Source organism: Pseudomonas sp. MAG002Y (assembly GCF_019400845.1).
In the GTDB taxonomy this organism is placed as follows: Bacteria; Pseudomonadota; Gammaproteobacteria; order Pseudomonadales; family Pseudomonadaceae; genus Chryseomonas; species Chryseomonas luteola.
Genome location: NZ_WOEJ01000024.1, coordinates 1 through 52,786, shown reverse-complemented (window position 1 = coordinate 52,786; position 52,786 = coordinate 1). Strand labels below are relative to the sequence as shown.

The 52,786-nt window shown below is 54.3% G+C and carries 45 protein-coding genes and 3 tRNA genes; 30 read left to right on the top strand and 18 right to left on the bottom strand.

Features of this window, described 5'->3' with window-relative positions; all coding sequences use genetic code 11:
- Nucleotides 1-349: 349 nt before the first annotated feature.
- From dnaX to GM154_RS23655, 6 genes are all read left to right on the top strand, one after another.
- Nucleotides 350-2,365, top strand: coding sequence for a DNA polymerase III subunit gamma/tau (gene dnaX / locus GM154_RS23680; protein WP_219653576.1), 2,016 nt, complete (start codon nucleotides 350-352; stop codon nucleotides 2,363-2,365).
- Nucleotides 2,366-2,397: 32 nt separating this feature from the next.
- The gene (locus tag GM154_RS23675; RefSeq protein WP_010794802.1) at nucleotides 2,398-2,724 is read left to right on the top strand and encodes a YbaB/EbfC family nucleoid-associated protein; all 327 of its coding nucleotides are present in this window, start codon (nucleotides 2,398-2,400) and stop codon (nucleotides 2,722-2,724) included.
- 113 nt (nucleotides 2,725-2,837) lie between these two features.
- Complete coding sequence (recR, locus tag GM154_RS23670; RefSeq protein ID WP_026003868.1) at nucleotides 2,838-3,437, top strand: recombination mediator RecR; 600 nt, start codon at nucleotides 2,838-2,840, stop codon at nucleotides 3,435-3,437.
- A 95-nt stretch (nucleotides 3,438-3,532) separates the two neighbouring features.
- Complete coding sequence (locus GM154_RS23665) at nucleotides 3,533-4,045, top strand: sigma-70 family RNA polymerase sigma factor (RefSeq protein ID WP_219653575.1); 513 nt, start codon at nucleotides 3,533-3,535, stop codon at nucleotides 4,043-4,045.
- A 3-nt stretch (nucleotides 4,046-4,048) separates the two neighbouring features.
- On the top strand, nucleotides 4,049-5,023 hold the full coding sequence (locus tag GM154_RS23660) for a FecR domain-containing protein (protein ID WP_258020013.1): 975 nt from the start codon (nucleotides 4,049-4,051) through the stop codon (nucleotides 5,021-5,023).
- A gap of 109 nt (nucleotides 5,024-5,132) precedes the next feature.
- On the top strand, nucleotides 5,133-7,592 hold the full coding sequence (locus tag GM154_RS23655; protein WP_219653574.1) for a TonB-dependent siderophore receptor: 2,460 nt from the start codon (nucleotides 5,133-5,135) through the stop codon (nucleotides 7,590-7,592).
- A 61-nt stretch (nucleotides 7,593-7,653) separates the two neighbouring features.
- Here the strand turns inward: GM154_RS23655 and fnr are convergent, their stop codons facing one another.
- Both fnr and hemN read right to left on the bottom strand, forming a co-directional pair.
- Nucleotides 7,654-8,391 carry a fumarate/nitrate reduction transcriptional regulator Fnr gene (fnr, locus tag GM154_RS23650; RefSeq protein WP_026003866.1) on the bottom strand — a complete coding sequence of 246 codons (738 nt, stop codon included), beginning with the start codon at nucleotides 8,389-8,391 and terminating at the stop codon, nucleotides 7,654-7,656.
- Nucleotides 8,392-8,465: 74 nt separating this feature from the next.
- Nucleotides 8,466-9,848, bottom strand: coding sequence for an oxygen-independent coproporphyrinogen III oxidase (gene hemN / locus GM154_RS23645; RefSeq protein ID WP_219653572.1), 1,383 nt, complete (start codon nucleotides 9,846-9,848; stop codon nucleotides 8,466-8,468).
- A 185-nt stretch (nucleotides 9,849-10,033) separates the two neighbouring features.
- Between hemN and GM154_RS23640 the strand changes: the two genes are divergently transcribed.
- Nucleotides 10,034-10,690 (top strand): alpha/beta fold hydrolase, encoded by a 657-nt coding sequence (locus GM154_RS23640; protein ID WP_219653570.1) that lies wholly within the window; start codon nucleotides 10,034-10,036, stop codon nucleotides 10,688-10,690.
- Between the two features lie 38 nt (nucleotides 10,691-10,728).
- Here the strand turns inward: GM154_RS23640 and acnA are convergent, their stop codons facing one another.
- Nucleotides 10,729-13,467, bottom strand: a complete 2,739-nt coding sequence (gene acnA / locus GM154_RS23635) for an aconitate hydratase AcnA (protein ID WP_219653569.1) — start codon at nucleotides 13,465-13,467, stop codon at nucleotides 10,729-10,731.
- Nucleotides 13,468-13,810: 343 nt separating this feature from the next.
- Here acnA and rlmM point away from each other — a divergent pair, with 343 nt between their 5' ends.
- Complete coding sequence (gene rlmM / locus GM154_RS23630) at nucleotides 13,811-14,866, top strand: 23S rRNA (cytidine(2498)-2'-O)-methyltransferase RlmM (protein WP_219653568.1); 1,056 nt, start codon at nucleotides 13,811-13,813, stop codon at nucleotides 14,864-14,866.
- Between the two features lie 86 nt (nucleotides 14,867-14,952).
- A complete protein-coding gene (tusA, locus tag GM154_RS23625) occupies nucleotides 14,953-15,192 on the top strand; it encodes a sulfurtransferase TusA (RefSeq protein WP_019365227.1) in 240 nt (79 codons plus the stop codon).
- Between the two features lies 1 nt (nucleotide 15,193).
- On the opposite strand, the gene GM154_RS23620 is transcribed toward tusA, so the two are convergent.
- On the bottom strand, nucleotides 15,194-16,636 hold the full coding sequence (locus GM154_RS23620) for an MATE family efflux transporter (RefSeq protein ID WP_019365226.1): 1,443 nt from the start codon (nucleotides 16,634-16,636) through the stop codon (nucleotides 15,194-15,196).
- 50 nt (nucleotides 16,637-16,686) lie between these two features.
- On the opposite strand from GM154_RS23620, the gene pdxB reads away from it, so the two are divergent.
- Nucleotides 16,687-17,826 carry a 4-phosphoerythronate dehydrogenase PdxB gene (gene pdxB / locus GM154_RS23615; protein WP_219653567.1) on the top strand — a complete coding sequence of 380 codons (1,140 nt, stop codon included), beginning with the start codon at nucleotides 16,687-16,689 and terminating at the stop codon, nucleotides 17,824-17,826.
- On the opposite strand, the gene GM154_RS23610 is transcribed toward pdxB, so the two are convergent.
- The 3 genes from GM154_RS23610 to GM154_RS23600 all read right to left on the bottom strand — a co-directional run bounded on the left by GM154_RS23610 (nucleotide 17,827) and on the right by GM154_RS23600 (nucleotide 19,003).
- Nucleotides 17,827-17,994: a PA1571 family protein gene (locus GM154_RS23610; protein ID WP_162842011.1), complete on the bottom strand. Its 168-nt coding sequence runs from the start codon at nucleotides 17,992-17,994 to the stop codon at nucleotides 17,827-17,829. It lies immediately after the preceding gene.
- A 117-nt stretch (nucleotides 17,995-18,111) separates the two neighbouring features.
- Complete coding sequence (locus tag GM154_RS23605) at nucleotides 18,112-18,393, bottom strand: pyrimidine/purine nucleoside phosphorylase (RefSeq protein WP_150347121.1); 282 nt, start codon at nucleotides 18,391-18,393, stop codon at nucleotides 18,112-18,114.
- 70 nt (nucleotides 18,394-18,463) lie between these two features.
- Nucleotides 18,464-19,003: an exonuclease domain-containing protein gene (locus GM154_RS23600; protein ID WP_010794787.1), complete on the bottom strand. Its 540-nt coding sequence runs from the start codon at nucleotides 19,001-19,003 to the stop codon at nucleotides 18,464-18,466.
- A 285-nt stretch (nucleotides 19,004-19,288) separates the two neighbouring features.
- Between GM154_RS23600 and GM154_RS23595 the strand changes: the two genes are divergently transcribed.
- Both GM154_RS23595 and GM154_RS23590 read left to right on the top strand, forming a co-directional pair.
- Nucleotides 19,289-19,543 (top strand): YkgJ family cysteine cluster protein, encoded by a 255-nt coding sequence (locus tag GM154_RS23595; RefSeq protein ID WP_010794786.1) that lies wholly within the window; start codon nucleotides 19,289-19,291, stop codon nucleotides 19,541-19,543.
- Nucleotides 19,544-19,594: 51 nt separating this feature from the next.
- The gene (locus tag GM154_RS23590; protein ID WP_010794785.1) at nucleotides 19,595-20,203 is read left to right on the top strand and encodes an START domain-containing protein; all 609 of its coding nucleotides are present in this window, start codon (nucleotides 19,595-19,597) and stop codon (nucleotides 20,201-20,203) included.
- Nucleotides 20,204-20,256: 53 nt separating this feature from the next.
- On the opposite strand, the gene acnB is transcribed toward GM154_RS23590, so the two are convergent.
- Nucleotides 20,257-22,860, bottom strand: a complete 2,604-nt coding sequence (gene acnB, locus GM154_RS23585; RefSeq protein ID WP_219653578.1) for a bifunctional aconitate hydratase 2/2-methylisocitrate dehydratase — start codon at nucleotides 22,858-22,860, stop codon at nucleotides 20,257-20,259.
- A gap of 394 nt (nucleotides 22,861-23,254) precedes the next feature.
- Here acnB and GM154_RS23580 point away from each other — a divergent pair, with 394 nt between their 5' ends.
- Nucleotides 23,255-23,731, top strand: a complete 477-nt coding sequence (locus GM154_RS23580) for a DUF1289 domain-containing protein (protein ID WP_219653566.1) — start codon at nucleotides 23,255-23,257, stop codon at nucleotides 23,729-23,731.
- Between the two features lie 112 nt (nucleotides 23,732-23,843).
- A complete protein-coding gene (locus GM154_RS23575; RefSeq protein WP_219653565.1) occupies nucleotides 23,844-24,452 on the top strand; it encodes a tRNA-(ms[2]io[6]A)-hydroxylase in 609 nt (202 codons plus the stop codon).
- A gap of 23 nt (nucleotides 24,453-24,475) precedes the next feature.
- On the opposite strand, the gene lpxH is transcribed toward GM154_RS23575, so the two are convergent.
- Both lpxH and GM154_RS23565 read right to left on the bottom strand, forming a co-directional pair.
- Nucleotides 24,476-25,198, bottom strand: a complete 723-nt coding sequence (lpxH, locus tag GM154_RS23570) for a UDP-2,3-diacylglucosamine diphosphatase (protein WP_219653564.1) — start codon at nucleotides 25,196-25,198, stop codon at nucleotides 24,476-24,478.
- Nucleotides 25,195-25,689, bottom strand: a complete 495-nt coding sequence (locus GM154_RS23565; protein ID WP_010794780.1) for a peptidylprolyl isomerase — start codon at nucleotides 25,687-25,689, stop codon at nucleotides 25,195-25,197. The genes lpxH and GM154_RS23565 overlap by 4 nt, the downstream gene beginning before the upstream one ends.
- Before the next feature lie 119 nt (nucleotides 25,690-25,808).
- On the opposite strand from GM154_RS23565, the gene GM154_RS23560 reads away from it, so the two are divergent.
- Both GM154_RS23560 and cysS read left to right on the top strand, forming a co-directional pair.
- On the top strand, nucleotides 25,809-27,479 hold the full coding sequence (locus GM154_RS23560) for a glutamine--tRNA ligase/YqeY domain fusion protein (protein WP_219653562.1): 1,671 nt from the start codon (nucleotides 25,809-25,811) through the stop codon (nucleotides 27,477-27,479).
- A complete protein-coding gene (gene cysS, locus GM154_RS23555; RefSeq protein WP_074824074.1) occupies nucleotides 27,479-28,864 on the top strand; it encodes a cysteine--tRNA ligase in 1,386 nt (461 codons plus the stop codon). Before GM154_RS23560 ends, cysS begins: the two co-directional genes overlap by 1 nt.
- 55 nt (nucleotides 28,865-28,919) lie before the next feature.
- Here cysS and folD read toward each other — a convergent pair whose 3' ends face one another.
- Entirely contained in the window at nucleotides 28,920-29,777 is an 858-nt protein-coding gene (gene folD, locus GM154_RS23550; protein WP_026003862.1) for a bifunctional methylenetetrahydrofolate dehydrogenase/methenyltetrahydrofolate cyclohydrolase FolD, read from the bottom strand.
- A gap of 251 nt (nucleotides 29,778-30,028) precedes the next feature.
- Between folD and GM154_RS23545 the strand changes: the two genes are divergently transcribed.
- The 9 genes from GM154_RS23545 to GM154_RS23505 all read left to right on the top strand — a co-directional run bounded on the left by GM154_RS23545 (nucleotide 30,029) and on the right by GM154_RS23505 (nucleotide 38,981).
- Nucleotides 30,029-30,105 (top strand) — tRNA-Arg (locus tag GM154_RS23545).
- Between the two features lie 30 nt (nucleotides 30,106-30,135).
- Nucleotides 30,136-30,211 (top strand) — tRNA-His (locus GM154_RS23540).
- A 51-nt stretch (nucleotides 30,212-30,262) separates the two neighbouring features.
- Nucleotides 30,263-30,347 (top strand) — tRNA-Leu (locus GM154_RS23535).
- Between the two features lie 215 nt (nucleotides 30,348-30,562).
- Nucleotides 30,563-31,873 (top strand): trigger factor, encoded by a 1,311-nt coding sequence (gene tig, locus GM154_RS23530; protein ID WP_074824076.1) that lies wholly within the window; start codon nucleotides 30,563-30,565, stop codon nucleotides 31,871-31,873.
- 90 nt (nucleotides 31,874-31,963) lie between these two features.
- Entirely contained in the window at nucleotides 31,964-32,605 is a 642-nt protein-coding gene (clpP, locus tag GM154_RS23525) for an ATP-dependent Clp endopeptidase proteolytic subunit ClpP (protein ID WP_010794775.1), read from the top strand.
- A gap of 104 nt (nucleotides 32,606-32,709) precedes the next feature.
- Nucleotides 32,710-33,990, top strand: a complete 1,281-nt coding sequence (gene clpX / locus GM154_RS23520; protein ID WP_010794774.1) for an ATP-dependent Clp protease ATP-binding subunit ClpX — start codon at nucleotides 32,710-32,712, stop codon at nucleotides 33,988-33,990.
- A gap of 128 nt (nucleotides 33,991-34,118) precedes the next feature.
- Nucleotides 34,119-36,518 carry an endopeptidase La gene (gene lon / locus GM154_RS23515; protein WP_219653559.1) on the top strand — a complete coding sequence of 800 codons (2,400 nt, stop codon included), beginning with the start codon at nucleotides 34,119-34,121 and terminating at the stop codon, nucleotides 36,516-36,518.
- Between the two features lie 133 nt (nucleotides 36,519-36,651).
- On the top strand, nucleotides 36,652-36,924 hold the full coding sequence (locus tag GM154_RS23510; protein WP_010794772.1) for an HU family DNA-binding protein: 273 nt from the start codon (nucleotides 36,652-36,654) through the stop codon (nucleotides 36,922-36,924).
- Between the two features lie 194 nt (nucleotides 36,925-37,118).
- A complete protein-coding gene (locus tag GM154_RS23505) occupies nucleotides 37,119-38,981 on the top strand; it encodes a SurA N-terminal domain-containing protein (protein ID WP_219653558.1) in 1,863 nt (620 codons plus the stop codon).
- Between the two features lie 48 nt (nucleotides 38,982-39,029).
- On the opposite strand, the gene GM154_RS23500 is transcribed toward GM154_RS23505, so the two are convergent.
- Together GM154_RS23500 and cysK are read right to left on the bottom strand one after the other, a co-directional pair.
- Nucleotides 39,030-40,313 carry an FAD-binding oxidoreductase gene (locus GM154_RS23500; RefSeq protein WP_219653556.1) on the bottom strand — a complete coding sequence of 428 codons (1,284 nt, stop codon included), beginning with the start codon at nucleotides 40,311-40,313 and terminating at the stop codon, nucleotides 39,030-39,032.
- A 126-nt stretch (nucleotides 40,314-40,439) separates the two neighbouring features.
- Nucleotides 40,440-41,414: a cysteine synthase A gene (cysK, locus tag GM154_RS23495; RefSeq protein ID WP_125889819.1), complete on the bottom strand. Its 975-nt coding sequence runs from the start codon at nucleotides 41,412-41,414 to the stop codon at nucleotides 40,440-40,442.
- 127 nt (nucleotides 41,415-41,541) lie between these two features.
- Between cysK and GM154_RS23490 the strand changes: the two genes are divergently transcribed.
- The 4 genes from GM154_RS23490 to GM154_RS23475 are packed head-to-tail and all read left to right on the top strand — an operon-like array spanning nucleotide 41,542 to nucleotide 45,109.
- Complete coding sequence (locus GM154_RS23490; protein ID WP_219653555.1) at nucleotides 41,542-42,606, top strand: DUF748 domain-containing protein; 1,065 nt, start codon at nucleotides 41,542-41,544, stop codon at nucleotides 42,604-42,606.
- Nucleotides 42,607-42,666: 60 nt separating this feature from the next.
- Nucleotides 42,667-43,515, top strand: coding sequence for a MoxR family ATPase (locus tag GM154_RS23485; protein ID WP_219653553.1), 849 nt, complete (start codon nucleotides 42,667-42,669; stop codon nucleotides 43,513-43,515).
- A gap of 13 nt (nucleotides 43,516-43,528) precedes the next feature.
- Nucleotides 43,529-43,903, top strand: coding sequence for a GFA family protein (locus GM154_RS23480; protein WP_219653551.1), 375 nt, complete (start codon nucleotides 43,529-43,531; stop codon nucleotides 43,901-43,903).
- Between the two features lie 24 nt (nucleotides 43,904-43,927).
- On the top strand, nucleotides 43,928-45,109 hold the full coding sequence (locus GM154_RS23475; protein WP_219653550.1) for a VWA domain-containing protein: 1,182 nt from the start codon (nucleotides 43,928-43,930) through the stop codon (nucleotides 45,107-45,109).
- Between the two features lie 22 nt (nucleotides 45,110-45,131).
- Here the strand turns inward: GM154_RS23475 and GM154_RS23470 are convergent, their stop codons facing one another.
- The 5 genes from GM154_RS23470 to speB form a co-directional block, all read right to left on the bottom strand.
- Nucleotides 45,132-46,736 (bottom strand): 5-guanidino-2-oxopentanoate decarboxylase, encoded by a 1,605-nt coding sequence (locus tag GM154_RS23470; protein WP_219653549.1) that lies wholly within the window; start codon nucleotides 46,734-46,736, stop codon nucleotides 45,132-45,134.
- Between the two features lies 1 nt (nucleotide 46,737).
- On the bottom strand, nucleotides 46,738-48,135 hold the full coding sequence (locus tag GM154_RS23465; protein ID WP_219653548.1) for a sodium:solute symporter: 1,398 nt from the start codon (nucleotides 48,133-48,135) through the stop codon (nucleotides 46,738-46,740).
- A 50-nt stretch (nucleotides 48,136-48,185) separates the two neighbouring features.
- The gene (locus GM154_RS23460; protein WP_219653547.1) at nucleotides 48,186-48,911 is read right to left on the bottom strand and encodes an MBL fold metallo-hydrolase; all 726 of its coding nucleotides are present in this window, start codon (nucleotides 48,909-48,911) and stop codon (nucleotides 48,186-48,188) included.
- A gap of 17 nt (nucleotides 48,912-48,928) precedes the next feature.
- Nucleotides 48,929-50,437, bottom strand: coding sequence for a cytosine permease (locus GM154_RS23455; protein WP_219653546.1), 1,509 nt, complete (start codon nucleotides 50,435-50,437; stop codon nucleotides 48,929-48,931).
- Between the two features lie 192 nt (nucleotides 50,438-50,629).
- On the bottom strand, nucleotides 50,630-51,580 hold the full coding sequence (gene speB, locus GM154_RS23450; protein WP_219653545.1) for an agmatinase: 951 nt from the start codon (nucleotides 51,578-51,580) through the stop codon (nucleotides 50,630-50,632).
- Between the two features lie 140 nt (nucleotides 51,581-51,720).
- Here speB and GM154_RS23445 point away from each other — a divergent pair, with 140 nt between their 5' ends.
- A complete protein-coding gene (locus GM154_RS23445) occupies nucleotides 51,721-52,620 on the top strand; it encodes a LysR family transcriptional regulator (RefSeq protein ID WP_019365201.1) in 900 nt (299 codons plus the stop codon).
- Nucleotides 52,621-52,786 lie beyond the last annotated feature (166 nt).

Here is a 52,786-nt window from a genome sequence, read left to right as displayed (position 1 = left end):
GACCCGAACGCCAACCTGCTCGGTGGCGGTTACCGCAAGCTGTACGTGGACCACGTGCTGCAGGCCGATGAGGGCTGTGATTTCGACTTCCTCGTCGGCTGCCGTGGCTCCGAGGTGCCGAGGCACTCGCACTGATCTTCTTTAAGGTAGCCCGGCCATTTCAGGCTGGGTTATCTTCTGAATGCCTTGATTTCTCTGGCCTAGACCCCATCTCTTGAGTCTGGCTAAAGGGTGTCCCGTACATGACTCGATATAGGAATATGAGGCGAGTCATAGGCTTTTGGATGCAATTTACCCCTTGCTTCGCTAGCATTAGCCGACTTCTTTTTCTTCGCCGTGTCAGGTATCGATGAGTTATCAGGTTCTCGCTCGCAAATGGCGTCCGCGCTCTTTCCGTGAAATGGTCGGACAGACCCATGTGCTTAAAGCCCTGATCAATGCCCTGGATAACCAGCGCCTTCATCACGCTTATCTCTTTACCGGCACGCGTGGGGTGGGTAAAACCACCATTGCGCGTATTCTGGCGAAGTGTCTGAATTGCGAGACCGGCATCAGCTCGACCCCCTGCGGGGAGTGTTCGGTCTGCCGGGAAATCGATGAAGGTCGTTTCGTCGATTTGATCGAAGTGGATGCTGCCAGCCGCACCAAGGTAGAGGATACCCGGGAGCTGCTGGATAACGTGCAGTACGCCCCTACGCGTGGTCGTTACAAGGTTTACCTCATCGACGAAGTCCACATGCTCTCGACCCATAGTTTCAACGCACTGTTGAAAACATTGGAAGAGCCGCCGCCTCACGTTAAATTCCTGTTGGCAACGACCGATCCGCAAAAGCTCCCCGTTACCATTCTGTCTCGCTGCCTGCAGTTTTCGCTGAAGAACATGCCGCCTGAGCGTGTGGTTGAGCACCTGACCCACGTGTTGACCGCTGAGCAGATTCCTTTCGAACAGGATGCCCTATGGTTGCTGGGGCGTGCTGCCGATGGCTCGATGCGCGATGCGATGAGCCTGACCGATCAGGCGATTGCCTTTGGCGAAGGGCATGTTCTGGCTGCCGATGTACGCGCCATGCTGGGTACGTTGGATCAAGGGCAGGTATATGGTGTATTGCAAGCCCTGCTGGAAGGCGATGCCCGCGCACTGCTCGAGGCCGTACGTCATCTTGCCGAGCAAGGTCCTGATTGGGCAGGTGTGCTGGGCGAGATGCTGAATGTTTTGCACCGTGTAGCGATTGCCCAGGCGTTGCCTGAGGCTGTGGATAACGGTCAGGGTGATCGTGAGCAGGTTTTGGCCTTGGCTCAGGCGCTACCCGCCGAAGATGTGCAATATTATTACCAGATGGGGTTGATTGGGCGTCGGGATTTGCCGTTGGCGCCTGATCCTCGTGGCGGCTTTGAAATGGTATTGCTGAGGATGCTGGCCTTCCGACCGGCTGAGGGCGGCGGCAGTACACCCAAGGCTGCGTTAAAGACGTTGGGAGCCAGTCAGGCCACGACTGACTCCAAGCCAGAACCGGTGGCCGCTCCGTCTGCACCATCCACGCCGGCTCAGTTGCCTGTTGCGCCAGTCACTCGCCCAGCGCCCGTGGCGAAACCCAGTCCCGCTCCGGTTAAGTCCGAGCCTCGGCCGGAACCGGTAACGGCTTCTGCATCGCCTGTTGCGAAAGAGCCAGAGGCCTCTCAGACAAGCGAGCCTGTCGATCTACCCTGGGATGAACCTACAACGGCCATCAAAACGCCGGTAGAGCCAACCCATGTGGTTCCGATGGCAACCGAAACGTTGGAGGCCACTGTCATTGAGCGGGTCGTTGACGAGCAGGACAATGAAGGCTTGGCAGACGACGAGCCACCGCCTGCCGATGATTATTACAATGCCGAGTCCGATTACGGCTATTTGGACGAGCTGACCGAAGGCGTACTGGCCGAGGCGCCGGCGACGGCCCCAGAGCCCGTACCGGCAGCCAAACCTGCAACCGGACTTGCCGCCGAGTGGATCGAATTGCTACCTAAGCTAGGCTTAGGAGGCATGACTGCAAGCATTGCGGCAAACTGTACGCTGGTGTCGGTTGAAAATGATGCATGGCACCTTCATCTGGATCCAAATCAGAGCGCATTATTCAACACGAACCAGCATCGCCGCTTGAATGATGCCTTGAATCAATACCAAGGGCGTACGATCAAGCTGGATATCACACTCCAGACGCCCGAGCAGGAGACGCCAGCACAGGCTGCCGCTCGCAAACGTGCGGAGCGTCAGCGGGAAGCTGAGGCGTCCATACAGAATGATCCGCTGATCCAGCAAATGATGGAACAGTTCGCGGCTGTAGTCCGCGCGGACACTATCGAGCCGGTCAATTCCAAGGACTGACCGGGTTCTCAAACCAGACGAGGTAAACAGACATGTTAAAAGGTGGCATGGCCGGCCTGATGAAGCAGGCTCAGCAAATGCAGGAAAAAATGCAGAAGATGCAGGAAGAGCTGGCAAATGCCGAAGTGACCGGTCAGTCCGGCGCCGGGCTGGTCAGCGTCGTCATGACAGGTCGCCACGATGTCAAGCGTGTATCGCTGGATGACAGCTTGATGCAGGAAGACAAGGAAATTCTGGAAGACCTCATCGCGGCTGCGGTGAACGATGCCGTTCGCAAGATCGAGCAGAACAGCCAGGAAAAGATGTCTGGTATGACTGCGGGCATGCAGCTGCCGCCTGGATTCAAGATGCCTTTCTAAGCGTCTAAAGGCTTATGGTCACGCCGCTGGCCGTTCTGGCTGGCGGCGATCCAGGCACGTTAACAGACGATAGCCTGTCTATACTTTTATCTATCTCCATTCGAGATTTCTTCATGAGTTTTAGTCCTCTCATTCGACAATTGATCGACGCGCTACGCATTTTGCCTGGGGTGGGCCAGAAATCAGCCCAGCGTATGGCCATGCAGATGCTTGAGCGTGACCGGAGCGGGGGCCTGCGCTTGTCGAGTGCCTTGCAGGCAGCCATGGAGGGAGTAGGGCATTGCAAGCATTGTCGTACCCTGACGGAAAACGAACTGTGCCCTCAGTGCGCTGATCCGGATCGGGATGATCAACTGCTTTGCGTGGTTGAGTCACCGATGGACGTCTTTGCCGTTGACCAGACGGGCTTTCGTGGGCGTTATTTCGTGCTGAAAGGGCACCTGTCTCCTCTGGATGGTCTCGGCCCGGAGGCGATCGGCATTCCAGAGCTGATGGAGCGTATCGAGCAAGGTGCCTTCCAGGAAGTCATTATTGCAACCAACCCGACAGTGGAAGGCGAGGCGACGTCCCATTACATTGCGCAGCTATTGAAACCGCGCGGTTTAACTATTTCCCGGATTGCCCATGGTGTCCCCTTGGGTGGTGAGCTTGATCTGGTAGACAACGGCACCCTTACGCATGCCTTTGCAGGCCGTAAGCCGATCACGCTTTGATCGGCGGTACGCAAATTGACGTAAAAAAGCATAGATCTATTCTTGAGAAGCATTATCATTAGCGATATCTCAATGCCATCTCGATAGGTTCTGACATGTGCGCGGCTGAAGTGTCATCACCCAACGCCTTGCATGACTGGTATAGCGAACATCATGGCTGGCTGTACGGCTGGCTGAGCAAACGGTTGGGATGCTCGTTCAATGCAGCCGATCTGGCCCAGGATACATTCCTTCGCCTGTTAGCCAAAGGACGCGATCTTCCGTCCGTTCGAGAGCCGCGCGCTTACTTATCGACCATCGCCCATTCATTACTCGTCAATCACTGGCGGCGTCAGGATATCGAACGGACCTATCTCGAGGCGCTGGCTGATCGTTCCGAGTATTACGCGCCATCTCCAGAAGCGCGTGAAATCATTATTGAAAGTCTCGTTCAAATCGACGCCATGCTGGACCGTCTACCTGAAAAGGTGCGCTCAGCCTTCCTGATGTCTCAACTGGAAGGACAGACGTATGCAGCCATTGGTGAGGCGCTAGGGGTGTCCGAGCGAATGGTCAAAAAGTACATGGCCCAAGCCATGCTGCACTGCCTGACCCTTGAGGTGGAATAGACCATGCAGGCCGCCCAGCAGATGTCCGAGACAGAGTGCGACTTTGCGGTGCTTGAGCAGGCGGCCGAATGGTTTGCCGTGCTCAGTGCTGATGATGTCAGCGATCAGGAGCGTATGCAGTGGCAGCTCTGGCTGGCAGAAAATCCGCAACATGTCCAGGCGTGGCAGCGTGTCGAGCTGATCAGTCGTCATTTTCAGCGCATACCCTGCGAGCAACGCCATGGCGCTACACAAGCGCTACAGAAAAAAGGGCAAACGCGGCGTCAGACATTAAAACTGATGACCGTACTTTGCAGTACCGGTGTTCTGGCCTGGACTACCTCTTCACAGTTGTCCTGGAGACAATGGTATGCCAGCTACCGAACACGTGTGGGAGAGATCAAGGATTTTCAGCTTGCTGATGGCTCGCATCTCTGGCTGAACACCGATACGGCAATGGACGTCTCGAACGAACCGGACCGCTTGCATTTGGCACTCTACAAGGGTGAGGCCATGCTGTCTCGAGGCAAGGATGCTCACTACCCGCTGACGCTTGATACGACATTCGGTGCGTTACTGGCCAAAGAAGCCCAGTTTAGTGTTTTTGATCGAGGAGGCTTTGGCGAGTTGGCAGTTTTCAACGGCAGTGTGCAGGTTGCTCCTGTGGCGTCGGCGTCCGTCACAGTAAAGGCAGGACAACAGGTGCGCTTTAGCACTGACGAGGTTTCTACTGCTCGGGTGAGTGAGCAACGCCGTCAGGCTTGGATCAAGGGGATGATTCTGGCTGATGATATGCGATTGAGCGACTTTGTTGATGAGTTATCGCGTTATCGCTCCGGGTATCTGGCCTGTGATCCGGATGTAGCGAATCTGCGTCTGGTCGGTGCATACCCGCTGAAAGATACGGAGCGGGTGCTGACAGCCTTGGAGCAAAGCCTGCCCATTCGCATCAATCGCCCGCTGCCTTGGTGGACGTCTATTTCAACGCGTCCCGCCTGAATCTTAATAAAAAATATTATCATTAGCGGTTCCCTTTTCTTGGTTTCGACTGGCTTTAGTCTCAAACAGGCTGAAAGCCATCACTGTTGAACACAAAAAGGGATGAGTAATGGATTCGCGTCGTTCGTATCAGGCTTTTTTCAAGCGGAGCCCTCTGCGTCAGGCTGTGCATGCTGCTGCACTCGCTATACCGATGAGCCTCGCCCTTGTGCCGCTTGCAGGTAATGCCGCCGAAGCGGCTGCCGCGGCCCAGGCAGTATGCAGTTACGATATACCGGCTGGCCCGCTGTCGACGGCATTGAGTCGTTTTGCTGGCGAAGCGAATGTCATGCTATCTGCCGATGGCTCGTTGACGGAGGGCAAGCAGAGCCCAGGTCTCAAGGGGCAGTACAGTGTTGAAGAAGGTTTTGCAGCGCTGCTAAAAGGAAGCGGCTTGCAGATCGTCAACACCGGTAGCGGCAGCTATTCGCTGGCGGCTGGAACAGCAAGCGTTGGCAGTGATGTTTCCGAGCTTTCTGCGACTACCGTTACTGATTTCGCACTGGGCAATGCGCTTGGAACCATGGAAGGCTATAACGCCACCCATAGCCAGATTGCAACCAAGACAAGCAAGTCTATCCTGGAGACCTCTCAGTCGGTATCCGTGGTAACGCGCGACCAGATCGATGATCAGGGCTCGCAAACAGTTTCCCAGGCGTTGCGTTATACCCCAGGTGTGATGACCAACCCATATGGTGCAACTCACCGGTATGACTATGTTGCCATGCGTGGTTTCAATGACGGCTCGGTAGATAACATCTATCTTGATGGCCTCAAGACCATGGGAGATAGCGGTACCTATAGCAGCATGCAGGTAGATCCTTATTTCCTTGAGCGCATTGATATCCTGAAAGGCCCGTCTTCGGTGCTCTACGGACGGAGTAATCCTGGCGGCCTGGTAGCGCTTACCAGCAAGAAGCCACTCTATGAGCCTTATCATGAAATCCAGGCCACGGTAGGTACTCAGGGCCAACGGGGTATGGGGTTCGATTTTAGTGGTCCGGTAAACGAGGACCAGACGATTGCCTATCGACTGGTAGGCCTGGCGGACAAGTCCGATACGCAGTTTGATCACAACGAGGAGAAGCGCTACGCCATTGCGCCCACGGTAGCCATCGACTTTGATGAAAATACGACGCTAACCCTGCAGGCGTATATGCAACATGACCCCGAGGGCGGTTACCACGGCGGTCTTCCGGCAGACGGCACACTCTATCGCCACAATGGACAATACATCTCAAAGCATTTCTTTGAGGGCGACTCCGATTTCGACAAGTTCGAACGTACCCAGCAAATGGTGGGTTATCAGTTTGAGCATCGTTTCAATGATGTCTGGTCGGCACGGCAGAACTTCCGCTATCTGGATGGCAAGGTGGATATGCGGCAGGCTTATGCTGCGGGTTGGGCCAGCATAGGATCCAACGAGTTAGCGCGCGCAACCACTGAAGGCAAGGAGCGTCTGCATGCCTGGATTGTAGATAACATGGCACAGGCTGAATTTAATACCGGGTCAGCCAAACATACGCTTTTGATGGGGTTGGATTATCAGCGTCGTAAGGCCAAGGTCGATTACGCAGGCGGGTCCGCTTCTAACATTGATGCGTTCGATCCTGTCTATGGTAGTCCGGGCGTCACGGAAACATGGCAAACCAGCGATCTGCGTCGGATGGAGCAGACTGGCCTGTACATGCAGGACTTGATTGACCTGGATAAATGGCGGTTTTCGCTCGGTCTGCGCAAGGATTGGGTAGAGACCTCTTCCGAGGATGAGCTATACGGTGCAGGCAAAAACACCTACAAGGAGAATAAGGTTACTCCGCGGGTGGGTGCACTATATCTTTTCGACAATGGTATCGCGCCCTACATTAGCTATTCAGAGTCTTTCAATCCCAACTCTTTTACTGACCAGAACGGCGATCCGCTCAAGGCTACTGAGGGCAAGCAGTGGGAGGCTGGTATCAAGTATCAGCCGCCGGGTACGGACAATATCTTTACGGCATCAGTCTTCCACATTACCCAAGAAAACCTGGCGACCAAACTGGCGAATGAACAATATTATCGCCCGGTAGGAAAGGTACGCTCCCAAGGCGTAGAGTTGGAAGCTCACATGCAGGTGACTGATAGCTTCCGTGTACTAGGGAGCTATACGTTTGCTGATGTCGAATACATTAAGTCGGATGACGGTACAGAAGGCAATACGCCTAACGTGGCCCCTCGTCATATGGCATCTGTCTGGGGAGACTACTCATTCAAGGAGGGATCGCTCCAGGGCTTGAGCCTGGGAGCGGGGGTACGGGCAGTTAGTAAGAGTTGGGCAGATCCAGCTAATACCGAACGCGTTCCTGGATACACCCTGTTTGACGCGTCAGTGGGTTATGACTTGAGTAATATGGGTCTCAAAGGTGTAGATGTACGTGTCAATGCCAATAACCTAACCGATAAAAAATACGTCGCTGCATGTAATAGCCTGTTGTATTGCTATTACGGAGAAGAGCGTAACGTCACCGCCACGGTCAGTTACAAGTTCTAACAATCAAAAGCGATAAAGCTTTTCAAACAAAACGGGCGGCTTCAGGGCCGCCCGTTTTGTTTCAACCTTCCAGCTGGCCGCCCGCTAGGGCGCAGAGCTGAATCGAGTCGAGGATATGCACTTCCTTGCCTTCGGCCTCGATGATGCCGCTCTGCTGGAAGCGCGTGAACACACGAGAAACTGTCTCCACTGCAAGGCCCAGATAGTTACCGATCTCATTACGGGACATGGACAGGCGGAACTGCTGGGCAGAGAAGCCACGAGCGCGGAAACGTGCAGACAGATTCACAAGAAACGTCGCGATACGCTCGTCTGCGCTTTTTTTGGACAAGAGCAGCATCATCTGCTGATCATCCCGAATCTCGCGGCTCATCACACGCATCAGCTGGCGACGCAGCTGGGGAAGCTGATCGGCCAGCTCATCAAGATGCTCGAAGGGGATCTCGCATACCGATGTGGTTTCCAGCGCCTGTGCAGAAACCGGATGCAGCTCCGTATCCATACCGGACAAGCCAACCAGCTCGCTGGGTAGGTGAAAGCCGGTAATCTGCTCTTCACCGTTATCGGTCACGCTAAAGGTTTTAAGCGCGCCTGAGCGGACGGCAAAGACGGAGCCAAAACTGTCACCCTGTCGGAACAGATAGTCGCCTTTCTTGAGTGGACGGCCGCGCTTGACGATCCGATCAAGCTCATCCAGATCCTCAAGGTTCAACGACAATGGCAAGCATAAGGGTGCCAGGCTGCAATCTTTACAGTGGGCTTGCGGCGAGGTGACACGCATTTTCAAAGTCTCGGACATGGCTTTCGATTTATTCCATTAGTAAGCCAAGGGTATTACTGCACGCATGATGATGAAAGCTGTTAGTGAATTTATTAGATGACCCGTGAAAACCGTTGTGTGTTCTGTTGGGGCAAATAACGATCAAACAACATACAAACTGATCGCACGAGTAACCTCCCGGCCGGCAAGATATCAATGCCTTTTTCATCCAGGCGAATAAGCTCATCAGTCGCCATACGCTCAAGGTCAGGCAGGACATCGGCAAAGTAATCCCTGAAATCAATCCCCAGTGCTCGGCCTGTTTCAGCAAAGTCGAGCTGGAAGTGACAAATTAGCTGCTGGATTACCGCGCGACGAATCAAGTCGTCTTGTTCACAGTGCAAACCCCGGCGTACAGCAAGTTGACCGTTATCCAGACTAGTCTGGTATTCGGAAATATCCACTGCGTTTTGAGAGTAAAGCTCATTTATCTGGCTAATGGCCGATACCCCCAGCCCAATCAGGTCACAATGGCCATGGGTCGTATAGCCCTGAAAGTTACGCTGCAGCGAACCATCTTCCTGAGCAATCGCCAATTCGTCGTCGGGCAGGGCGAAGTGGTCCATCCCGATGTAACGATAACCGGCAGCCATTAGCTGCTCAGTTGTCCTTTGAAGCATCTCCAGCTTTTGTGCGGGGCTTGGCAGCTCAGCAGCCTCAATCCGCCGCTGTGGTGGAAAACGGGTGGGGAGGTGCGCGTAATTGAATACAGACAAGCGATGCGGTTGCAGATCAATTACTGCCTCGACGGTTTTGGCGAAGCTTTCCGGCGTTTGCCGGGGAAGACCATAAATCAGGTCGATATTGATTGAGCGATAACTGAGCGTACGGGCCGCATCGATGATGGCCCGCGTTTCGTTGAGGCTTTGCAGGCGATTCACAGCCAACTGCACATTCGTATCGATGTCTTGGACACCGAGGCTAACCCGGTTGAAACCCAGCTCACGCAACAGGCCCATCGTGGCCCAGTCCGCTTCGCGTGGATCGATCTCGATCGAATAATCTCCAGAGTCATCATCCAGCAGGCTGAAGCGCTGACGCAGCTCGGACATCAGCTGCCGTAGCTGTTCAGGGTTGAGAAAGGTCGGCGTGCCGCCGCCAAAATGCAATTGCTCTACCTTCTGGTCTGCGCCTACATGACGACTGATCAGCTGAATTTCCCTTGTCAGGCTGGCCAGATAAGGCACGCTGCGGCTGCGGTCCTTGGTAATGACTTTATTACAGGCGCAGTAGTAGCAAATATGTGCGCAGAAGGGCACATGGACATACAGCGACAGCGGCCGCTTGGCAGTGCGGCTATCCCTTAGAGCATGCATCAGATCGAACGCGCCTATCTGATCATGAAACTGCACTGCAGTTGGATAAGAGGTATAGCGAGGCCCTGCCATGTCGTAGCGCTGGATTAATTCTGGTTTCCAATCGATGGCGTCGAGCATGACCATACTCCCGTAAAACTATGAAGCAAAGTCTAGAAGCAAGTAGGTAGTGGCATCTTGACCTACATCAATAGCAACAACGTGAAGGCCAGAGAGGCGATAAAAGGTACGATGGACTCTGTTGAGCTAATTTTATATGTAATACCAGCCCATAAAGAGTGTTATCAGATTCGTTAGGAGGATTCGTGCAAGACAACGACGTCAATCAGAAGGAAGTTTCGCTTCTTTGGAGCAGGTGTGATCAAAAAATTGCCACGCTTGTTCTGGCGCATGGAGCAGGGGCTCCCATGGACAGTCCGTTCATGGATCAAATGACCGAGGCGCTGGTAGCCCAGCGTATCGAAGTAGTACGATTTGAATTTCCTTATATGGCTGAGCGACGAATCTCAGGAAAGAAAAGACCTCCTTCTCCTAAGGCGCAGTTGCTTGCTACCTGGAAGCAGGTCATTGATCTGGTCAGGCAAACAACCCCAGGACCGCTTGCCATTGGCGGCAAATCAATGGGAGGCCGAATGGCCAGCCTGGTCGCTGATGAGGAGCGGGTCAGCGCATTGGTATGCCTTGGGTATCCATTCTATGCGGCAGGCCGCCCGGAAAAGCCGCGGATCGACCATCTCGTTGATCTGCAAACGCCTACGTTGATCATCCAGGGCGAGCGTGATGCTCTGGGAGATCGGGAGACGGTTGAGCATTACACACTGTCTGACCAGGTCCGAATCAAGTGGGTATCGACAGCCAACCATGACCTTAAGCCACTCAAACGCTCAGGCTTGAGTCATTCACAAAGCATTGAGAAGAGTGCGTTATCGGTAGTGCGCTTTTTGGCCGCCCATCGGGCATAAAAAAGCCCGCACTGCGGCGGGCTTGTTTGTGGGAGCGCTTACATCAGGCTGCGCAATACATAGTGCAGAATGCCACCCGCCTTGAAGTATTCCACTTCGTTGAGGGTATCGATTCGGCAGAGAAGCTCTACCGTTTCCATGCTGCCATCTTCACGAGTGATTTCCATGGTCAGTGGCATACGTGGCCGTAGTTCGACGCCATCCAGTCCGAAAATGCTGATTTTCTCCTTACCGGTTAGACCTAGCGACTTGCGATCCACTCCGTTCTGGAACTGAAGCGGAAGGACGCCCATGCCTACCAAGTTGGAGCGGTGGATACGCTCGAAGCTTTCGGTAATCACTGCCTTGACACCGAGCAGGTTGGTTCCCTTGGCTGCCCAGTCACGGGATGAGCCTGTGCCATATTCCTTGCCTGCAATAATGACCAGTGGAGTGCTATCTATCTGATACCGCATGGCAGCGTCATAGATGGCCATTTTCTCACCGGTTGGAACATGCAGCGTATTGCCACCTTCCTCGCCACCCAGCATTTCGTTACGGATACGAATGTTGGCAAAAGTGCCGCGCATCATGACTTCATGGTTGCCACGGCGGGAGCCGTACGAGTTGAAGTCCTCATAGGCAACTCCATGTTCAGTAAGGTAGCGGCCCGCCGGGCTATCCTTTTTGATGTTACCAGCGGGGGAGATATGGTCTGTTGTGACTGAGTCGCCCAGTAAGGCGAGAATTCGCGCATCATGAATATCTGATACACGAGGTGGGTTGCCGCCAATGTTCTCGAAGAAGGGGGGATTCTGGATATAGGTCGAATCATTTCTCCAAGTATAAGTTTTGGAAGCTGGAACCTGAATAGCCTTCCAATTCTCATCGCCCTCGAAGACCGCTGCGTATTCCTTGCGGAACATCGCCGAGTTGACTTTCTCGATGGCGTCAGCCACTTCCTGTTGGGTGGGCCAGATATCCTTCAGATAGACCGGTTGGCCGTTCTTGTCTGTACCCAAAGGATCTTTAGACAGATCAACCTTGACGCTGCCTGCCAAGGCATAAGCGACTACCAGTGGTGGTGAAGCCAGCCAGTTCGTTTTGACAAAGGGATGTACGCGGCCTTCGAAGTTGCGGTTGCCCGAAAGCACTGATGCCACGGTCAGATCGCCTTCCTGAATCGCTTTTTCAATCGGTTCGAGCAGCGGCCCGGAATTGCCGATGCATGTGGTGCAACCGTATCCCACAAGGTTAAAGCCCAACTTGTCTAGCGAAGTCATAAGGCCAGCAGCCTTATAGTATTCGGTTACGACCTTGGAGCCAGGCGCCAATGAACTCTTGACCCAGGGTTTGCGCTCCAGCCCTTTTTCAACGGCTTTTTTCGCCAGTAGACCGGCAGCCATCATGACGCTGGGGTTGGAGGTGTTGGTACAGGAGGTAATGGCGGCAATTACAACTGCGCCGTTTTGTAAGCGGTATTTCTGGCCATCAAGCTCATACTCGATGCCGTCCGCCTTGGGTTCGCCTTTAACCGAGTCGTCCAGCCCACCGGGTGTAACGGGATGTCCATTACCCTTGGGCGCAGTAGGCTTGAGTTGCAGACTCATAAACTGATCAAATGCTTCGCTGACCTTGGATAGCGAAACACGATCCTGCGGACGCTTGGGGCCTGCCAGGCTGGATTCGACATCGCCCAAGTCCAGATGCAGGGTGTCGGTGAAGCTTGGTTCGTCACCGGCCTCACGCCACATACCCTGAGCTTTGGCGTAGGCCTCAACCAGCTTGACTGTTTCTTCGGGGCGGCCCGAGAAGCGCAGAAAGTCCACAGTGACCTGGTCAACTGGGAAGAAGCCGCAAGTGGCGCCGTATTCCGGAGCCATATTGCCGATGGTAGCGCGGTCCGCCAGTGGCAGATCAGCCAAGCCGTCTCCATAGAACTCAACGAACTTACCCACTACGCCTTTCTTGCGCAGCATCTGGGTTACGGTCAACACCAGGTCAGTAGCGGTAATGCCTTCGCGCAGCTTGCCTGTCAGCTTGAAGCCGATGACCTCAGGTATGAGCATGGATACCGGCTGGCCCAGCATGGCGGCCTCAGCTTCAATGCCGCCTACGCCCCAGCCTAGTACACCCAGGCCGTTGATCATTGTCGTATGCGAGTCGGTGCCTACCAGGGTATCCGGGAAAGCGTAAGTCTCGCCGTTTTCTTCGCGAGTCCAAACTGTACGGCCCAGGTATTCAAGGTTCACCTGGTGACAGATGCCGGTGCCCGGTGGCACTACGCTGAAGTTGTCGAAAGCTTGTTGACCCCAGCGCAAGAATTCGTAACGTTCGCCGTTGCGCTGCATTTCAATGGCTACGTTTTCCTCATAGGCATGTTCGGAGGCGTAACGGTCGACCATCACCGAGTGGTCAATCACCAGATCGACAGGGGAGAGGGGATTGATTTTTTCAGGATCGCCTCCTGCCTTGGCCATGGCATCACGCATGGCTGCCAAGTCCACGACTGCGGGTACCCCGGTAAAGTCCTGCATCAGAACGCGCGCCGGACGGTATTGAATCTCGCGGTCGGAGGTGCGTTCCTTGAGCCAGTCAACCAGTGCCTGCAGGTCTTCACGGTAAACGGTTTTATTGTCTTCCCAGCGCAGCAGATTTTCGAGCAGGACCTTTAGCGATACAGGCAAGCGCGAAATATCACCCAGGCTCTTGGCGGCTTCGGGAAGGCTATAGTAGTGATACGTACGGCCATCGACCTCTAGGGTACGACGACATTTCAGACTATCCAGTGCAGGCATGACGATGAATCTCCTCTCGGCTTGGGACGGCACGACGGTTCGGCCTTGTGCAAGACGACGTGACCTTCGCTAATCCCGGCTCAGGCCCACTCCGAGGAAATACCGAAAAGCCTGCCAACACTGCTTCTCGGCACGAAGATTCTGGGCCGAGCATCAATGGGGCCTGATCGGTATCAACAGCGGCGGACATCCGGCGCCAGCCTGTCGACCAAGCGTCGTCTTGCGCTTGTTCTCCAATACTGGACCGATTGACGGCTTTTACGTTCCCTGTTCCGCTCAATCCGGCTGGCTCGGGTATAGTGCGCGGCTTATTGCAAGGCCGCATCACAGGGCTGGAGTTTTGATGAATACGTTGTTGTTACATTGCCGACCTGGTTTTGAAGGCGAGGTGTGTGCCGAGCTTGGCGATCTGGCTGCACAGCTGGAAATTTCAGGCTACGCGCGGGGCAAGCCAGCCAGCGCCTTTGCCGAGTTCATTTGCAGTGAGGCAGAGGGTGCAGATCGCCTCATGAAGCGCCTGCGCTTTGCCGACCTGATCTTTCCGCGCCAATGGGCGCGAGGCACAGGTTTTGTCACGTTACCTGAGCAGGACCGTGTAGGAGCCATCCTGCAGGAGCTACAGAGCTATCCGGTCTGCGGGAGCCTGTGGTTCGAGGTATTGGATACCAATGACGGCAAAGCGCTGTCGACATTCTGCAAGAAATTCGAAAAGCCTCTGAGGGCTGCACTGACCAAGGCCGGCCGTCTGAACGAAGACCCTGCCTTGCCACGGCTGCAATTGACCTTTCGAACAGGAACGGATATGTTCATTGGCGTGGCCGAGCCGCGTAACGCTGCGTTCTGGCCGATGGGTATACCCCGACTCAAGTTTCCCCGTGAAGCGCCCAGCCGCTCTACGCTTAAACTGGAAGAGGCCTGGCATCAGTTTATTCCTCGTGCGCAGTGGGATGAGCGCCTTGCCTCGGGTATGCACGCCGTAGACCTAGGGGCAGCACCTGGAGGCTGGACATGGCAACTGGTCAACCGGGATATGCTCGTGACCGCCGTGGATAACGGGCCGATGGCAGAGTCCCTGATGGAGTCAGGCCTTATCGAGCATCTGCAAGTCGATGGCTATGCCTTTCGTCCACGTAAGGAAGTCGACTGGATGGTATGCGATATCGTCGAAAAACCAGCCCGCACAGCCGCGCTCATGGAAAACTGGATCGGCGAGCGCTGGTGCAGGGAGGCTGTCGTAAATCTGAAGCTGCCAATGAAGCAGCGCTATGCTGAAGTCAGGCGCATTCTGGATCGATTGAGAAGCTATTTCGATAGCAAAGGAATGTCGGTTGCGATCGCTTGCAAACAGCTCTACCACGATCGCGAAGAGGTCACCTGTCACCTCCGTCGCTTGAAATAACCAAAGCAGAACATTTACGGCTCGAAACGTACTGATGCAGCCAGTGCCTATGTCAAAGGCGCGGCTGCTACCGAATGGAGAAAAGCATGACTCTTACCGTTGACGCGACACTTGACGCCAGCGGGCTGAATTGCCCTGAACCTGTCATGATGCTGCACAACAAGGTGCGAGACCTGGCAGGTGGTAGCCTGCTCAAGGTCATTGCAACTGATCCCTCTACGCAGCGGGACATCCCCAAATTCTGCATGTTTCTAGGACATGAGCTGGTGCAGAAGGAGGAAGAGGGCGGCAAGTACCTTTATTGGATACGCAAGAAAGTCGAATAACCTAGTGGGCTGCATTTCTTATCCTGCGGCGTGCGCTACGTGCAAGGCGTATAGCAAGCAATACCGCTGCACAGGTAAGCCCCACCACCAGACCTTGCCAAAGGCCCGCTGGTCCGCGGGCCTGCCCAATCCAATCGGTCAGGCCTAGTACATAACCTACTGGCAGACCGATACCCCAATAAGCGAGCAGTGTGATCACCATTGTGGCCCGTGTATCCTGATACCCCCTGAGTCCCCCGGCCGCTGTCACCTGTACCGCATCTGAAAACTGGAAGAGAGCGGCAAATACAATCAGCGACGCCGCCAGGCTCACCACAGCCGGGTCCTGTGTATAAAGCGTTGCGATCGGTGCGCGGAAAAGCAGCATGATACTGGCAGAAATACAGGCCCAGGATAGGCCAACGGCCACTCCCGTGCCTGCCGAAAACCGCGCTTGCCGAGGCTCGCCGCGTCCCAGGGACTGTCCAACCCGTACAGTGATGGCCATGCCGATCGACAAGGGGATCATGAAGGTGAGTGAGGCAAAGTTGAGAGCAATCTGATGGCCTGCTACCACCGTTGCGCCTAGCTCACCGATCAACAGGGCAATGACTGAGAAGATGCTGGACTCCGCAAATACCGCGATTCCAATAGGCGCACCCACAGAGAGCAGGCGACGAATCACTGGCCATTGGGGAGCGTCGAAGCGGCTGAAGATACCGCATGCCTGGTAGATCTTGGCGCGTCGCACCCATGCGAACATGCCCAGGAACATCAACCACATCGCCACGCCACTGGCAAATCCGCAACCTGGACCGCCCATCGCTGGCAAGCCAAGGCGACCATGGATGAACAGATCATTTAGCGGAACGTTGAGTGTCAGACCAACCAGACCAATGATCATGCTGGGCCGGGTACGTCCAAGCCCGTCGCTGAAGCAGCGCAGCACGTAATACAGTGCAACCGCGGGGATACCCATGGCGATGCCATGCAGATAGGTCATGGTTGGCTGAATCAGCTCCGGACTGACATGCATGGCAATCAGTAAAGGCTTCGCTGAGCATAAAAGAGCGCTGGCTATCAAGCCGATGACCACGGCCAACCAGAGCGCCTGTCGAACAAGCGGACCAATCTTCTCCGGTTGCCTGGCGCCATGATGCTGCGCCACGTTTGGCGTAGTGGCCAGCAGCGTTCCGGTCATCAGAAGAAAGACCGGCACCCAGACGGAGTTGCCTAGCGCAACGGCTGCTAGGTCCAACGGACCGACACGCCCAGCCATGACGGCATCGACGAACCCCATGGCAGAGTGCGACAACTGCGCAATGATAATAGGCGCTGCCAGTGCGAGCAGGGCCGTTAGCTCATGACGGATCCGCTGCCGCCGGGTAGGTCTTGTGTCCACGAGATTATCAGGTGAGGGAAAGTTGGTCAGTGTACGACGCTTTTCGGATGCCGAGAAATCCATCACACGTCTTGGGCCTGATAAAATGTATGTCTCGCTGATTGGAGTTCAAGATGCGCATCCTCGCAGATGAAAATATCCCCCTTCTGGATGAATTCTTTGGTGCCTTTGGATCGATCAGGCGAATGCCGGGCCGCGCCATGGACAGGGCTGCCGTGGGCGAGGCTGATGTTCTCATCGTACGGTCCATAACACCTGTAACTCGGGCATTGCTGGAAGGCTCACCGGTCCGTTTCGTGGGGACGTGCACCATCGGTACGGACCATCTGGACATTGATTATCTGGAATCGGCTGGCATTGCCTGGAGCAGTGCGCCGGGGTGCAATGCACGCGGCGTTGTCGATTACGTTCTGGGTGCGCTTCTTGCCTTGAGCGACGCCCGCGGAGTCTCGCTGAGTGAGCGCACCTATGGGGTTGTAGGCGCCGGACAGGTTGGTGGCCGTCTGGTGGAGGTGCTGAAAGGGTTGAGCCTGAATGTGCTGGTGTGTGATCCACCACGTGCGCTCTCCGCGCCAGATGATTTTGTCTCGCTTGAAACCGTGATGGAGAAATGTGATGTCATTTCTCTGCACGCACCGCTGGTACGTTCCGGGCCTGATGCGACGTATCACCTTTTTGATGCTGAGCGCCTGGCTGAATTGGAGGCTGGAACATGGCTCATCAATGCGTGCCGTGGGGAAGTTATCGACAATCAGGCGCTTCGTAAATGTCTGGTTGAAGGTGCCGATCTGGAGGTTGTTCTGGATGTTTGGGAGAGTGAGCCTGAGGTCGATGTAGAGCTGGCCAAGCGATGCCGCCTGGCGACACCTCATATTGCTGGCCATAGCCTTGAAGGCAAGTGGCGCGGTACTGCAATGATTTACGCTGCCTTTTGCGCCTGGCAGGAACAGAGGCCAGAAAAAGCCTTGGAGGACTTTCTACCTGAACAGTGGCTATCGAAGATCGAGCTTTCGGCCAGCGCTACGCCTGAACAGGCACTGAGACTTTTGTGTCGGGCCGTTTATGATCCGCGCAATGATGACGCCGCTTTTCGATTATCACTCAAAGGTGATACTCAAACGCGGCGTAACGGGTTTGATCTACTTAGAAAGCATTATCCCCAGCGTCGGGAAATTACCGGACTTCGCGTTTATACAGATGCAAGCCCGGCAACTTCCCGAATCGTAGAGGCATTAGGCGCTACACGTCTGTGATTACTCAGGGCATGTAGGCGTCTTGAGAGAGTCGTCTGGCTCACGACATGCCTTTTGAATCATGGCCTCGGTAATCGGGATCTCGCGACCCTTTTCATCGATGAGGGCGCCACCCAGGCGTTGAGCATGATCGGAGGTTGTGTGCTGAGAAGTGTTCTGAACGGTCATTTCAGTCTCCTTTGCCATATGAGTCCAACCTAGCCAAGGCAGGTTAAGAAGATATGACAACCTAGAGCGTCCAAAAGTGCCACAAGGGTGCATAGCGAACGCTATGCACCTGGCCTGTCAGTGATATTCGCAGAGATAAGCCGTTTCCACGCTGACTTTGAGCTGGAATTTGCTGTTGGCCGGAACGGTGAATTTCTGGCCTGCCTCAAAAGTTTCCCAAGCATCACTGCCAGGTAATTTGACCGTCAGGGCACCTGCTACCACGCTCATGATTTCCAATTGGCTTGTTCCGAATTCGTATTCCCCTGGCGCCATGACGCCAATGGTGGCTGGCTTACTGCTCAGATTGAAGGCGATGGATTTAACGGTGCCGTCAAAATATTCGTTAACCTTGAACATGGCTTTCCTTAGGATTGTTTTAAACGTCAAGCCAGTATGCCGAAACCTTTACGCTGCCGCCACTAAGCCATTAGTGCACGGTTATGGGCAGTAGCCTTGCCGTGTTACGCGCGTCCTCCAAGGCCCTGTGCGGCTGACCATGAAAGCAGTATCCGGCAAGGCTCAGGGCCGAGCCCAGGCTGACAGGGCGGGGCAGCTGCCTAGACTTCGCAAAGCGCTGCTTGAGATTCATGTGGGGAGTGCGTGCCAGGAGTGTGCTGATTCTGTGCTCACGCCAATCACGCTGTAGCTGACGGCGATCATAGTCACCCCAACTGCACCAGCCCGCCAAATGCGCTTCATGGCTACTCAGCCATTGCTCAAAGTGTTGCCAGACCGTATATAAAGGCGCTGCGCTGTCTACATCGTCTTGGGTGATGTGCGTAAGCGATTTGCAGAACGCGGTCAGCAGAGGTCGATGCAGGGGCCTTACATAGCTCTGGAAGTGATCAAGCTCTTGTCCGGTGCTATCGATCAACACGGCGCCGATCTCGATGATCTCCATCTCCTCGACAGGCCATCCGCCTTCATCAGTGGTCGCTTCCAGATCGATGACCAGCCAACGCTTCATCGTGCCTCCAAAGAGCTTCTTGTAAGTAAGAGGACAAGGCATCCTGGTAACGGACCGGCGCCCACAGGCAGAGACCTGTATCAAGATAGGCAAGTTTCAGGCTTAAACACAGAGCTACGCACATTTTGAGGCTCTTCTGACGAAGGGTGTGACTGAATCCATGCCGGTGCCGACTATTAAGTTGGACGCCAGGTATCAGCTGCTTGGACAAACGTTTGAGTGGCGCTTGGCGTTGGACCTAATCCCCCTTATGCTTTTTGTATCTACTACTCAGGTCTATACGTTATGGAATGCCGTGCCGGCTGTGGTGCATGTTGCATTGCGCCTTCTATTTCCACGCCATTGCCTGCGATGCCACAGGGCAAGCCTGCAGGTGTGCGATGTGCACATCTAAGCGAAACCGATTTATGTGAGTTGTTTGGAAAGCCGGAACGACCGCCGGTGTGCAGCGCATTTTCGGCAGAGCCTTTTGTCTGTGGTGACAGCCGTGACGAGGCACTTATGCTGATAGCGTATCTGGAAGATGTGACTGCCGCCTGATTCAACCCCACCATACACGCTTTATGCTCATAACAAGAAAAGGAAGGTTCAATGCGTACTTTTTTTAAAACAACTGTTTTAACGGCTCTGTTCGCGACGTTGTGTTCTGGCGCCTACGCCGAGGAATGGAAACTTGCAAAGGATGAAGATGGGGTAAAGGTCTACACCCGTAGCGTGGAGGGGTCTAAATACAAGGCCTACCGTGGTGTTGTTACGATTAAGGCTACTCCTGAGCGTATCGAGCAACTTCAGGAGGATACCGCCAGCTCCTGCAAGTGGCTCTATCGTTGCCAGCAGCTCAAGGTGCTCAAGCAGCAGGGGCAGGACACCTGGACCTATATGCGCATTGAAATGCCCTGGCCGGTCACGGCGCGTGATGTGGTGCTACATATCACAACGGAGCAAGCCGGCAATGGAGGTTTCGTTCGTCATTTAAAAGGGGAGCCCACTTACACACCTCCTGCAGACGGCTACGTGCGAGTCAGCAGTTTCGACGGTAAATGGCAGGTGCTGCCAAAGGCGACAGGATCTGTGGAGGTGACGTACGAAGCCCAAAGCGAACCGGGCGGAAGCATACCGTCTTGGTTGGCTAATAGCTTTGTCGTTGATGCGCCGTTCAACACCTTGCAAGGTCTTCGTAAGGCGGCGGAGAGCCGTTAACCCAAATAAAAACGCCCCGGGTTAGCCGGGGCGCTTTTTATCTACCAATCAGATCAAGCGATCTCAACCGCATCGATCTTAGCCTTGGCTGCGCTTTCGCGGAACTCGGCAATCTGATCGAAGCTCAGGTAGCGGTAGACATCCGACGCCATGCTGTCGATGTCCTTGGCGTACTGCATGTACTCTTCTGTCGACGGGAGCTTGCCCAGGATGGAGGCAACGGCCGCCAGCTCCGCAGAGGCCAGGTACACATTGGCACCATCGCCCAGACGGTTCGGGAAGTTACGAGTCGACGTCGAGACTACAGTCGAGTTGGAGGCCACACGTGCCTGGTTACCCATGCACAGTGAGCAGCCTGGCATCTCCATGCGAGCGCCAGCCTTGCCATAGATGCCGTAATAGCCTTCCTCGGTCAGCTGATGCTGGTCCATCTTGGTTGGCGGGGACAGCCACAGGCGGGTCGGAATGGCGCCCTTGACCTTGTCGAGCAGCTTGCCAGCCGCGCGGAAGTGGCCGATGTTGGTCATGCAGGAGCCGATGAAGACTTCATCGATCTTGTCGCCAGCCACTTGAGACAACAGGCGAGCATCGTCCGGGTCGTTTGGCGCGCACAGGATCGGCTCGGTCACTTCAGCCAGATCGATTTCGATGACTTCGGTGTACTCGGCATCGGCATCAGCTTCCATCAGCTCTGGATTGGCCAGCCAGGCTTCCATCGCCTGAGCACGGCGCTCCAGCGTACGGGCATCACCGTAGCCTTCGCTGATCATCCAGCGCAGCAGCGTGATGTTGGACTGCAGATACTCAGCAATGGATTCCTTCGACAGCTTGATGGTGCAGCCAGCAGCGGAGCGCTCGGCCGAGGCATCGGACAGCTCGAAGGCTTGCTCGACGGTCAGATCCGGCAGGCCTTCGATCTCGAGGATGCGGCCAGAGAAGATGTTCTTCTTGCCTTTCTTCTCGACGGTCAGCAGACCTTTCTGGATCGCATAGTAAGGGATGGCATGCACGAGATCACGTAGCGTGATTCCCGGCTGCATCTTGCCTTTGAAGCGAACCAGTACCGACTCGGGCATATCCAGCGGCATAACGCCTGTTGCAGCGGCGAACGCTACCAGGCCGGAACCTGCTGGGAAGGAGATGCCAATCGGGAAGCGGGTGTGGGAGTCGCCGCCAGTGCCAACGGTATCCGGCAGCAGCATGCGGTTCAGCCAGCTGTGGATGATGCCATCGCCCGGACGTAGAGAAACACCGCCACGGGTACGGATGAAATCCGGCAGGGTATGGTGAGTCTTGACATCGATTGGCTTGGGATAGGCGGCTGTGTGGCAGAAGGACTGCATCACGAGGTCAGCGGAAAAGCCCAGGCATGCCAAGTCTTTCAGCTCGTCGCGAGTCATCGGTCCGGTCGTGTCCTGGGAGCCGACAGTAGTCATCTTCGGCTCGCAGTAGGTGCCCGGACGAACGCCGGCCACGCCACAGGCCTTGCCAACCATCTTCTGAGCCAGGGTATAACCCTTACCGGTATCAACAGGCTGCTCGGGCTTCTTGAACAGGTCGGAGTGTTCCAGGCCGAGTTCGGCGCGAGCTTTTTCAGTCAAGCCACGGCCCACGATCAGCGGAATACGGCCACCCGCACGAACTTCGTCCAGCAGAACCGGGGTTTTCAGCTCAAACGTCGCAACCACATCTTCGCTACCGTGACGGGTCACTTTGCCTGCATAGGGATAAACATCGATCACGTCGCCCATTTCCAGCGCGGAAACGTCGAACTCGATTGGCAGAGCGCCCGCATCTTCCATGGTGTTATAGAAGATCGGAGCAATCTTGCTACCAAAGCAGAAGCCGCCAGCGCGCTTGTTTGGAACGTAGGGGATGTCGTCACCGAAGAACCACAGTACCGAGTTGGTAGCGGATTTGCGGGAAGAACCCGTGCCTACCACGTCACCCACATAGGCAACCGGAAAGCCTTTGGCGCGAACTTCTTCGATCTGCTTCAGCGGGCCGATGCTGCCTTGCTGCTCCGGTACTATACCGTCACGGGCCATCTTCAGCATGGCCAGGGCGTGCAGCGGGATGTCAGGACGCGACCAGGCGTCAGGCGCAGGGGAGAGATCGTCGGTGTTGGTTTCACCGGGTACCTTGAAAACGGTCAGGGTGACCTTTTCCGGAACAGCCGGGCGAGCCTTGAACCATTCACCGTCTGCCCAGGATTGCAGAACGGACTGAGCGTTGGCATTGCCTGCCTTGGCTTTTTCGGCGACATCATGGAAGGCATCGAACATCAGAAGCGTATGCTTGAGTTGTCCGGCGGCTATGGTGCCAAGCTCGGCGTCATCCAGCAGTTCGACCAGCGTGGCGATGTTATAGCCACCCTGCATGGTTCCCAGAAGCTCGACCGCGCGCTGCTTGGAGATCAGCGGGGAGCTGGTTTCGCCTTTGGCGACAGCAGAAAGGAAGCCAGCCTTGACATAGGCGGCTTCGTCAACGCCCGGCGGTACACGATTGGTGATCAGGTCAACGAGAAATTCTTCTTCGCCGGCCGGCGGGTTTTTTAGAAGTTCGACCAAACCTGCAGTCTGTTCGGCGTTAAGCGGCTGGGCAACGATACCCTGCGCGGCACGCTCTTCTACGTGTTTACGATAGGCTTCAAGCACAATATGACCCTCATCAGTGGTCCAGTAATGACGTCCGGGATCTGGCGACCCCATGAGCCCGAATGACGAAATAGCAATCGCTAGCAAGAGGCAGGAGCCAATGTGACGTCATTAAGGCTCCGGTGCGAAGCTGTTTTCAAAGTTTTACGCCAGCGGTATTACACGTGGGCCAGAATGCAGACGTGTGATGAGTACGCTGCACCCTGACCGGGAACCTGCCGGATAATTGTGTTCGTGACGCTTTGAAAACAGCTTCGTATCGGACATGGCGCCCCTTAGGGCGTACGGATTCTACTCCAAGGTTTCGCTAAAGTTAAGCTGAACATGCGACTAAACGACGCTGACCTTGGTTAGACGAAAGGCTAAAATAGGCTTTTGCTTGATCGGAACGACTATGTCCAACCAGCGCATAAAGACGCCCTGCGTCGGACTTTGCTCAACGGTATTCGGTGACCAGGTTTGCCGGGGCTGCAAGCGATTTCATCACGAGATCGTGAACTGGAATGCGTATAACGATGAGGAAAAGCGAGCTGTCTGGGCCCGTCTCGAAGTGCTTCTGACCCAGGTGGTTTCTGCAAAGCTCGAAGTGTTTGATCCGCTACGCCTGAAGGAACAGCTACAGCAACGGAAGATTCGCTTCATTCCTGAGCAGTCCGAATATTGCTGGGCCTATCAGCTGATTTCACGCGGCGCGCGCCATATTCAACAGGTCGATGCTTATGGCATACATGTTTTTCCTGAATTCAGGGAGCGCCCGCTGATGGATCTGCGTGATGCCATCGACCAGGAGTTTTTCATCCTCTCCGAAGCTCACTATGAACGTTACATTGCGCCACGTTTCCTGCTTGAAGGAATGGACGTTCGAGTCTGACACCGCGCACCGTATAATCACCTCATATTCCAGTGCAATCGCTTCAGGCGGATGTGCTTCCCTTGATTCTGGAACAGATGGTTAGCCGCCTGTTGATTAAAGGATTTGCGTTATGTTGTTGCCCGAAATGGACGAATTCCTGGCCTGTAAAACGCCGGAAGCTTGGGTGGAAGCTGCTTTGCAGGATCTTCCTACCCTTTTAATCGATCATGCCAATAATGAAAAGAAAGCAGCGGGCGCTGCGTTTCATTACCTGTTTACTTACAGCAATAAGCTGGATCTGGTAAACAAGATGTCACGGATCGCTCGTGAGGAGCTACGGCACTTCGAGCAGGTGCTCCAAATCATGAAGAAGCGTGGCATTGCGCATGAAAACGTAACGTCGGCCCGCTATGCCGGTGCCATGCGTAAGCTGTGCCGTAATCATGAGCCGTACCGACTAACGGACTCGCTTGTCGTAGGAGCCTTTATCGAGTGCCGTTCATGCGAGCGCTTCTCTGCAGTTGCTCCGCATCTGGATGAAGAATTGAGCAAGTTTTACAGCGGACTGCTCAAGTCGGAAGCGCGTCATTATCAGGATTACCTGAAGCTGGCCTATCTATATGGTGACGAGCAGGATGTGGCCGCCAAGATTCAGGAGATCAGAGCGCTAGAAGCCGAGCTTATTGCCTCGGCGGATACGGAGATGCGCTTTCATAGCGGTGTGCCGCGCGCAGCATAATAGCCATTACGCTTCGAGCCGTATCACGCCAGCTCGAAGCGTTCCTGCTCTAGCTGGTCACGGGAAATCTTCAGGACCCAGCCGTAACGGTCCCAGTCACCCAACACAATTCGCGTTGCAGCGCTGCCATCAAGCATGAATTCATGTGTGGCAGGACGATGTGTGTGCCCGTGAATCAGGGTCTGAGTGCGGGTGCGCCGCATGACGCCCTCAACCTCTTCAGGTGTGACGTCTACAATATCCATGGCTTTTTGCCGGGTCTGCATCTTGCTCTCGTTGCGTAATTTCCTGGCCAGCTCGCGACGCTTCTTTAAAGGAAGATGGCGCAGGATCCACAATGAAACCGGATTGCGAAGCCAGCGGCGTAATCGCATGTAGGCTTCGTCCCGTGTGCACAGACTGTCGCCATGCATCAGCAGAAGGCGCTTGCCTTCGGCTTCGATAACGGTCGGGTCGGCCAGTAGGGTACATCCTGCCAGTCGGCAAAAATCCTTTCCGATCAAGAAATCGCGATTGCCATGCATCAGAAAAATACGTGTGCCGCCTTGAGATAAGGTCTTTAGGGCTCGTGCGATGCCTTTTTGAAACTCATCCATGGCGTCATCGCCGATCCATACCTCAAAAAAGTCGCCTAGAATATACAAGGCATCGGCGTGAACAGCTTCTGTCTCAAGAAAACGCAAAAACGCCCGGGAAATATCCGGGCGTTCAGGTTCAAGATGCAGATCAGAGATCAGCAGTATCACTCAACGATCTCGGCACGCTCGATAATGACATCCTCAGCCGGTACATCCTGATGGCCGGCGCGAGATGTAGTAGCAACACCCTTGATGGCATTGACGACATCCATGCCTTCAACAACCTGGCCGAATACAGCATAACCCCAGCCTTGTGTAGTCGGGGCGGTGTGGTCCAGGAAGGTATTATCCGACACGTTGATGAAGAACTGTGCGGACGCTGAGTGCGGGTCCATGGTACGTGCCATGGCGACCGTGCCATTGCGGTTGGAGACACCGTTGTTCGCTTCGTTCTTGATCGGTGCACGGGTGGACTTTTGCTTCATGCCAGGCTCAAAACCGCCGCCCTGGACCATGAAGCCATTGATCACGCGATGAAAGATAGTGCCGTCATAGTGACCGCTCTTTACATACTCTTTGAAGTTGGCTGCTGTTTCAGGAGCCTTATCTTCAAACAGTTCAAGAGTGATGACGCCGTGGTTTGTATGCAATTTGATCATGGAATTTATGTCCGTGGTCAGATAGGAAGTTTGTCAGGGTCTTGACGGGTTCGGCTATGATACGGACTTTGATTTAGTCGGCCTACCCTTAAGCCGAACAACACAGTATTAAGGACCCCATGAGCAAGCCAGAAACTCCCGCTACTCCAGCGAATTTTCTTCGTCAGATCGTCCAGGCTGATCTGGATGCCGGCAAGCACACAAAGATTGTGACACGCTTTCCGCCAGAGCCTAACGGTTATCTCCACATTGGCCACGCCAAGTCGATTTGCCTGAACTTCGGGCTGGCTCAAGAGTTTGGCGGCGAGTGCAATCTGCGCTTTGACGATACGAACCCAGCCAAGGAAGATCAGGAGTACATCGATGCCATCAAAAGTGATGTCGAGTGGCTGGGCTTCAAATGGGCAGGTGAGGAGCGCTATGCCTCCAATTATTTCGATCAGCTCTATGACTGGGCGATACACCTGATCAAGACGGGTAAAGCCTATGTTGATGATCTCACGCCCGAGCAGGCGCGTGAGTATCGTGGCACATTGACCGAGCCGGGCAAGAACAGTCCTTTCCGTGACCGCTCCGTTGAAGAAAACCTGGATCTCTTTGCACGCATGAAGGCGGGCGAGTTCAGGGATGGTGAAAAGGCGCTACGTGCCAAAATCGACATGGCCTCGCCAAACATGAATTTGCGCGATCCGATTTTGTATCGTATCCGCCACGCCCATCATCACCAGACGGGTGACAAGTGGTGCATCTACCCGAGCTATGACTTCACACATGGCCAGTCGGATGCAATCGAGGGAATCACTCACTCTATTTGCACACTCGAATTCGAGGATCATCGCCCGCTGTACGAGTGGTTCCTGGCAAATCTGCCTGTGCCGGCGCAACCGCGTCAGTACGAGTTCGCCCGCCTGAATTTGAACTACACCGTAACCAGTAAGCGTAAGCTGAAGCAGCTGGTTGATGAGCGGCATGTAAACGGCTGGGATGATCCGCGCATGTCTACGCTGTCTGGCTATCGCCGTCGCGGTTATACACCGGCCTCCATTCGTAATTTCTGCGAGATGGTAGGCGTTGCTCGCTCCAATGGTGTAGTCGATATCGCCATGCTTGAGTTCAGCATCCGGGAAGATCTGGACCGAAATGCGCCTCGGGCCATGTGTGTACTGCGGCCGCTCAAGGTTGTCATTACCAATTATCCTGAGGGCAAAGTGGAGCAGTTGGAGCTGCCACGTCATCCGAAGGAAGACATGGGGATGCGTACGCTACCGTTTACACGTGAGCTCTACATCGACCGCGATGACTTCATGATCGATCCGCCCAAGGGGTACAAGCGCCTTGAGCCAAATGGCGAAGTTCGTCTACGGGGAAGTTATGTTGTTCGCGCCGATGAGGTTATCAAGGATGAGGCGGGCAATATCGTCGAACTGCGTTGCTCGTATGATCCTGAAACCCTCGGGAAGAACCCTGAAGGCCGCAAGGTAAAGGGTGTCATTCACTGGGTGCCTGTCGAAGGCAGTGTTGAGTGTGAGGTTCGCCTGTACGATCGTCTGTTCCGTTCGCCGCAACCTGAGAAAGCGGAAGAGGGGCAGACCTTCCTGGATAATATCAATCCGGAATCGCTGCAGGTGCTGACTGGGTGCCGTGCTGAGCCATCGCTTGCGCAGGCCCAGCCAGAGGACCGTTTTCAGTTCGAGCGTGAAGGTTACTTCTGTGTCGATCTGAAAGACTCAAAGCCGGGTGCTCCGGTCTTCAATCGTACCGTCACCTTACGCGACTCCTGGGGGCAATAATGCCACTTGCGATCTACAACACGCTCACCAAGACCAAGGAAACGTTCAAGCCGCTCGAGGGCAATAATGTCCGTATGTACGTGTGCGGTATGACAGTCTATGACTTCTGTCATATTGGTCATGCACGTGTGATGGTGGCATTTGACGTCGTGGCTCGATGGCTGCGCAAGTCAGGTTACAACCTGACCTACGTACGCAACATTACAGACATTGACGACAAGATCATTCGCCGTGCGCAGGAAAATGGCGAAACGTTCAAAGACCTGACTGGACGTATGATCGAAGCGATGCATCAGGATGAAACCCGGCTGGGTGTTCAGCGTCCAGACGTTGAGCCCTGTGCGACTGATCATATTCCTGGCATGTTCACTATGATCCAGACCTTGATAGACAAAGGTTATGCCTATGCGCCTGGAAACGGAGATGTATATTACCGTGTAGGGCGTTTTGCGGGATACGGCAAACTGTCACGCAAAAAGATTGAAGATCTCCGGATTGGGGCCCGTATTGAGGTAGATGAGTCCAAGGAAGATCCTCTGGACTTTGTCTTGTGGAAGGCTGCCAAGCCGGGTGAGCCCAGCTGGGAGTCACCATGGGGGGCGGGTCGTCCCGGTTGGCATATTGAATGCTCGGTCATGTCTACATGCTGCCTGGGTGATACGTTTGATATTCACGGCGGAGGCCCTGACCTCGTTTTCCCCCATCATGAAAACGAAATCGCTCAGAGTGAGGCCGCTACGGGAAAAACATATGCGGCATCCTGGATGCATGCTGGGGCTGTACGGGTGGATGGCGAAAAGATGTCCAAGTCCCTGGGCAACTTCTTCACCATCCGCGAGGTGCTGGAGAAATACCACCCGGAAGTCGTTCGTTATTTGCTGGTTTCCAGTCATTACCGCAGCCCGATCAATTATTCTGAAGAAAGCCTCCGTGAAGCACGCGGCGCGTTGGATCGCTTCTATCACGCCTTGAAAGGTCTACCGCAGGCATCGCCTGCTGGCGGTGAGCCCTATGTGGAGCGTTTCGCGGCCGCAATGGATGACGACTTCAACACGCCAGAGGCCTGTGCGGTCCTGTTTGAAATGGTCCGTGAGGTCAATCGTCTGCGAGACCAGGATATTCAAGCTGCCGCTGGCCTTGCCTCTCGACTCAAGCAGATGGCTGAAGTGCTGGGTGTTCTACAGCTGGAGCCGGATGAGTATCTACGCGCAGGTGCGGAGGGCAAGGTTGACGAAGCGGCCGTAGATCGCCTGATTCAGGCGCGTCTGGATGCGCGAGCAGCAAAGAACTGGGCGGAGTCGGATCGTATTCGCGATGAGCTGACAGCCATGGGTGTCGTGCTTGAGGATGGTAAAGGTGGAACGACGTGGCGTTTGGCCAACTGAGTTCACCTGATATAAAAAAGGCCGCATTAGCGGCCTTTTTTATGGGGAGATATTTTTATTCGGCATGCAGCTGTTCAGCTGCATAGAGCGTGTTCTCCAGCAGGCAGGCACGCGTCATGGGGCCAACACCGCCAGGAACAGGCGTGATCCAGCTGGCGCGTTCCAGAGCTGTTTCGTATTCGACATCGCCAACCAGTTTTCCATCTGCCTGGCGGTTGATGCCTACGTCAATGACGATAGCGCCTTTCTTGATCCACTCCCCCTTCACCAGGCCTGGTTTGCCTGCCGCCACAACCACCAGGTCGGCCTGGCTGACATGAGCGGCCAGATCACGGGTGAAACGATGAGTAACTGTTACTGTACAGCCGCCCAAGAGTAGCTCCAGCGCCATGGGGCGACCGACAATGTTGGAGGCGCCTACCACCACTGCATTCATGCCGTACAGGTCTGCCCCTATACTTTCCAGTAGACGCATGATGCCCTTGGGCGTACAGGGGCGGAGCAGGGGTATGCGTTGAGCGAGTCGACCTATATTGAACGGATGGAAACCATCAACATCCTTGTCGGGACTGATGCGCTCAAGCAGATTGGAAGCATCAAGGTGAGCGGGTAGGGGAAGCTGAAGCAGGATGCCGTCAACTGCAGCATCTGCGTTCAGTGAGTCAATCAGCGCTTCCAACTCCTGCTGTGTGGTGGTGCTGGGAAGGTCGTACGCCCTGGATACAAAGCCTACTTCCTCGCAGTCCTTTCTTTTGTGAGTAACGTATACCGTGGAAGCTGGGTCGTCACCTACCAGAATGACTGCCAGGCCAGGGGCGCGTAACCCGTGTTGACGCCGCTGGGCAACGCGTTGGGCAATTTCTTGGCGGAGAGAAGCGGCGATCGCTTTACCGTCGATCAGTTGAGCAGTCATATGCAGATAGGTCTTGCTAATGGAAGAAGGATGCTTATTTTCGCATGTACGCACTAAAGGAAGAAGCCTTGGTGAAAGGGTAGTTAACCTATCTTCTTAATTTTTTTAAAAAAATTGTTGACGAGTGGTCGAGTCATTCGTAATATACGCCCCGCTTGCCGAGCACAGCCTGAAACGAAATGAGAAGGCGATGCGAACCGGCTCAGCTTCTTAGGAGGCTGTTTCGTAAGCAACGGTTGCTGCGCAATAAAGCGCCCGTAGCTCAGCTGGATAGAGCATCCGCCTTCTAAGCGGATGGTCGCAGGTTCGAGTCCTGCCGGGCGCGCCACTGGCGGTTCGGCGCAAGCAATGCAATATGGTGGGCGTAGCTCAGTTGGTAGAGCACAGGATTGTGGCTCCTGGTGTCGTGGGTTCGATTCCCATCGTCCACCCCATATTGAGAACATCAGGCATTATTAATGCCTGATGTTCGTTTTAAGTGTTACGCGGATGTGGTGGAATTGGTAGACACACTGGATTTAGGTTCCAGCGCCGCAAGGTGTGAGAGTTCGAGTCTCTCCGTCCGCACCATAGTGAAAAAGCCGACAGCGATGTCGGTTTTTTTTTGCCTTGAAAATGGCTGGCATGTTTCGGGTATGAGCGAGAGGGGTTGCAGGCTTTTTTCATGCTTGGTGACCAATACCTGCTTTATGCAGGATGACTTCCGTATCCTCTACCTCTAGAATGCTTGCCCTGTTTCTGGGGGCCGGAACGGCCGGCCTATGTCTGTGCCATGAGGATTATCCATGCAAGTTTCTGTTGAAAGCACCTCCGCTCTTGAGCGCCGAATGACCGTAGGCGTGCCGGCCGAGCGTATCGAGACCGAAGTCGCCAAGCGTCTGCAGCAAACTGCTCGCCGCGTGAAAGTGCCTGGTTTCCGTCCTGGTAAGGTGCCGATGAGTGTTATTCGTCAGCGCTACGAAGCCAGCGCTCGTCAGGAAGCCTTTGGTGATCTGATTCAAGAAACATTCTACGAAGCCATCGTTCAGGAAAAACTGAACCCGGCAGGTGCTCCTTCTGTTGAGCCCAAGGCTTACGAAAAAGGTAAAGACCTTGAATACGTCGCTACATTCGAAGTATTCCCTGAGTTTGAAGTGAAAGGCCTGGAAGACATTCAGGTTGAGCGTCTGCAGTCCGAAGTCGCTGATAGCGATCTGGATAACATGCTTGAGATTTTGCGTAAGCAGAACACTCGTTATGAGGAAGTCGACCGCGAAGCGGCCAACGATGATCAGGTCACTATCGATTTCGTAGGCAAGATCGACGGTGAAGCCTTCCAGGGCGGCTCTGCAAACGGTACTCAGCTGGTGCTGGGCTCCGGCCGCATGATTCCGGGCTTCGAGGAAGGCCTGGTGGGTGCAAAGGCGGGCGAAGAGCGTGTGCTTAATCTGACCTTCCCGGAGGATTATCAGAACCTGGATCTGGCTGGCAAGACTGCCGAGTTCAGTGTGAAGGTAACCAAGGTTTCTGCTCCGCAGCTACCTGAAATGAACGAAGAGTTCTTTGCTCAGTTCGGCGTTCAGGAGTCTACTCTGGAAGGCTTCCGTGCTGAAGTTCGCAAGAACATGGACCGTGAGCTGCGTCAGGCGATCAAGAACAAGGTCAAGAACCAAGTTATGGATGGCCTTATTGCTGCTAACCCGATCGAAGTTCCAGCCGCTCTGATCAACAGCGAAGTTGATCGTCTGCGTGTTCAGGCTGTTCAGCAGTTCGGTGGCAACATCAAGCCCGATCAACTGCCGGCTGAGCTGTTTACCGAGCAGGCTAAGCGCCGTGTTGTTCTGGGTCTGATCATTGCGGAAATGGTCAAGCAGTTCGAGCTCAAGCCTGACGACGAGCGTGTACGTGCACTGATCGAGGAAATGGCCTCTGCCTACCAGGAGCCTGAGCAGGTCGTTGCCTGGTACTACCAGAACGAGCAGCAATTGAACGAAGTGCGTTCGGTTGTACTCGAAGAACAAGTCGTAGATACTGTTCTTGAAAAGGCTAAAGTGACCGATAAGCAGGTTTCCTACGAGGACGCGGTCAAACCGGCCGAGGCCCCGCAAGCAGCCTGATCTTTACCCGCCTCGAATCACATAAGCCAGCCTCGTGCTGGCTTATGCGTCTTAAGGCAAGACCATCCTGATAGGGAGTGATCGCAGGACATGTCCCGCAATTCGTTCATGCAAACAATGCCCGAAGTTCAAGCCGCTGGCGGCCTGGTGCCCATGGTGGTCGAACAATCTGCTCGTGGCGAGCGCGCGTATGATATCTACTCGCGTCTGCTCAAGGAGCGGGTGATTTTCCTGGTAGGCCAGGTCGAAGACTATATGGCCAACCTGGTGGTCGCTCAGCTTCTGTTTCTGGAAGCGGAGAACCCTGACAAGGATATTCACCTCTACATCAACTCACCTGGTGGTTCGGTGACAGCTGGTATGTCTATCTATGACACCATGCAGTTCATTAAGCCCGATGTCTCGACAATCTGCGTAGGCCAGGCGTGCAGTATGGGTGCCTTGCTACTAGCAGGTGGTACTGCCGGCAAACGCTACTGTCTGCCTCACTCTCGTATGATGATCCACCAGCCCTTGGGTGGCTTCCAGGGTCAGGCATCGGACATCGAAATTCACGCGCGTGAAATTTTGACGATCCGTGAGCGTCTAAACAAAGTGTTGGCCCATCATACGGGTCAACCCATGGATGTTATCGCCCGTGATACCGATCGCGATAACTTCATGAGCGGTGATGAGGCTGTGAAATACGGCTTGATCGACAAGGTGTTGGAAAAGCGCAATATTCCCGCTTGAGCCGGCAAGCCTGCCACTAAGTCATGATTACTGAGTGGCAGGCTTGAAAATGCATAGATTTGCCTTCATCTTGTTCCTGTAAGTAACCCGATTGGATTGATCGAATGACAGATACTCGCAACGGTGACGACAACGGCAAGCTGTTGTATTGCTCTTTCTGCGGCAAGAGCCAGCATGAAGTGCGTAAGTTGATTGCCGGTCCCTCAGTCTTTATTTGCGATGAATGTGTCGACCTGTGCAATGACATCATCCGTGAGGAAGTACAGGAAGCCCAGGCCGAAAACAGTGCACATAAACTTCCAGCACCTAAAGAAATCAGTACGATTCTTGATCAGTACGTGATTGGTCAGGAACGTGCCAAGAAAGTATTGGCTGTAGCGGTATACAACCACTACAAGCGTCTCAACCAACGTGAGAAGAAAGATGACGTTGAGTTGGGCAAGAGTAATATTCTGCTTATTGGACCGACAGGTTCCGGTAAGACTTTGCTGGCTGAAACGCTGGCACGTCTGTTGAACGTACCGTTTACCATTGCGGACGCCACTACGTTAACCGAAGCAGGTTACGTGGGTGAGGACGTTGAAAATATTATTCAGAAGCTTTTGCAGAAGTGCGATTACGATGTTGAAAAAGCCCAGATGGGCATCGTCTATATCGATGAGATCGACAAGATTTCGCGCAAGTCTGATAACCCCTCTATTACTCGAGATGTATCGGGTGAGGGCGTGCAGCAGGCTCTGCTCAAGCTGATTGAAGGTACGGTAGCCTCAGTACCCCCGCAGGGCGGACGCAAGCATCCTCAGCAGGAGTTCCTGCAGGTGGATACGCGTAACATCCTGTTTATCTGTGGCGGTGCATTTGCCGGATTGGAAAAGGTCATCCAGAGCCGTTCTACCAAGGCGGGCGGAATTGGTTTCAATGCTGAAGTCCGTAGCCAGGAATTGGGCAAGAAAATCGGTGAGTCACTTCGTGATGCCGAGCCTGAAGATCTGGTCAAGTTTGGTCTTATCCCAGAGTTCGTTGGTCGTTTGCCTGTAATCGCAACGCTAGATGAACTTGACGAAGCGGCGCTCATGCAGATTCTGACCGAGCCCAAGAATGCACTGACCAAGCAGTATGGCAAACTCTTCGAAATGGAAGAGGTGGATCTCGAGTTCCGTCCAGACGCTTTGAAGGCAGTGGCCCGCAAGGCATTGGAACGTAAAACAGGCGCACGTGGTCTACGGTCCATACTCGAGGGCGTTCTGCTCGATACGATGTATGAGATTCCTTCTCAGAAGGAGGTCAGCAAAGTCGTCATCGATGAGAGCGTCATTGAGGGTACTTCCCAACCGTTGTTGATTTACGAAAACAACGACCCGGTCAAAGCGGCACCGGATGCATAAATAAAAAGGGGCCCTGCGGGGCCCTTCGCATTAGTTAGCCTTGTTTTCTGATCGATCAGGCCGCATGTTAGAAAAACATGCCATACGGTCGTTTCTATGCGGCCAGTCGAATGCCAAGAGCTGAAACCATGAATAAAACGATTGAATTGCCTCTTTTACCACTGCGTGATGTAGTGGTGTATCCGCACATGGTAATTCCGCTCTTTGTTGGGCGTGAAAAATCTGTTGAGGCCCTGGAAGCTGCCATGGCCAGCGACAAGCAGATCCTACTGCTTGCGCAAAAGAATCCTACCGACGATGATCCAGACTCCGATGGCCTGTACCGCATGGGTACCGTTGCCACTGTCTTGCAACTGCTCAAACTTCCTGATGGCACTGTTAAAGTGCTGGTAGAGGGTGAGCAGCGCGGCAACATTGAGCGTTTTGTTGAGGCCAAGGGTTATTCTCGCGCTGAGGTTCAGCTGATTGAGGATACCGAAGCGGCAGACCGCGAGTCGGAAGTCTTTGCTCGTAGCCTGATGAGCCAGTTCGAGCAATATGTCCAGCTGGGCAAGAAAGTGCCAGCAGAGGTGCTGTCTTCACTTAATGGTATCGACGATCCAGGTCGCCTGGTCGATACGATGGCAGCCCATATGGCGCTTAAGCTTGAGCAGAAGCAGGAAATCCTTGAGATCGTAGATCTTGCTGAGCGAGTCGAGCACGTTCTGGCGTTGCTGGACGCAGAAATCGATCTGTTACAGGTCGAGAAGCGGATCCGTGGTCGCGTCAAGAAGCAGATGGAGCGTAGCCAGCGCGAGTATTATCTGAATGAGCAGATGAAGGCCATTCAGAAAGAGCTGGGCGACATCGACGAAGGCCACAGTGAAATCGATGACCTGAAAAAGCGCATCGACAATGCCGGTCTGACTAAGGAAGCGTTGGCCAAGGCCAATGCAGAGCTGAACAAGCTCAAGCAGATGTCTCCCATGTCTGCCGAGGCTACAGTAGTACGTTCCTACATTGACTGGCTTGTGAATGTCCCATGGAAGGCGGAAAGCAAGGTCCGTTTGGATCTGAGCAAGGCCGAAGACATTCTTGATGAAGATCACTACGGTCTTGAGGAAGTCAAAGATAGGATTCTGGAGTATCTCGCTGTCCAGAAACGAGTCAAGAAAGTACGTGGCCCGGTATTGTGCCTGGTTGGTCCGCCTGGGGTAGGTAAGACGTCTCTAGCTGAGTCCATCGCGCGCTCCACTGGCCGCAAGTTCGTTCGTATGGCCCTGGGTGGTGTGCGTGATGAGGCTGAGATTCGTGGCCATCGTCGTACGTATATCGGCTCCATGCCTGGTCGTTTGATTCAAAAGATGACCAAGGTTGGCGTGCGTAACCCATTGTTCCTGCTCGATGAAATCGACAAGATGGGTAACGACATGCGTGGTGATCCTGCTTCTGCTTTGCTGGAGGTATTGGATCCAGAGCAGAACCATAACTTTAATGATCACTATCTGGAAGTTGATTACGACCTGTCCGACGTCATGTTCTTGTGTACGGCTAACTCCATGAATATTCCAGCACCGCTGCTGGATCGTATGGAAGTGATTCGCCTGCCAGGTTATACAGAAGACGAAAAGGTCAACATTGCGACCAAATACCTGATACCCAAGCAGGTCAAGGCCAACGGTTTGAAAAAGGCCGAAGTAACCTTTGATGAATCGGCTCTAAGAGATATGGTGCGTTATTACACCCGCGAAGCAGGTGTCCGTAGTCTTGAGCGTCAAGTGGCTAAGGTCTGCCGCAAGATCGTTAAGGAGCATGCGAAGGAAAAAGCATCTCAGCAGGCGGTAGTAAGCAGTGAGGCGCTTGAGCATTACTTGGGCGTACGCAAGTTCCGTTACGGTCTCGCAGAGCAGCAGGACCAGATTGGACAAGTGACAGGTCTTGCATGGACTCAGGTAGGTGGTGAGTTGCTGACAATCGAGGCGGCAGTAGTGCCCGGCAAAGGGCAGCTGATCAAGACCGGCTCGCTGGGCGATGTAATGGCGGAATCCATTACTGCAGCACTGACGGTTGTGCGTAGCCGTGGCAAGAGTTTGGGTATCACTAAAGACTTCCATGAGAAGCACGATATCCACATTCACGTACCAGAAGGCGCTACACCCAAAGATGGTCCAAGTGCTGGTATCGGTATGTGCACCGCGCTGGTGTCGGCTGCTACCCGGATCCCGGTGCGTGCTGATGTAGCCATGACAGGTGAGATTACGCTGCGTGGCCAGGTACTGGCCATTGGTGGTTTGAAGGAGAAATTACTGGCGGCACATCGCGGGGGAATCCGTACGGTGGTCATTCCGGAGGAGAATGTACGCGATCTGCGCGACATTCCGGACAATATTAAGGCCGATTTGGTGATTAAGCCTGTCAAATGGATTGACGAGGTCCTTCAGGTTGCGCTGCAATATGCGCCGGAGCCCTTGCCAGATGCGGCTCCTGAAATAGTCACGAATGAAGAAAAGCGCGAGCAGGATTCAAAAGATAGAATCAGCACGCACTAGCCAGAGCTTCCTTGACACTTTTTTTGAGCCCTTGGTATAAAGCGGCTCTTCAAGTGTCGGGCATGCCTCACAGCATCCATTTTTGCCTACACACGTAATATATTCTTATCAGAAATGAACAAGGGGACTTAGAGTGAACAAGTCGGAACTGATCGATGCCGTTGCTGCATCTGCTGATATCCCGAAAGCTGTAGCTGGGCGCGCTTTGGACGCAGTGATCGAATCTATCACTGGTGCCCTGAAGAGCGGTGATCCGGTTGTGCTTGTCGGTTTCGGCACTTTCGCTGTCAAAGAGCGTGCAGCACGCACTGGCCGCAATCCGCAGACTGGCAAGCCGATCGAAATCGAAGCTGCCAAGATCCCTGGTTTCAAGCCCGGCAAAGCGCTCAAGGATGCTGTGAACTGAGTGCTTAAGGGTTTTGGTTTCAATAGACGTCTGTCTGTTGAGTTCTAGCACGTGATACCGTTTGGTTCATTCCGCACGAAGACTCGCCAAAGCCCCGTTTAACAGAAGGCGCATCCTCTGATGCGCCTTTTCTCTATTCGCAATTCACCCATGCTGCCTAGCCTTTGGCCAGATGCAGCCGTTTTGGGGGGCGCATGCTGCAGAACATCAGGGAACATTCACAAGGCTGGATAGCCAAGGTCATCATTGGCGTCATTATCTTGCTGATGGCATTGACCGGATTCGAGGCGATCATTCGCGCCGGTAGCCACCAAGGTGCCGTAGCACTGGTAAATGGTGAGGAAATACGCCAGACCGATCTCAATCAGGCTGTGGAGATGCAACGTCGCTCTCTGGCGCAGCGTCTGGGCCCTAATTTCGATCCTGCTCTTCTGGATGAAAAACGGTTACGCGACGCGGCTCTAAAGGCCCTGATCGAGCGCGAGCTATTGCTTCAGGATGCCAAGTCGAACAAGTTTGCTTTTTCTGAAGCGGCTTTGGACCAGCTCATACTTCAAACACCTGAGTTCCAGGTTGATGGGCAATTCAATGCCCAGCGTTTTGACCAGACCATTGCCCAGATGGGTTACTCACGTCTTCAGTTTCGCGAGATGCTGAAGCAGGAGATGCTCATGGGGCAACTCAGGGCGGGTATTGCAGGTACCGGTTTTGTAACCGATGCCGAATTGAATGCATTCGCAGCTTTGGAACGGCAAACTCGAGACTTCGCAACCCATGCGGTTAAAGCGGATGCTTCGAAAGTTGCAGTCACCAATGATGAATTACAAGGCTACTATGACGATCATCGTAGCGAATTCATGACGCCTGATCAGGTGGTCATTGATTATATCGAGCTAAAGAAAAGCGCTTTTGCCGATAAGGCGCAGGTCAAGCAAGAAGACCTTCAGGCCCTTTATCAGTCGGAAACCGCTAACCTTTCCGAACAGCGTAACGCCGCTCATATCCTGATCGAAGTGAACGACAAGGTGAGTGACGAGCAGGCCAAGGCCAAGATTGATGAAATCAAAACTCGTCTGGACAAGGGGGAGGATTTTGCTTCGCTAGCCAAGAAGTTCTCTCAGGATCCTGGTTCGGCCAACAAGGGCGGTGAGCTCGGTTATGCTGGGCGAGGGGTGTATGACCCTGCTTTTGAAGAGGCCTTGTATGGTTTGAACAAGGGAGACGTTTCTGCTCCCGTACATTCGACATTTGGATGGCATCTGATCAAGCTGCTTGGCGTTCAGGAAGCCAAAGTACCTTCGTTGGAGAGCATGAAGCCGCGTCTTGAGGCTGAACTCAAGGCTCGCGAGGCTGATCGCCTTTTTGTAGATGCTACCCGCAATCTTGAAAGCGCAGCGTTTGAAGCTTCAGATCTTAGTCAGCCTGCTCAAGAGCAAGGCTTGAAAGTGCAAACCAGCAAGCCATTCGGACGTGAGGGCGGCGAAGAAGGGATTATTGCCAATCGTCAGGTTGTCCAGGCTGCTTTCAGTCCCGAAGTGCTGGAGGATGGTGCCAATAGCAATGCTATCCAGTTGGACGATGAAACGGCTGTCATCCTGCGCGTTAAGGAGCATCGCAAGCCTGCTCAGCAGAGCTTTGATGATGTCAAAGACAATATCCGCAGCACGCTGACCAAGCAGAAGATAGCTGAGACTGCTCGTCAGCAGGGCGAGACGTTGATTGCTGACCTGAAGGCAGGCAAGGCCAATTCGATCAAAGACTGGAAAGTCGTCGAGGCTGCTACACGTAATCAGGAGGGCGTTGACCCGGTAGTACTCCAACAGGTGTTCCGCATGAATAAGCCTGGAGACAATTCCAAGCCGACTTATGCAGGAGTCAATCTGGCTGATGGGACCTACATGGTTATTCGCTTGACGGGTGTCAGCGTTCCGCAGGGCACCTTTACTGACGAAGAAAAGGCTATGTATCGCCGTTTCCTCTCTTCACGCAGTGGCCAAGAGGACTTTGCGGCTTACCGCCGTGCATTGGAGTCCAAGGCAGAAATCAAGAATCTTTGATTTCTGACAGGTAAGTAAAAGAAACCCCGCTTCGGCGGGGTTTCTTGTTTAAACATTAAATTTGTCGCGAATATCGTAGTACCAGGCGCCCAGGGCGGTAAATGGAACGCGGAAAAGACGGCCGCCAGGGAAGGGGTAGTGGGGTAGCCGGGCGAATGCATCAAAGCGCTCAGCGTGCCCTGCCAGTGCCTCACCAAGCACGGTACCGATCAGATGGGTAAACGTAACGCCATGTCCGCTGCAACCTTGCGAATAATAGATATTGTCGCCCAGGCGGCCTACCTGAGGGAGGCGGGACAGAGTCAATAGGAAATTACCGGTCCAGGCATAATCAATCTTGACGTTGGCCAGTTCTGGAAAGGTTTTTGCCATCTTAGGGCGTATGATTTTTTCCACATCGGCAGGATCACGTGCGCCGTATATAACGCCACCGCCATATATGAGTCGACGATCAGCCGAGAGGCGATAATAATCTAGAAGGTAGTTGCAATCCTCGACACAATAGTCTTGAGGAAGTAATCGTTTTGCCGTTTCCTCAGAGAGGGGTTCGGTGGCAATCACTTGCGTTCCACAAGGCATGGATTTGGCTGCCAGCTCTGGAATGAGATTACCCAGATAAGCATTACCGGCTACCACAACATACGTCGCTCTTACACAACCTTGTGGAGTATGTACAACAGGCTTAGGGCCACGCTCGATGCGTACGGCAGGTGTCTGTTCGTAAATAGTCCCGCCCAATGACTCAACGGCGTCTGCTTCTCCTAGAGCGAGATTAAGGGGGTGGATATGACCGCCGCTACGATCCAGCATACCCCCGGCATATCGATGGGTGCCTACGACTTGCTCAATGGCTCTTTTATCCAGCATTTCTAGTTCATGGTGCCCATGGCGAGCCCAAAGGGCTTGCTGAGCTTCCAGATGTTGTATCTGTCGGGCGTTGAAAGCCGCGAAAACGCCACCGTTCTTCAGGTCGCACTGAATACCATAACGGTTGACTCGTTCTCTGATGATACGTCCGCCTTCGAAGGCCATTTGACCGATCAGTTGCGCTTCACGGGCAGGCAAGGTTCGCTCGATAACATCAATATCCCGGCTATAACTGTTGACGATCTGGCCGCCGTTGCGGCCGGATGCACCAAAACCTACCCTGGCGGCCTCGAGAATTACAACGCTGTAGCCTCGCTCAAGCAGTGCAATGGCAGTGGAAAGACCGGTATAGCCAGCGCCGACAATACAAACGTCAGCAATGCGTTCACCTTCAAGCATGGGGCGCTTGGGCGCAGGATGAGCAGAGGCCGCATAGTAGGAGTTCGGATAGGATGTGTTCGGCATATTCATTCCCTGTGTGAAATTTTTTACGCTCTAACGCGATAGTAGCTCAGCTGCCAGTGCCGTTCTAGCAGCCGAAAGTAGGGCAGGGAGAAACGAAAAGGCCCGCCGGTGGCGGGCCGAATGAGGTTACTGGACGGTTTCCTGTTCGCTGAACAAGCCGTCAAACAGCATGGTGGACAGATAGCGTTCACCGGAGTCAGGTAGGATGACAACGATTGTCTTTCCCTGCATGGCGGGTTCACGGGCAAGGCGTACGGCCGCCGCCATGGCGGCTCCACACGAGATGCCACAGAGGATACCTTCCTCACGCATAAGCCGTTGGGCCATGGTCTTGGACTCATCGTCACTGACGCGTTCCACTCGATCCACCATGGAAAGATCCAGATTTTTCGGTACGAAGCCAGCGCCGATCCCCTGGATCTTGTGAGGGCTGGGTTTGACTTCCTGTCCGGCCATGGTCTGGGTGATAACAGGCGAACTCTCCGGCTCTACCGCTACTGACAGGATAGGCTTGCCCTTGGTGTTTTTGATAAAGCGGGAAATACCGGTCAGTGTGCCGCCGGTACCAACACCCGCCACCAGGACATCCACCGCGCCATCGGTGTCGTTCCAGATTTCCGGGCCAGTGGTTTTTTCATGAATGGCCGGGTTGGCCGGGTTTTCGAATTGCTGGGGCATGAAGTAGCGAGAAGGATCGCTTTCCGCAATTTCTTTGGCTTTTTCAATCGCGCCCTTCATGCCTTTGGCGGGCTCTGTCAGTACCAGCTCGGCACCTAGTGCCTTGAGAACCTTGCGACGCTCCAGGCTCATCGAGGCGGGCATGGTCAGGATGAGCTTGTATCCACGGGCTGCTGCAACATAAGCGAGACCAATGCCGGTATTGCCGGACGTAGGTTCGATCAGGGTCATGCCGGGCTTGAGCTTGCCGTTGGCCTCCGCATCCCAGATAAGGTTGGCGCCGATTCGGCATTTCACTGAGTAGCCCGGGTTACGGCCTTCGATCTTGGCCAGAATAGTGACCCCTTTAGGCCCAAGGCGATTGATGTAAACCAGAGGTGTGTTGCCAATGGATTGTGCGTTATCAGCGAAAATTCGGCTCATCTAAAGATCCCTGCATGGGTCAACAAATATGAGTTCAGCCTAAGGCTATGGCGTCAAGGCGTCCAGTCCAAGGAAACTGACACTGGCATGGTCGGTCCATGAAAGACATGCCAGAGGGAACCGAGCCATGAAACTGCGCTATAAAACGCCTGCACTTGTCATCTTGAGCATAGTTGCCCTGTTGGTTATCGTGCAGCTCGCCATGCCTTATGTCATACGACATTACCTCAATACCAAGTTAGCGGACATGGGCGATTATCGGGGACATATTGCCGATGTCGATCTGGCGTGGTGGCGGGGCGCTTACCGTATCGATGGACTCAAGATCGAAAAGGTGACAGGCAAGGTACCCGTACCGTTTCTGGACGCGCCCAGCATCGACATTGCCGTGAGCGGAAGAGCGTTATGGGAAGATCACGCCATTGTCGGGAGGATTATTTTCGAGCGCCCCGAACTTAACTTTGTCGACGGCGGCGATGATCCGCAGTCCTCTCAGACAGGTGAGGGTACGGACTGGCGTGCTCAGTTGGAGAAGATCATCTCGATCACCTTAAATGAGGTGCGTGTAGAGGATGGCACGCTCAGTTTCCGTAATTTCAACTCATCACCCCCCGTCAATCTACAAGCAACCCAGGTAAACGCCAGCCTTTACAACCTGACCAATGCGGCCGATGCACAAGGCAAGCGGGTAGCGCGTTTCGAAGGCAAGGCCACTGTGCTGGATAATGCACCGCTGGAAACCTCGGCAGAGTTCGACCCCTTCAGCGACTTTAGTGACTTCCTGTTTCGGCTGAGGGTAACGCAGGTAGACCTGCCCAAAATAAATGACTTTGCCAAGGCGTATGGCAAGTTTGACTTCAAGTCCGGTAGTGGTGATCTGGTCATTGATGCCAGGGCTGATAATGGACAGCTCAGCGGCTACATCAAACCCTTGTTCAAGAATGTCGACGTCTTCGATTGGCGTCAGGATGTAGAAAATAAAGACAAAGGATTTTTCCGCGGGCTGTGGGAAGCCGTGGTAGGAGGAAGTCAAACCCTTTTGAAAAATCAGCGTAAGGATCAGTTCGCGACTCGAGTTGAATTGCAGGGCAGCGTCAAGCAGCAGGATATCAGTCCTCTACAGGCGTTCTTTTCCATCCTGCGGAATGCTTTCATTCAGGCATTCAGCGCTCAGTATGAGGATCGGGGTTAGTGTATCGCCTGTGCTTTATGCCTATTATCACGTCCTGTTGATCAATCCCGAGGGTTGCCCATGAAATTTGAAGGTACGGCGGATTACGTAGCAACCGCTGATCTCCAATTGGCTGTAAACGCAGCCATCACCTTGCAGCGTCCGCTGCTGATAAAAGGGGAGCCTGGTACTGGCAAGACGCTGTTGGCTGAGCAGCTGGCGCAGGCTCTTGGTACACAATTGATCACCTGGCATATCAAGTCCACTACGAAAGCGCATCAAGGGCTGTACGAATACGATGCCGTCAGCCGGCTGCGCGATTCCCAGTTGGGTGTCGACAAGGTTCATGACGTTGCCAACTACATCAAGAAAGGCAAGCTTTGGGAGGCATTCGATGCGCAGGAGCGGGTCGTTCTGTTGATTGACGAGATCGACAAGGCGGACATTGAGTTTCCAAACGATCTGCTGCAAGAGCTGGATCGCATGGAGTTTTATGTATATGAAACAGGCGAAACGGTTCGTGCCCAGCATCGTCCCATCATTATCATTACGTCCAATAACGAGAAGGAGCTACCTGATGCCTTTCTGCGTCGCTGCTTCTTCCATTACATTGCGTTTCCTGACCACGATACGTTAAAGCGTATTGTGGAGGTGCATTTTCCGAATATCAGCCAGACGCTGGTCAATGAGGCGCTGGAGGTGTTCTTTGATATCCGTCAGGTGCCTGGACTCAAGAAAAAGCCTTCCACGTCAGAGCTGGTCGATTGGTTGAAGCTGTTGATGGCCGATGATGTCGGTGAGTCGGTTCTGCGTGAACGAGACCCTCGCAAGGCTATTCCGCCGCTTGCCGGGGCCTTGGTCAAAAACGAGCAGGATGTTCAGCTGCTTGAGCGCCTGGCTTTCATGACGCGGCGAAACGGCTATCGATAATCAAGGAGGTCCTATGCTCAAGGGTAGCTGTCTATGCGGTGCGGTGACTTATGAGGTCGATACTTCGCTTGCAAAAGCCACCCACTGCCACTGCTCGATGTGCCGCAAGGCCCATGGTGCGGCCTTTGCTACGTATACGACTGTGTCTAAGAAAAGCTTTCGTTTCACGACCGGTGAAGCAGATGTTGCAGCCTACCGTTCGTCTCCAGAGGTGGTTCGTACGTTCTGCCAGCGGTGCGGGTCGAATCTACAGTTCTTGCGGGATGGCCGGGATACGCTGGGGTTGGCGCTAGGATCATTGGATTCCGCGCTTGGTGCCTTGCCTGTCGATGAGATTTTTACCGAGGCCCAGCCGTCGTGGTATCAAGCGCCGGTGCGTCATGACTGATCGTTCTCCAGCCGGGAATAGCCGATGCTGCTGAGTCTTTTTCATGAGTTGCGTTCTGCTCGAATTCCCGTTTCCCTGCGGGAGTTGCTGGATCTGCATGAAGCGCTACTGACAGGTGTCGTGTTTGCAGACATGGACGCCTTTTACTTTCTAGCACGTACTATCCTGGTCAAAGACGAACGTCATTTTGATCGCTTCGACAGGGCATTTTCAGCGTATTTTGACGGACTTCAATCACTCGACGAGGCGCTGAAAGTATTGATCCCGGATGAGTGGTTGCGTAAAGCCTTTGAGCGCTCATTAACGCCCGAGGAGCGTGCGCAGATTCAGTCATTGGGTGGTCTGGACAAACTCATTGAAACCTTCAAGCAGCGTTTGGCTGAGCAAAAAAGTAAGCATGCTGGTGGCAACAAGTGGATTGGTACGGGCGGCACCAGCCCCTTCGGCTCAGGGGGGTATAACCCTGAAGGCATTCGTGTCGGCGAGGCAGGTGAAAGGCAGGGAAAGGCCGTCGAGGTCTGGGAGCAACGTGAGTACCGTAACCTGGACGATCAGGCGGAGCTCGGGCGCCGGAATATCAATGTTGCTCTTCGGCGTCTACGTAAGTTTGCCCGGGAGGGGGCAGCGGAAGAGTTTGATATCGAAGGCACTATCGATCATACCGCCCGCGATGCTGGACTGCTGAATATCCAGATGCGGCCCGAGCGCCACAATGCGGTCAAGCTTTTGCTGTTGCTGGATATCGGCGGGTCGATGGACATGCATGTGCAGGTCTGTGAGGAACTGTTTTCAGCCTGCCGCACTGAATTCAAGCATTTGGAATATTTCTACTTCCATAACTTCATCTATGAATCAGTCTGGAAGGACAACCAGCGCCGGATGAGCGAGCTGACGTCTACGCTTGATCTATTGCATCGCTATGGCGAGGACTACAAAGTGGTATTTGTTGGCGATGCGTCCATGGCGCCCTACGAGGTACTTCAGCCCGGCGGTAGTGTGGAGCACTGGAATGAAGAAGCAGGCTCAGTCTGGATGGAGCGATTCAAGGCCAAATTTCGAAAGATCATCTGGCTTAATCCCTATCCGCAGCGGGTTTGGGAGTACACATCCTCTATTCAGATCATCCAGGAATTGGTTGAGGGGCATATGTACCCATTGACCCTTGAAGGCTTGGAAGAGGGGATGCGTTACCTCGCACGTGGGTAAGGCTTGCAGGGCAAGCCTTCTATTAGTCTGGAGCGAAAGGAGGGGCCTCGGTAATTTCTATCAGGAAGGGCCTATCGGGTGGCGCATCGAGGAGTAGTTGTTCCAGGTGTTGATGATCAGAGGCTTTTGCGGCTGCGCAGCCAAAGCCTTGAGCTAGCGTTATAAAGTCGGGTGTATAAATGTCTACACCCAGCGGTGTAATGGCGCGCTGCTTCATGTATCGCTTGATCTCACCGTATCCCTGGTTATTCCACAAGAGAACGATGATTCCGACACGCGCCTCTACGGCGCTGGCCAGCTCCGGCAGGGTAAATTGGATACCGCCGTCACCGATCAGGCAGATAACCGGCCGATCTGGACAGGCCAGCTTGGCTCCAATGGCGGCTGGCAAGGCATAGCCCAAGGTGCCGTAGCCCGTAGAGGCATTGAACCAGCGACGTGGCGAGCACAGCTCGATGATATGGTTACCGGCATAAACCGGCTGTGTTGAATCACCTACATAACAGGCATCGGGACAGGCGCGACTAAGCGTATCGAACAGTGTGCGGAAGTGGCTGAATGGTGCCAGTGTGTCGGCTAGCTCACGCCGGGCCTTGGCCACACGCTCGCGACCGCTACCGGTTGCCTGAAAAATGTCAGGAGGCAATCTGTTCAGGAGCTCTTGGATAGTCGTCCTTGCATCCGAGACAATACCCAGCCAGGGCTGGTAGTTACGGGTAAGTTGATCAGGGTCTATATCGATTCGGATCAGGTCACCACTCAGTTCGAATCCACCATCGAAAACCACGTCATAATCCGTCTCGCCCAGTTCTGTCCCGATAGCCAGAATGACATCCGCCTCTTTTGCCAGTTGCCTGACGGCGGGCAATGACTGGTTGCACCCCAATGCCAGTGGATGGTGGTCAGGCAGTACTCCTTTGGCATTAATAGTGGTAGCGGCAGGCGCTGCGAGTCTATCGACAAGAATCCTGGCTTCGCTGGCTGCGGCAATACAGCCGCCTCCCAGTAGTACCAATGGACGTTTGGCGTTTCCGAGTCGCTTGGCGGCCAGGTCGAGCTGCTGCGGGTCAGGTGCCGGGCGGCTGAAGCAGGGTTTGCGTACAAGGGACAAGTGATCGGCGGGCGCGGTAATGACGTCGAGGGGAAGTTCAATGTGTACAGGTCGAGGCCTTTGGCTTTCGAATACTGCAAAGGCTTGGGTCAGGACCGCAGGCAGCTGGTCGACATCCAGCAGCGTATGACTGAAGGCTGTCACCCCGGCGGTCATGGCGCGCTGATCGGTCAGCTCATGCAGATAGCCACCGTTCCGCCCCAGGCGAGCCCGCGTAGTTACGCTTGAAATGACCAGCATGGGGATGGAGTCTGCATAGGCTTGAGCCATGGCAGTCAGGATATTGGTTACGCCGGGGCCGGTAATGACAAAGCAGACCCCGGGCTTGCCGCTGGCGCGAGCGTAACCGTCCGCCATGAAGCCTGCACCTTGCTCATGGCGAGGCGTGATATGGCGAATGCTGCCGTCTGGTAAGCCTCGGTAAAGCTCAACGGTATGAACACCGGGAATGCCAAATACCGTATCCACGCCCCAGGCTTCAAGTTGTCGAACCAGAAATTGGCCGCAGGTAACCATGCTAAATCTCCTCAGGCGCGGTTGTTGCCAGGGCATGTTGAGCGGAGCGAGCCAGAAGGCTCAGCAATACGAAGCTGCTCAGACTGACCGCCAGACTGAAATAAATGGGCGTGTTAGCTTCCAGGCCATCCTTGAACATGAAGATCAGTGCCGTCAGACAGCCCAACAACATGCTGGTGATCGCGGCAGGTGTGGTTGCTCGCTTCCAATAGATGGCGCCGATCAGGGGAATCAACATGCCGCCAACCAGCAGGTTATAGGCGCACGTCAGCGCGTTGAGTACATCGTCTACTGCCAGGGCAATACCCAATACGATGAGTCCGACGAGTAAGGTAAACAGACGGTTGAGCGAGAGATTGGTCAGCGGCCTTCCCTGACGCAATACCGGGATCAGGTCTTCCGTTAAAACTGTGGAAGCAGCCAGCAGGGCCGCGCTGGCGGTAGACATCATGGCAGCCAGAGCGGCAGCGATCACCAGGCCCCGGATGCCATCCGGCAGGGCTGCCTGAACGATTGCGGCAAAGGCATTGTTGGCATTGTCCAGATCCGGTAAGAGCACCTTGGCTGTCATGCCAATCAGGGCTCCACCTAGTCCGTACAACACGCAATAAATGCCTGCGGTAGTACCTGCATAGCGGGCGACGCGCTCATTTCGGGCAGTAAATACCCGCTGCCAGATATCCTGTCCGATCAGGACGCCAAAGAAATAGATGACGAAGTACGTCACGATCGTGCTCCAGCCAATGGCGGTAAAGCTGAAGCTAGAGGCAGGCAGCTTGGCAACGAGTTCATCCCAGCCGCCAATCCTGTACAGGCAGATCGGCAGGAGGATGAACATCAGGCCTACGGTCTTTATGACGAACTGGACGATATCCGTCAGTGTCAGGGACCACATCCCTCCAATTGCGGAATACACCACTACCACGCCGCCGCCGATCATGACGGCCAGCCAGAAGGGAATGCCAAAAAGCACCTGCATGACTGTACCGATGGCAATGGTCGAGGTCGCTGCCAGCATAAGTGCATAGGCCACCATGATGACGGCGCTGGCTTGGCGTGCGGTTGTGTTGTAACGCCGTTCCAGCACCTGAGTCACGGTAAAGATGCGAAGTTTAAGGAGCGGTTTGGCCAAAAACAGATTCAGGATAATGATGCCAAGCCCCAGCGCCGCACACAGCCAGAACCCGGAGATACCGTGTACATAGCCCAGGCGCACTGTACCTACCGTGCTGGCGCCGCCCAATACAGTAGCCGCCATAGTGCCCATGTAAAATGTGGGGCCGAGGTTGCGACCCGCCACTAGAAACTCATCATGGGATTTGGCGCGGCGCATACCGATCCAGCCTAGTAAAAGCATGGCAGCTACATAGGCGAGGATCACAAGGATATCCAGGGCCATGAAGGCCTCCTTTAGAATCAGTTGAATAAGGAGCCGGGCAACGAGAGGCTTCAGGCATGTGCCTTGAGCCAGCCGTCGATCAGGTACCGCAGGCGTTCACCGGAAAAACTGGGGAAATGCCCGCCGTGTACCGTGCGGATAGGCATTTGTCGAAGTCGCTCCAGACTTAAGGCATAGGCTTCCAGATTCGAGTGGTAGGCATCCTCGACCAGCGGCCCGTCGTAAATAATGTCGCCGCTGAATAGCGTTGCGGTGGCGGCTTCCCATAGGCTGATGCCGCCAGGCGAATGCCCGGGTGTATGCAGGATCTCCAGGTGGCGATCGCCGAGGTCAAGAATGTCGCCTTCCTCTATCAGGCGAGTTGCCGGAGCAGCTTTGACGCAGTATTCGGCATAGCACAGCGGGCAGTCAGGGTGTGCCTCGAACATGGCGTCCGTGACATACCCGGCCGCCAGGGTATTCTCGCGGGTGGGATGGGCGAGAATATCGGCTTCAGCAGGGTGCGCCAGACGCTCATCGAACTCATGATGCCCAGCGATATGATCGAAATGCGTATGGCTTGCCACGGCCGTCAAGGGACGCTCGGTCAGCCAGGGAAGTTGCTCTCGCAGACTGACGACACCTGAACCACTATCGATCAGGACATCACGCTCTCGTCCTTGAATGTGCCAGAGGTTGCAGCGGTAAAAGGGCCGAATGTAAGGTTCGTGGATCAGACTGATCCCATCGGCGCCACGCTTTACCTCAAACCACTGATCTCGGCTGACAATGTTCATAGGTGTCACTCCAGAGGTCAGGATAGGCTGGCGTTGGAGCGGATCAGCGCAGGGCCGCCGCGCGTTGCAGATGCGTTGAGCCAGGCAGGGCCATAGACTTCGATCGGTTCTGGAAAAAGCCGGAGCAGCAGGCTGTAGAGCAGGGCGGCCATGCCTAGCGTGATGGGCAGGCTGATATCAATTCCGCCTGCCAGCTCGCCTAAGGGGCCTACGAACTGACCGGGCAGGTTGACGAATAGCAACCCAACCACCGCGCTGGGAATCCAGGCGCCCAGGCCCCGCCAGTTCCAGCCGTGGTGGAACCAGTAGCGTCCGCCACGTTCGCCGCGAGTAAAGACCTGCAGATCGTCAGGGCAGTAAAAACCGCGCCGATTGATCAGTCCGATGATCATGATGATCATCCAGGGGCTGGTGCAGGTAATGATCAGCACTGCAAATGTCGACACGCTCTGAACCAGATTGGCGGCGAAGCGGCCGATAAAGATGAATACAATGGCCGCAACACCAATGAGGAGCGTGGCACGTACTCGAGTCAGTACACGAGGGAAGACGCTGGACATGTCCAGCCCTGTTCCATAGAGCGAGGTGGTGCCGGTAGACATTCCACCAATGGTGGCAATCAGGCAGACGGGCAAAAAGAACCAGCTGGGGGAGATGGCTAATAAGCCGCCCACATAGTTATTCTCAGCAATATACTGAGGGGCTTTTACGGCCACGATGCTGGCCGTGGCCAGACCGAACAGGAAAGGAATCAGCGTTGCGACCTGGGAAAGCACCACGGCCAGCATGATGTGCAGTTTAGATGTCTGGCGAGGAATGTAGCGTGCCCAGTCACCCAGGAAGGCGCCGAAGGAGACCGGGTTACTCATGGCAACCAGCGCCGAGCCTATGAACGCTGCCCAAAAGCCTTCTGTGCCGGGATTGAGCGTGCCGGCATAGCTTGCGTCGAACGGCCCTGCAAAGGCTGCGATTCCCAGCATGAACAACACGCTGGCGCTAACGACCGCGACCTTGTTCACCCAGAGCAGGAAGCGGAAGCCATACAGGCAGACCGTCAAAACCAGTATGGCAAATACGCCGTAGGCCAGTCCGAGCGTCAGGTCTGTTTCAGGAAGACCGATCAGGCGCTTGGCACCTCCGATCAGGGCATCGCCTGAACTCCATACGGAAAGTGAAAAGAATGCGATAGCGGTCAGCAGGGAAAGGAACGAGCCTACAATGCGACCATGTACACCGAAATGAGCCCCAGACGAGACGGCATTGTTCGTGCCGTTTATAGGGCCAAATAAGCCCATGGGCGCAAGGATAACCGCGCCGGTCATGACGCCCAGAAGAATCGCCCAGACGCCTGCCTCGAAAGACAAGCCAAAAAGAATAGGAAAACTGCCCAGCACGGCGGTAGCGAAGGTATTCGCTCCACCAAAAATCATGCGAAACAAATCGAAAGGAGTGGCATTGCGCTCGGCGTCCGGGATTTTTTCGACGCCAAAGGTTTCGATACGGGTGATACCGTTAGGGTTATCCATGGTCGCCTCGACACGGTTATAGGCCACTGCACTGAGCGATGGCTTCTTTTGTTATCCCCGCAGGCACTGCGCTCGCGGGTTGGTGTTCGGCAGTACGGCAAGGCCGGAAGGCTGATTGCCTGAGGCAAGTTCTGGACCTGCCTCAAACGGGAGTCTTTGCGGACTCCTCGGATTTATTTATCGTTACAGTGGCTACCGGCGTACCACCCCAGGCAGCACACACAACATTTCATAAAGCAGGTTGGCGCCCAGTAGAGAGGTGTTGCCTGTAGTGTCGTATGGGGGAGATACCTCCACAAGATCGCCTCCCACTAGATCAAGCCCGTGGCAGCCGCGGATAATTTCCAGTGCCTGAATGGTGGTCAGTCCGCCTATTTCAGGGGTGCCGGTTCCTGGAGCCCAGGCGGGGTCAATACCGTCGATGTCAAACGACAGGTAAACAGGGCCGTCTTGCACTTTTGCCCGGACTTCCGCCATCAGAGGAGAGAGTGATGTGTGCCAGCACTCTTCCGCCTGCACAACGCGAAATCCCTGCTCACGGCTCCAGTTGAAATCTTCTGCCGTATAACCCTGGGCACGTAGTCCGATCTGCGCGACGCGATTGCAGTCCAGCAGGCCTTCTTCGACTGCTCGGCGAAAAGTAGTGCCATGAGCAATCTTCTCGCCAAACATGTGGTCGTTCACATCGGCATGGGCGTCGACATGAACCAGCCCAACCTTGCCATATTTCTTCTTCATGGCTCTGAGAATGGGCAGGGTGATCGTATGGTCACCTCCAAGGGTGAGCGGAATGACATTGTGCTCAAGAATGCCGTCATAGGCCTCTTCAATAATCCGTACGGCATCAAGAAGGTTGAAGGTATTGATGGCTACATCGCCAATGTCGGCCACCGAGAGCGAATCGAATGGTGCGGCGCCGGTTGCCATGTTGTAGGGGCGGATCATGACGGATTCGGCGCGAATTTCGCGTGGACCAAAGCGGGTGCCGGAGCGCAGTGATGTTCCAATATCCAATGGCACGCCAACGAAGGCGGCGTCCAGCCCGGCAGGCGACTCGAGGTGAGGCAAGCGCAGCATGGTCGCGATGCCCCCAAAGCGTGGCATCTCGTTACCACCCAGCGGTTGATGAAGTTTTTTCTCCACAATCGATCTCCTGCCTGCGAAACGATGGCCCGATTGTGTGAAGGAAACAGCGCCTGAAAAATCGGCACGTGCAAAAAATCAGTTCAGAGATTTCTAAACTATCGGATAGGCTGAAAAAAATAAGACAACGGATCCTGTCCATGGCCAATGCGCTGCACGATATTCGTCTACTCAGAATTTTCGCGACTGTTGTCCAGAGCCAGGGCTTTGCGGCGGCACAGCGTGAACTGAATCTGTCAACGTCAGCCATCAGCACCTATATGAGCCAGTTGGAAAGCCAATTGGGCATCACCTTGTGTCATCGTGGGCGCGGCGGGTTTGGGCTGACCAGCAAGGGTGAGATGTTTTATCAGGAGACGTTGAGAATCCTGGGAGAGATCGAAGGCTTTGAGCGATATGCAGCTGCGCTCAAGGGCGAGCTGAGCGGTACGCTCAAGCTGGGGATGCTGGACTCGTTAGCCAATGAGCCTGCCTTGTCATTGGCGGATGTTATCGGTGCTTATACAGGTGAATACCCCTCAGTCCACATTCATCTGACGGTCATGAGTCCTTATGACCTTCAACTGGCCATTCTTGAAAACCGTTTGGACTTAGCCATCGGTGCGTTTTCTGCGCGAATGAATGGGGTAACGTACCAGCCACTTTATCGTGAACAACATTGGTTGTATTGCAGCGACCGCCATCCTTTATTCAAGGAAAGACATATTCCCGAAGAACTTATTACTCAACAAAGAATGGTCCGAAGAGGCTATTGGAGTCAGGCCGAACTGGCTCGGCATGGGTTCAAGGAAAGTGCGGCAACAGTTGAAAGTATGGAGGCTCAGTTAATATTAATTCTTTCAGGAGCTTATATAGGTTATCTACCTGAGCATTATGTTCATGCGTGGGTTAATCAAGGGCGATTACGTGCTTTACAGCCAGCAATGTTTGGCTATCAAGCGCCATTTTCGCTCATATTTCGCCGAGGCCGTAATCGCGAAAGTCTAATACAGACTTTTCAAAGAATTCTTAAAGCTCATATGCGGCGTGCCGATAAGTAATCGACGTTAAAAAATGATGACAACTAACATGAATGCTATTTGCCATCATTTAAGCGAACGTCCGATTATTTGGAAATCAAGAAGGCTTCTCCGCCATGCGCAAAAACCTGCCAGTGACACAACAGGCTCGTACATTCAGGGAAAGTGAGCGTCTTATCTCAACGAC

Excerpts from the sequence above, each read along its gene's own strand:
- dnaX (WP_219653576.1), top strand. The coding sequence starts at position 350 with ATGAGTTATCAGGTTCTCGCTCGCAAATGGCGTCCGCGCTCTTTCCGT.
- GM154_RS23675 (WP_010794802.1), top strand. The coding sequence starts at position 2,398 with ATGTTAAAAGGTGGCATGGCCGGCCTGATGAAGCAGGCTCAGCAAATG.
- recR (WP_026003868.1), top strand. The coding sequence starts at position 2,838 with ATGAGTTTTAGTCCTCTCATTCGACAATTGATCGACGCGCTACGCATT.
- GM154_RS23665 (WP_219653575.1), top strand. The coding sequence starts at position 3,533 with ATGTGCGCGGCTGAAGTGTCATCACCCAACGCCTTGCATGACTGGTAT.
- GM154_RS23660 (WP_258020013.1), top strand. The coding sequence starts at position 4,049 with ATGCAGGCCGCCCAGCAGATGTCCGAGACAGAGTGCGACTTTGCGGTG.
- GM154_RS23655 (WP_219653574.1), top strand. The coding sequence starts at position 5,133 with ATGGATTCGCGTCGTTCGTATCAGGCTTTTTTCAAGCGGAGCCCTCTG.
- fnr (WP_026003866.1), bottom strand. The coding sequence starts at position 8,391 with ATGTCCGAGACTTTGAAAATGCGTGTCACCTCGCCGCAAGCCCACTGT.
- hemN (WP_219653572.1), bottom strand. The coding sequence starts at position 9,848 with ATGCTCGACGCCATCGATTGGAAACCAGAATTAATCCAGCGCTACGAC.
- acnA (WP_219653569.1), bottom strand. The coding sequence starts at position 13,467 with ATGCCTGCACTGGATAGTCTGAAATGTCGTCGTACCCTAGAGGTCGAT.
- rlmM (WP_219653568.1), top strand. The coding sequence starts at position 13,811 with ATGAATACGTTGTTGTTACATTGCCGACCTGGTTTTGAAGGCGAGGTG.
- tusA (WP_019365227.1), top strand. The coding sequence starts at position 14,953 with ATGACTCTTACCGTTGACGCGACACTTGACGCCAGCGGGCTGAATTGC.
- GM154_RS23620 (WP_019365226.1), bottom strand. The coding sequence starts at position 16,636 with ATGGATTTCTCGGCATCCGAAAAGCGTCGTACACTGACCAACTTTCCC.
- pdxB (WP_219653567.1), top strand. The coding sequence starts at position 16,687 with ATGCGCATCCTCGCAGATGAAAATATCCCCCTTCTGGATGAATTCTTT.
- GM154_RS23610 (WP_162842011.1), bottom strand. The coding sequence starts at position 17,994 with ATGACCGTTCAGAACACTTCTCAGCACACAACCTCCGATCATGCTCAA.
- GM154_RS23605 (WP_150347121.1), bottom strand. The coding sequence starts at position 18,393 with ATGTTCAAGGTTAACGAATATTTTGACGGCACCGTTAAATCCATCGCC.
- GM154_RS23600 (WP_010794787.1), bottom strand. The coding sequence starts at position 19,003 with ATGAAGCGTTGGCTGGTCATCGATCTGGAAGCGACCACTGATGAAGGC.
- GM154_RS23595 (WP_010794786.1), top strand. The coding sequence starts at position 19,289 with ATGGAATGCCGTGCCGGCTGTGGTGCATGTTGCATTGCGCCTTCTATT.
- GM154_RS23590 (WP_010794785.1), top strand. The coding sequence starts at position 19,595 with ATGCGTACTTTTTTTAAAACAACTGTTTTAACGGCTCTGTTCGCGACG.
- GM154_RS23580 (WP_219653566.1), top strand. The coding sequence starts at position 23,255 with ATGTCCAACCAGCGCATAAAGACGCCCTGCGTCGGACTTTGCTCAACG.
- GM154_RS23575 (WP_219653565.1), top strand. The coding sequence starts at position 23,844 with ATGTTGTTGCCCGAAATGGACGAATTCCTGGCCTGTAAAACGCCGGAA.
- GM154_RS23565 (WP_010794780.1), bottom strand. The coding sequence starts at position 25,689 with ATGATCAAATTGCATACAAACCACGGCGTCATCACTCTTGAACTGTTT.
- GM154_RS23560 (WP_219653562.1), top strand. The coding sequence starts at position 25,809 with ATGAGCAAGCCAGAAACTCCCGCTACTCCAGCGAATTTTCTTCGTCAG.
- cysS (WP_074824074.1), top strand. The coding sequence starts at position 27,479 with ATGCCACTTGCGATCTACAACACGCTCACCAAGACCAAGGAAACGTTC.
- folD (WP_026003862.1), bottom strand. The coding sequence starts at position 29,777 with ATGACTGCTCAACTGATCGACGGTAAAGCGATCGCCGCTTCTCTCCGC.
- tig (WP_074824076.1), top strand. The coding sequence starts at position 30,563 with ATGCAAGTTTCTGTTGAAAGCACCTCCGCTCTTGAGCGCCGAATGACC.
- clpP (WP_010794775.1), top strand. The coding sequence starts at position 31,964 with ATGTCCCGCAATTCGTTCATGCAAACAATGCCCGAAGTTCAAGCCGCT.
- clpX (WP_010794774.1), top strand. The coding sequence starts at position 32,710 with ATGACAGATACTCGCAACGGTGACGACAACGGCAAGCTGTTGTATTGC.
- lon (WP_219653559.1), top strand. The coding sequence starts at position 34,119 with ATGAATAAAACGATTGAATTGCCTCTTTTACCACTGCGTGATGTAGTG.
- GM154_RS23505 (WP_219653558.1), top strand. The coding sequence starts at position 37,119 with ATGCTGCAGAACATCAGGGAACATTCACAAGGCTGGATAGCCAAGGTC.
- GM154_RS23500 (WP_219653556.1), bottom strand. The coding sequence starts at position 40,313 with ATGCCGAACACATCCTATCCGAACTCCTACTATGCGGCCTCTGCTCAT.
- cysK (WP_125889819.1), bottom strand. The coding sequence starts at position 41,414 with ATGAGCCGAATTTTCGCTGATAACGCACAATCCATTGGCAACACACCT.
- GM154_RS23490 (WP_219653555.1), top strand. The coding sequence starts at position 41,542 with ATGAAACTGCGCTATAAAACGCCTGCACTTGTCATCTTGAGCATAGTT.
- GM154_RS23485 (WP_219653553.1), top strand. The coding sequence starts at position 42,667 with ATGAAATTTGAAGGTACGGCGGATTACGTAGCAACCGCTGATCTCCAA.
- GM154_RS23480 (WP_219653551.1), top strand. The coding sequence starts at position 43,529 with ATGCTCAAGGGTAGCTGTCTATGCGGTGCGGTGACTTATGAGGTCGAT.
- GM154_RS23475 (WP_219653550.1), top strand. The coding sequence starts at position 43,928 with ATGCTGCTGAGTCTTTTTCATGAGTTGCGTTCTGCTCGAATTCCCGTT.
- GM154_RS23470 (WP_219653549.1), bottom strand. The coding sequence starts at position 46,736 with ATGGTTACCTGCGGCCAATTTCTGGTTCGACAACTTGAAGCCTGGGGC.
- GM154_RS23465 (WP_219653548.1), bottom strand. The coding sequence starts at position 48,135 with ATGGCCCTGGATATCCTTGTGATCCTCGCCTATGTAGCTGCCATGCTT.
- GM154_RS23460 (WP_219653547.1), bottom strand. The coding sequence starts at position 48,911 with ATGAACATTGTCAGCCGAGATCAGTGGTTTGAGGTAAAGCGTGGCGCC.
- GM154_RS23455 (WP_219653546.1), bottom strand. The coding sequence starts at position 50,437 with ATGGATAACCCTAACGGTATCACCCGTATCGAAACCTTTGGCGTCGAA.
- GM154_RS23445 (WP_019365201.1), top strand. The coding sequence starts at position 51,721 with ATGGCCAATGCGCTGCACGATATTCGTCTACTCAGAATTTTCGCGACT.